The sequence below is a fragment of the Dactylosporangium sp. CA-152071 genome (assembly GCF_050936335.1).
Taxonomy (GTDB): domain Bacteria; phylum Actinomycetota; class Actinomycetes; order Mycobacteriales; family Micromonosporaceae; genus Dactylosporangium; species Dactylosporangium maewongense.
Genome location: NZ_JBNJMZ010000001.1, coordinates 8,240,855 through 8,298,525, shown reverse-complemented (window position 1 = coordinate 8,298,525; position 57,671 = coordinate 8,240,855). Strand labels below are relative to the sequence as shown.

The window sequence follows — 57,671 nt, the reverse complement described above, 5'->3', positions numbered from 1 at the left end:
GGCCGTCGGCGTAGCGCGCTGGCGCGACCCTGCTGTACGGCTGCCCGGCGCTGCCCCACCGGGGGTGTGCACGGTTGTTGCCGGATCCGTCGAGACTCTGCACCTCCAGGTCGACGCCCCCACCACGCCCCGGCGGCCGGTGCCGGCCGGAGAACCCGGGTGCGACGTCGGCGGCGAGCGCGACGGCCGTGCCCCCGGCCGCCACCACCGCCAGCGCCACGACTTGCACGGAGAACGGGACGAGCTTGCCGATGCGATGACCCATGACTCCTCCACAGGTGCGACCGCCTCGCCGATGGCAATGCTTCGCCGCCCGTGCAGGAGCGTCAATGAAGGGGTCTTCAAGTCTGTCTTAAGGCTTGCAGCGACCGACATGTCGGAAATATCCGGGCCACAAGCGCCATCGATGCGTGACCGCAACCACCCTTGAGGGGTTTCGCAAGCCGACCGCAAGTGGCCGCCAAGTGGCGCCCGGCAGAGTGCTCAACATGACGACGAACCGCAGCATCTGGGCCGGCCCGACCTTCACGACCACCGCCACGGTGTCAACCCCGCACTTGGACCATGGCAAAACTGCCGCTGGTGCGCCATGACGCGGGTAGCTTCGCCGCGACGCCCGCGGCCAACCCGGCGACCACGTCCGACTTCACCGTTCGCAGGGCCGCGACCGGCCCGGGAAAGTATGCGGTAAGACCCGAGAACGACGTCTCCGGCGCCCAGTCGCGATCGCCCACCAGGCGCCGGTAGTTCAGATCCCCCTTGAGGATGGTCAGCGTCGCCGCCCCGAAGCGGGCGGCGAGGCCGGCGGGCATCTCCGGAAACTCCAGCGGCGCACAGTAGAACGGGTCGGTGACGAGCTTCAGGCTCCCGGCCCGCAGCGCCTCCCACAGCCGCCCCCCGATCTCGCTGCCGTCGCCGAAGCGCCGCAGCTCCGCCAGGACGTCCGCGGTGAGCGCGTCGGAGACGAAGTACGGCGCGGGCTTGACGTGCAGCTCGACGCGGGCGGCCCGGCCGGTGCGCAGCAGGAAGTCGATGAGCACCAGGTCCGGCAGCAGCTCCCGGCCCGCGTTGTCGGCGACCACACAGACGGTGCCGCCGCCACTTGCAAGCCACTTCCAGAGCCGCTCGGTGTCGTCCGCCACGAGCTCGGCCTGCATGTCGGCGAGTCCGTGCGCGAGCTGGAACCCCAGATCGGCCCGGTTGCCCCACAGCGCCGCCGCCACCAGCGCCGCGGCCTGATCGTCCTCCGGCAGGGCCTGCAGCGCGTCGAGCGCCGCGAGCTCCGCCGGACCCGGCAGGTCGGCGGCCTTCTGCGGCCCGAACGGGTCGATCCCCTGCCACGGCCCGGGCTCGTGGTAGCCGGTCGCGTGCAGCAGCCGCCGGTAGAAGTAGTTCTCCGCCCACAGGAACGGCACCTCGAACATCGACCGCCCGAAGTACGGCTCGCCCCACCGGTCCCAGTCCTTGCAGTCGTGGGCGTCGCGCGGCAGCGGGGTCACCGTGGGGTCCTGCAAGAGCCTTGCAAGCGCGTCCCGGACCGGCGCGGCGAAGGGGAAGTCCGCGAGGACCCTGGCCACGATGGCCGGGTGGCGGTCCCGCAGGACGGCGGCGGCGAACGACGCGGGGTCGGCCCCGGTGATCTGAGGCGGCGTGACGGGCGGCGTGTCGGGCATGGTGCGAGTATCACCCGTAGACTCACGCCCATGGACGACATCGTGTTCTACGGCCTCATCGTGATCGGCGGGCTGCTGCTGGTCGCCATGCTGGTCACCGCGATCGTCCTCGCCACCCGCGTCTGGAAGACCGGGAAATACCTGCAGGCGATGGGCGCGGGCGGCAAGTTCGCGTTCTGGGGCGCGATCATCTACACCATCTCCCCGGTCGACCTGCTGCCCGACCCGATCTACCTCGACGACGTCGGCGTGCTGGGCGCGGCCCTGATCTACCTGACCCGCCTGGCGGCGAAGCACCGGGAGCGCCCGCAGCAGAAGGTCCGCTGACACCGGCAATCACCCCATACGACTCTTTGTGCGGCGCCGCGCCGCGAGTCCTCGATCCGACCGTTACCAATCCACACTGGTCGATACGCTGCCCTCCCCCTTCCCAGGATGGAGGCAACGTATGAGGTTCAGACGACTGACGGGTGCCGTCGCCGTCATGCTCGCCGCCGCGCTCACCGGCGCCCTCGGCGCCGCCAGGCCGGCCGCCGCGCTGCTGCCCGACGCGTTCGGGTTCGCGCTGTGGTCGGGCGGCGTGGTGTCGCAGCAGTGGCCGGCCGCGACCACCGTCAGCCCCAGCGGGGTCGGCCGGTGGCTGGTCAAGTTCCCCGGCATCGCCACCGCCGGCGGCGTCGTGCACGTGACCGCCGTGCACGACGGGTTCGCCACTCCCCCTGGTCGCTGGTGCCAGGCCGAGGCGTGGGGCCCCTCCGGCCCGGACGAGCTCGTCATGGTCAGCTGCTACCGCCCCGGCGGGATCCTCGACTCGCAGCCCGGCTTCTCCGTGCAGTTCGCCCGCAGCTCCGGCGTCTTCGCCGCCTCCCGCTTCGGCTACGTGGACGCGAACAGCGCCGGCGGGATCATCACCCAGTACAACTCGACCGGTGCCGCCAACACCGTCACCAACGCCGGCCCCGGCCTCTACTCGGTCGCGCTGACCGGCCTCGGCACCGCCGGCCCGCAGGCCGGCAACGTCCAGGCCACCGCCGTCAACCCGGCCGCCGGCGCCAGGTGCAAGGTCGCCAGCTGGCAGTCCTCCGCCAACGGCCAGTTCTTCCGCGTCTACTGCTTCAGCTCCGCCGGCGTGCCGACCAACACCCGCTTCACGCTCACATGGACCTACCAGCGCGCCCTGTACGGCGGCGCCTCCCCGCCCTACCGGTTCGGCTACCTCTGGAACACCCCGCCGCTTGGCCCGCCCCTGACGAACTTCAACTCCGCCGGCGGCGGTGGCACCCTGGCCGGCGGTCCCCCGATCTGGACCGTCACGTTCGCCTCGATCGCCGCCCCGCCCGGCAACGTCCAGGTCACCGCGTTCGGCACCACGCCGGACTTCTGCGGCCTGCACTCGCCGTGGACCCCCGGCGCCGGCGCGCTCGGCATCCGCGTCAGCTGCTTCAACAACGCCGGCGCCGCCGTCAACAGCGGCTTCACCGTCGAGTACTCGTCCCGCTTCTGAGGAGCGACCTGAGGAGCGATCTGAGGAGCGATCCGAGGAACGGCCGCTGAGGTACACTCTCCGCATGCGTATCAGGCGTTTCGTTGCCGCGGCCGCGCGAGCTCACCGCTCGCCGGACGCTGCTGCCTGATCTTTCCTCCAGTTCAGCCGGCGACCGGAAACGGTTCGCCGGCTGTTTCTGTATGCGCTGCCGGGTCCCGTCCTCCGGTCCATTCCCCGAAGGGCCCACCCATGGACACCCGCCAGATCGTCAGCACGTTCCTCGACTTCTACCGCGAGCGCGGCCACGAGCTCCTCGGCGACGCGACGCTCATCCCGCCGCAGGACGACCCGGTCCTGTTCACGAGCGCGGGCATGCACCCGCTCACGCCGTACATCGAGGGGAAACCGCATCCGCTCGGCCGCCGCCTCACCGGTGTGCAGCGATGCCTGCGCACCACGGACCTCGACGAGGTCGGCGACGACACGCATCTCACGGTGTTCCAGATGCTGGGGTCCTGGTCGCTGGGCGACTACGGCGGCGACCAGAGCCTGCGCTGGGGTTTCGAGCTGCTCCGCGACGGGTTCCAGCTGCCGGTCGAGCGGCTGCACGTCACGGTGTACGAAGAAGACCCGCGCTCGCTGGACACGTGGCGCCAGCTGGGCGTACCGGCGGAACAACTCGGCGACGAGAACTGGTGGTCCAACGGTCCGACCGGCCCGTGCGGCCCCGACTCCGAGATCTTCGTGTGGACCGGCGACGGCCCGCCCACCGGTACACCATCCACCGACGACAACTGGGTCGAGGTGTGGAACCACGTCATGATGCGCCACCGCCGCCACCCCGACGGCAGCCTGAGCCCGCTCGAGCAACCCGGCGTCGACACCGGCATGGGCCTGGAGCGCATGTCCATGGTCCTGCAGGGCCGCTCGTCGGTCTTCGACACCGACGTCTTCGAGCCGTGGACCCGCACGGTGTCGTCCCTGTGGACCCCGTCCCGGCTCGTCTGCGACCACCTGCGCTCGTCCGCGGTCGTGATCGGCGACGGCGTCCACCCCTCCAACACCGGCCGCGGCTACGTCCTGCGCCGCCTCATCCGTCGCACCCTCACCGAGCTCTGGCGCGACGACCCCTCCCGCACCCTCGGCGACCTGCCCGTCGAGCCCCTCGGCGAGACCGTGTCCCAGTTCTCCCTGCGGGTCGATCCTCTCTATGTTCATGACGTCCTGGTGTACGAGGAACGGCGCTTCCAGGCGCTCCTGCGTCGCGGCCGCCCCCTCGTCCAGCGGCTCCTGCTCCGCGGCCCCCTCACCGACGACGACTTCCACTACCTGCACGACACCCACGGCATCCCCCGCGACCTCGTCGAGGAGGTCCTCACGGCGGCGTAGTTCAGGCGAGCGTCAGGGTCAGCGTCGCGGCGTAGGTCCCCGGCAGCGTGCTGTCGGGGACGGCGAGGATCAGGGTGGCGAAGCAGTGGAACGTGCCCGCGCTGCCGCCCGCCGGCGCCGCGCACAGGGTGGCCCCGCCGGCCAGCCCGCCGGAGCCGGGCACCACCCGTACGCCTGCCGCGGCGTGACCGGAGCCGCCTCCGTCTTCCGCGGCGGGGTCCCACCCCAGCTGCGCGCCGGGGATGGTCGCGTCCGGCCGTGCGCTGTGCACGAAGTCCTCGACCTGCGCGGTCACGTTCCAGCCCGGGTTGGTGCCGCGCAGGTCCGTGACCGTGACGGCCGGCAGCCCGCCGATCGCCTCGCCGCCGACGCTGCCGCCGGTGAGCACCGCGACATCGTCCTCGACCGCGAGGGAGAACACGCCGGTCGCGACGTCGGCGTCGACCGTCTGCGCGTGCGGCGCGGCCGGGCTCGCGGTCACGCACTGTGTGCCGCTGGCCTGGTTGTCGCACTCCGGCGGCTGCGGGGCCGTCGCCAGCAACGTGTCGGTGCCGTCGGCGGCGAACGTCGGGTTCGCGCAGCCCGCGAGCGGGTCGGCGCGGGTGATCGCCCCGGGGATCCGCTGCAGCTGCTCAAGCCCCGGCCGCACCAGGTTCACCGGCAGCGGCGCGAAGCCGAGGAACTCGACGTCGCGCTGCCCGCGGCACAGCGCGTACCGACCGAACTCGCTCAACGTGAGGCCGCGCTCCACGGTGAAGCCGGCCTCGGTCGTCGTCGGCACGATCAGCGACGCGTAGGACGACACCGGGTACGCCCGCCGGTCCTGCCCGGCCCCGGACAGCGCCACCCCGACAGCACTCGCGGTCGGCGCGATGTAGTACCCGGCCTGGTTGCGCACCTTCGCGACGGGCAGCCTGTTCGCCCGCGCGTACGAGTGCTCCACATAGCCGATCATGCCGTCGCCGCCCGGCTGCACCACCGTCCCGGCGACGCCGGTCGACCCGACCCGGGCCACCTGCCCGCCGACCGGGAACGTCAACGTGGCCCCGCAGGGCGACGGCCGCCCGTGCGCCTGGCAGTAGGCGTCCCACCGGTCCGGGTGCCGCTCGCTCATCCACCCCGTGAACGCGGCCGTGGTGCCCGCCCTGTCCTCGCGCACCACGGGCCTGATCGCCCGCGCCGGCAGCCTGATCGCGGGGTTCTCGGCCGTGACCCGCGGGTCGTCCCACCGCGTGATGTCACCGGTGAAGATCCCGGTGATCGTCCCGCTGGACAGCCGCAGGTCCGTGACCCGCCGGCCGTCGACGGTCAGGTTGTACACGAACGCGAGCCCGCCGCCCGCCACCGGCACGTACGCGAACGGCCGCGCCGGCGGCTGGTCCACCCCGTCGAACCCGTACGGCGTCTCCGACACCGCGAAGTCGACGGCCCCGGCGGCGAACTGCTGCCGCCCGGTGGTGCTGCCCACGTCGGCGTAACCGGCGCGCGGCGCCGCCTGCAGGATCCACGTCCTGACCGCCGGCTGGGCCCAGTTCGACCCGGCCCCGAAGACCGGCGCACCCACCTCGGCCCGCGCTCCCCCCGGCCAGGCAACCGCACCGGCCACGACGGCGAGCATGACCAGACCCCGGATCTTCATGCCCGGACGCTGCACCCGCCCGTCGAGGAACCGGTCACCCCCACACGTCCGCCGGACATGCAGCACCCGAACTCCCGGTGACCCACCGCCCGCTTGGCGGAAGGTGGGCACGGTGGACGGCGAATTATCGTGTCGGCATGGGGATGGCTCAGCAGTTCGCATGGAAATCGGCCGTGATGCGAATGACATGGGTTGTCGTTGCCGCCGCCTCCGTGTCGCTGCTCCTCGATGCGGTGTGGCCTCCGGCCGCGAACGCAGCCGCCGCGGGGGCGTGGGTCGGTGCGTTCTGGACCGTCAGTGAGACCCCCGGCCCGGTGATGCGGTTCCGGGTCAGGCTGGTCCGGTTGGCTGGGCTGGTCGCCGCCGCCGGCGTTGTCTGGGGCGTCGTTGATCTGGCCTGGCCCCTGGAGCCGCAGCCGACCTGGCTCCTCCACCTCGGCTCTGTTTGCGTTGCGTGGATCAGTTGTCTGGCCGTGATCGGGGTCATCGAACTGCGCGTCAGACGACAGCGGGCGAACACGATCGCGAGCAGCGGTCTGCTGTAGCTGTTCAGCGCTTCGCCCCGGCTCCCCGTTGAGCAGGGGCCGTCTGTCGCGTGGCCGATGGGGGATGATGGCGCGATGGCCAGACATGCGCGACGACCTCCGAGCCTTGGCTCGGCGTTGTGGACGGCGCTCGTCTGGTTCGTGCTCGGCACCCTGGGGGTCATGCTGATCGCGTGGCTGTCCGGGCTCACGTAATCCGCCTGGACCGGCGAGCGGTGCGGTCGTGCTCGGCCGGCGAATTGCTGGCTGCACGGCCTTCGCCCCGACCGGCCCGTTGACCGAGGTCACGCTGGTGGCAGGCCGGCCGATGCGGGTGGTGTTCACGACGACCGTCAGCAGCGGCGACGGCGTCATGCAGGAGCACCAGCTGGCGGACCTCCTGGTGCCGTCAGGGCGCGAGGAGGAGGCCAGGGCACTCGTCCAGCGCTTGAACGCCGAGGTCGTCGCACACTGAGGCGCCGCGCCCGGCGGCCACGCCAGGGTGTCCGCTCCCCGATGTGGACGTCACGGTCCAGCCGGCAGGCCGGCTCAGGTGGTGGCAGGGCCGCCGGGGAAGGCGGCCCTGCACCGGGTGGGTCAGGAGGGGTCGTAGGCGAGGTTGGGGCGGAGCCAGCGCTCGACTTCCTCGACGGGGAGGCCGCGGCGGGTGGCGTAGTCCTCGATCTGGTCGCGGTTGACCCGGCCCACGGTGAAGTAGCGGGAGTCGGGGTGGGCGAAGATCAGGCCGCTGACCGCGGCGGCCGGGGTCATGGCGAAGGACTCGGTGAGGGCCAGGCCCAGCTTGCCGGCCTCGAGGAGGTCGAACAGGGCCTGCTTGAGGGAGTGGTCGGGGCTGGCGGGGTAGCCGAGGGCGGGGCGGATGCCGCGGAAGCGCTCGGCGTGCAGGTCCTCCAGGGCGGGCTGGGCGTCGGGCTCGAACCAGGCGCGGCGGGCCTCCAGGTGGATCCACTCGGCGAAGGCCTCGGCGAGGCGGTCGGCCAGGGCCTTCACCAGGATGGCGCGGTAGTCGTCGTTGTCGGCCTCGTACCGGGCGGCGAGCTCCTCGGCGCCGTGGATGGCGACGGCGAAGCCGCCCAGGTGGTCGGGGAACGCGTCGCCGGAGGAGCCGGAGGAAGCAGGGGCGATGTAGTCGGCGAGGCAGCGGTTCTCGCGGCCGTCGGGCTTCTCCGTCTGCTGGCGCAGCATCGGGAACTTCACGCCGTTGTCCAGGACGATGTCGTCGCCCACGGAAGCGGCGGGCCAGAAGCCGTAGGCGCCACGGGCGGAGAGGGTGCCGTTGGCGATGATCTCGTCGAGCAGGGTGTTGCCCTCGGCGAAGAGCTCGGCGGCGACGGGCTGGTCGAGGATCGCGGGGTACTTGCCCTTCAGCTCCCACGCGAGGAAGAAGAACTGCCAGTCGATCATCTCGCGGAGGACCTGCAGGGGCGGCTCGACGACCCGTACACCCGTGAAGTCCGGCGTGGGGATGGCGTCGAACGACACGTCCGAGGCGTTGGCCCGGGCCTGCGCGAGGGTGAGCAGCGCGGTGTGGCGGCGCTCGGCGTGCTGGCGGCGCAGGCGCTCCTGCTCCTCGCGGTTGTCGGCGGTGAGCTGCTCGACCCGGTCCGCGTCCAGCAGGCCGGCGACGACCCCGACCACCCGCGAGGCGTCCTGCACGTGGACGGTGTTGCCGTCGTACGCCGGAGCGACCCGCACCGCCGTGTGCTGGCGCGACGTGGTGGCGCCGCCGATGAGCAGGGGCAGCTTCAGGCCGCGGCGCTGCATCTCGGCGGCGACGGCGACCATCTCGTCCAGCGACGGCGTGATGAGGCCGGACAGGCCGATCGCGTCGGCGCCCTCGGCGACCGCGGTGTCCAGGATCTTCGCCGCCGGGACCATGACGCCGAGGTCGATGACCTCGTAGTTGTTGCAGCCGAGGACGACGCCGACGATGTTCTTGCCGATGTCGTGGACGTCGCCCTTGACGGTCGCCATGACGACCTTGCCCTGGCCGCTGCGGCTCTGAGGACGGGCAGCGGCACCCTCGGCGGCACTCTCGGTGGCGCCCGCGGCGAGCGCCGCGGCGCGGGCGGCCTCCTTCTCGGCCTCCATGAACGGCTCGAGGTAGGCGACGGAGCGCTTCATCACGCGGGCGCTCTTCACCACCTGCGGCAGGAACATCTTGCCGCTGCCGAAGAGGTCGCCGACGACCTTCATGCCGTCCATCAGCGGGCCCTCGATGACCTCCAGGGGACGGTTGGCGGCGAGGCGCGCCTCCTCGGTGTCCTCCTCGATGAAGTCGACGATGCCGTGCACGAGCGCGTGCGACAGCCGCTCGTTGACCGGGGCCTCGCGCCACGACAGGTCGACGACCCGGGAGGTGCCGGGGCCGCTGACCGTGCCGGCGAACGTGACGAGCCGGTCGGTGGCGTCCTCGCGCCGGTCGAACAGGACGTCCTCGACGAGCTCGAGCAGGTCGGCGGGGATGTCGGCGTAGACGGCGAGCTGGCCGGCGTTGACGATGCCCATGTCGAGGCCGGCCCGGACGGCGTGCAGCAGAAACGCGGAGTGCATCGCCTCGCGCACGACGTCGTTGCCGCGGAAGGAGAACGACAGGTTCGAGATGCCGCCGCTGGTACGGACGCCGGGGCAGCGCTGCTTGATCAGCGGCAGGGCGTCGATGAAGGCCTTCGCGTAGCCGTTGTGCTCGGCGATGCCGGTGGCGACGGCGAGCACGTTCGGGTCGAAGATGATGTCCTCGGGCGCGAAGCCGGCCTTGTTCACCAGCAGGTCGTACGCCCGGCCGCAGATCTCGACCTTGCGCTCGGTGGTGTCGGCCTGGCCGAGCTCGTCGAACGCCATGACGACCACGCCGGCGCCGTAGGAGCGGATGATCCGCGCCTGCTCCAGGAACGGCTCCTCGCCCTCCTTGAGGCTGATCGAGTTGACGACGCCCTTGCCCTGCACGCACTTCAGGCCGGCCTCGAGCACGCTCCAGCGCGAGCTGTCGATCATGATCGGGATGCGGGCGACCTCGGGCTCGGTGGCGATGAGGTTCAGGAACGTGGTCATCGCCTGCTCGCTGTCGAGCAGGTCGGCGTCCATGTTGACGTCGAGGAGGTTGGCGCCGCCGCGGACCTGCTCAAGGGCGACGTCGACCGCGCCCTGGTGGTCGTCGGACTCGATGAGCCGGCGGAAGCGCTTCGAACCGGTGACGTTGGTCCGCTCGCCGATCATGACGAAGCCGGTGTCGGGACCGATCTCGAACGGCTCCAGGCCGCTGAACCGGGTCGCCGGGGCGAGCTTCGGGACGTGCCGCGGCGCCATCCCCCGGACCGCCTCGGCGATCTTTCCGATGTGGGCGGGTGACGTACCGCAGCAGCCGCCGACGACGTTGACCAGCTTGTCGGACACGAAGCCGGCGAGCAGGCTCCCGGTCTCGGCGGGGGTCTGATCATAACCGCCGAACGCGTTGGGCAGGCCCGCGTTGGGGTGCGCCGCGACATACGTGCCGGCGAAGCGGGCCAGGTCGGCGACGTGCGGGCGCATCTCCGTCGCGCCGAGCGAGCAGTTGACGCCGACGATGAGCGGGTCGGCGTGCTCGACGGAGCGCCAGAACGCCTCGACGGTCTGCCCGGACAGCGTCCGGCCGCTCAGGTCGACGATCGTGACCGAGATCCACAGCGGCAGGTGCGGCGCGACGTCGCGGGCCGCGGCGACGGCCGCCTTCACGTTGAGCGTGTCGAAGATGGTCTCGATGAGCAGCAGGTCCACGCCGCCCTCGGCGAGCGCGCTGATCTGCTCCGCGTACGTGGCGCGGACCGTGTCGAACGTCACTGCCCGGTAGGACGGGTCCTCGACCTTCGGCGACAGCGACAGCGTGACGTTCAGCGGGCCGACCGACCCGGCGACGAACCGCGGCCGGTCCGGCGTGGAGAACTCGTCCGCCGCCTGGCGCGCCAGCCGGGCGCCCTGCACGTTCATCTCGCGGACCAGCGACTCCAGGCCGTAGTCGGCCTGGGCGATGCTGGTGGCGGTGAAGGTGTTGGTGGTGGTGATGTCGGCGCCGGCGGCCAGGTATTGCCGGTGGACGTCGAGGATCACGTCGGGGCGGGTCAGGATCAGCAGGTCCGGGTCGCCCGTGACGTCCTTCGGGTGGTCCGGGGCGATCAGGTCCGCACGGTAGTCGGCGGGAGTGAGGCCGGCGGCCTGCAGCATGGTGCCCCATGCGCCGTCGAGCACGACCACCCGCTCGTCGAGGAGCTTGCGCAGATCTGCGATCGCCATGGGATCCACCTTCCGTGGGTCAGACGGAAGGCGCCCTTGCAGACAGTGATTCCAGGTCGAGCGTGGCGGATCGTCGATGATCCGTTGCAGCGCCTCTCGCCCCGATCCCAGATTCTAGCCTGTTACCGTGGTTCGCCGTCACGCAGTCGAGCTTGGATTGAGCTTGGACCTGGCCGCATCGACCGTCCCGATGTGGCTGACGATCCCGACCTGATCAGGAGTCCCGTCATGAGCGCGCAAAGTTCGGAATCGATCGCGGTCAACGCCGCCCTTGACGTGGTGCGGGCCGTCGAGCCGCGGATCGCGGACGCCATCGCCGGCGAGCTGACCGCCCAGCGCGAGTCGCTCAAGCTCATCGCCAGTGAGAACTACGCCTCACCCGCGACGCTCCTCGCGATGGGCAACTGGCTCAGCGACAAGTACGCCGAAGGCACTGTCGGCCGCCGCTTCTACGCCGGATGCCAGCAGGTCGACACCGTCGAGTCGATCGCCGCGGAGCACGCCCGGGAACTGTTCGGCGCGTCACACGCCTATGTCCAACCACATTCTGGGATCGACGCGAATCTCGTCGCCTTCTGGGCGGTCCTGGCGCAGAAGGTCGAGGCGCCGTTCCTGCGCGAGAAGTCCGTCCGCCAGGTCAACGACCTCACCGAGAGTGACTGGGCGCAGCTGCGGCACGACTTCGGCGACCAGCGGATGCTCGGCATGTCCCTGGACGCCGGCGGGCACCTGACCCACGGCTTCCGGCCCAACATCTCCGGCAAGATGTTCCACCAGCGCAGCTACGGCACCAACCCGGAGACGGGCCTGCTGGACTACGACGCGCTGCGGGAGACCGCCCGCGAGTTCCGGCCGATGATCATCGTCGGTGGCTATTCGGCGTACCCCCGGAAGGTGAACTTCGCGAAGCTCCGCGAGATCGCGGACGAGGTCGGCGCCACCCTCATGGTCGACATGGCGCACTTCGCCGGGCTCGTCGCCGGCAAGGTGTTCACCGGCGACTTCGACCCGGTGCCGCACGCCCACATCGTCACCACCACGACCCACAAGACGCTGCGCGGCCCGCGCGGCGGCATGGTCCTCTGCCAGGCGGAGCTCGCCGACCAGGTCGACCGCGGCTGCCCGATGGTGCTCGGCGGCCCGCTGCCGCACGTCATGGCCGCCAAGGCCGTCGCGCTCGCCGAGGCCCGCACCCAGTCGTTCCGCGACTACGCGCAGCGCGTCGTCGACAACGCCGCCGCGCTCGCCGAGGGCCTGCAGCGCCGCGGCGTCCGCCTCGTCACCGGCGGCACCGAGAACCACCTGGTGCTCATCGACGTCGCACAGCGCGATGATGCTGAGGGGAGTGGCGCGCCGACCGGCCTCACCGGCCGCCAGGCGGAGGCGGCACTGCTGGACGCCGGCATCGTCACCAACCGCAACGCGATCCCGCAGGACCCCAACGGCGCCTGGTACACCTCCGGCGTGCGCATCGGCACCCCGGCGCTCACCACGCGCGGCCTCGGCGTCGCCGAGATGGACACGATCGCCGAGCTCATCGCCACCGTGCTGAGCAGCACCCGGCCGGCGGCGGACTCGAAGGCGAAGTACACCCTCGACGAGTCGGTCGCGGCCAAGGTGTCCGGCCAGGCGTCCGAGCTGCTCGCCGGGTTCCCGCTGTACCCCGAGATCACCCTGCGCTGAACCACCGCGGCGGCAGCCGTGCCCCCACCGGACATCGACCGACGGGTATGGTTGCCGCCACGGGGGTGGGGTGGGTGCTGGGTGTCATCGGTGGCGTCGGTCCGGTCGCCACGATCGAGTTCTACCGATTGCTCGTCGCCGAGGTCCAGGCCCGCACCGGGGCCTGGCCGGACCTGCTCATCCACAGCCAGCCGCTGCCGGCGCGGCTGGTCGGGGCGGTCCTTGACGGCACGCTCACCGCGGCGGAGACCACGGAGATCGACGCGCTGCTCACCACGGCCCTCGACACGCTCGAGCGGGCCGGCTGCGACCTCGTCGCGATGCCCTGCAACACGTTCCACCGCCAGCTGCGCCCGCTGCTCGCCGGGCGGCACCTGAAGCTCGTCGACATGGTCAGCGAGACCATCGACGCGGCCGCCGCCCGCGGGCTGCGCCGGCTCGTGCTGCTCGCCACCGGCACCAGCGTCGACCACGAGGCCTACGCGGCGGCCCGGCTGCGCGGCATCGAGATCCTGCGCCCCGCCGACCAGTCGCACGTCGTGTCGCTCGTCACGCGGTGCGTCGGCGGGGCGTTCGACGCCGCGGCCGTGCACGAGGCGCTCGCCGCCGGCAACGTCGCCGGCGCCGACGGGGTGCTGCTCGGCTGCACCGACCTGACCGTCCTGCGCGACGACCTGTCCCGCGTCGCGCCGGTCGTGGACAGCCTCAGCTGCCTCGTCTCCGCCTGCGCCGACGCGCTGACCGCCTGATGCGGGCGCTCGCGGTCTGCCTCGGGTTCTTCCTGGTCATGCTCGACAGCACGATCGTGACCGTCGCGCTGCCCTCCATCGGCGGCGGCACCGCGACCCTGCAGTGGGTCGTCGACGCCTACACGGTCGTCTTCGCCGCGCTCGTCCTCGCCGGCGGGTCGTTCGCCGACCGGTTCGGGGCGCGCCGCTCCTACCACGGCGGCATGACGATCTTCGCGCTCGGCTCCGTCATGTGTGCCTGCACCACCGGCGGCGCCTGGCTGATCGCCGGCCGGGTGGTCCAGGGTGTCGGCGCGGCCGTGCTCATGCCCAGCTCGCTCGCGCTCATCCGGTCCACGTACCCCGAGCCGGCCCGGCAGGCCCGCGTCATCGGCCTGTGGGGCGGCCTCGCCGGCGTCGCGGCCGCGGCCGGTCCCCTGCTCGGCGGCGCGCTGCTCGCCGTCGCCGGCTGGCCCGCGCTGTTCCTGCTCAACGTGCCCTTCGCCGTGCTCGTGCTCTGCATCGGCCGTGGCCTGGTCGACCCGCCGCGCCACGCCGGTGCGCGGGTCGACGTCCGCGGCGTGGTCACGTCGACCTGCGGCCTCGCGCTGCTGGTCGCCGGCTGCATCGCCGCCCACCCGCCGCTGATCGTCGCCGGCGCGCTGGTCCTCGGCCTGTTCGTGCTGCTCCAGTACCGCGCGAGCAAGGCCCTCGCCGAGGCTCCCGCAACCGGGGGCCGCCGGCGCCCCGCCCCGATGCTGCGGCCCGACCTGCTGCGCCACCGCGCCCTGCGCGCCACCGTGGTCACGGGGTTCGCCCTGAACTTCGCCTTCTACGGCCAGTTCTTCCTGGTGACGCTGTACCTGCAGGAGCACCGCCACCTGTCGCCCCTGCTCACGGGCGTCGCCCTCGCGGTGCAGGCCGCCGGCGCCGTGGTCGGCTCCCCGTTCGGCGGCTGGGCCGGCCACCGCTACGGCCCCCGCGCGACGATGCTGGTCGGCCTCCTCACCGGCGCCGCCGGGTTCGCCGCCCTGGGCGCGTGCGCCGCCGGCCCGCTGCCGGCGGTGCTCGCCGCGCTCTTCGTCGTCGGCTTCGGCATCGACACCGCCATGACCGCCGCCACGTCCCTGACCCTGCAGGCCGCCCCCGACGGTCACGCGGGCGTCGCCAGCGGCCTGCTCAACACGATGCGGCAGGTGGGCAGCGCCCTGGGCGTCGCGGTCCTGGGCGCCGTCGGCGCCTTCCCCAACGCGATGCTCATCGCCACGGGCACCTACCTTGCCGCCGCGCTCCTGGTCGCCCTCCGCGCCGGCCCCACCCGCCCGGCCGCCGATCCGGCAGGCACACCCGTCACCGCCGGCGGCCGCGCCGGGCGATGACCGCCGGTGCCTAGTCGCGACGCCTGGAGGACCTGGTGCGGCCGGTCGCGACGATCATCCCGTCGGCGTGGGACATGTCCGACTCGACGGGGATGACGCGCAGGGAGGTGGTCAGCGGGGAGAGGCAGCCGTGGACGTCGGACTCGTCGACGGGGACGGCGGGGAAGCGGCGGCCGGCGACCTCGTAGCCGGAGGAGCGCCTCATGAACGCGGCGACGAACGGGGCGTCGGGGCGCAGCGCGCCGACGAAGCGCTGGATCGCGAGCTCGAACTCGGCCGGGTCGGAGGAGATCGAGCAGGCGACGAAGAACATCGTGCCGAGGTCGAAGCGGTGGCGCGGCAGGGTGAAGACGCTGCCGGGCTGAATCTTCGCGGCGGCGAACTTCGCGCGCGGGTCGGTCCGCCGGTACGCCGGGGACTCCAGGAACACGTCCCAGAAGGCGTCCCAGCCGCGGTCGAGGCCGGCGCGCTGGTGCTCGGCGAGCCACGCGAGGTTGGCCGGGGAGTACTCCCGCAGGGTGAGCGACCGGCTGAACGGCATCATCGAGAGCGCCGGATACAGGTTGGTGCCGGTGCCGAGATCCAGCGCCCGGCCGCCGCTGACTCCGGCACGCGAGAAGAAATCACGGGTGATGCCCATGATCTGCCGGTCGTCGTCGCGGACGAACTTGTAGTGCTGGTTGCGGTACTCCTCCGCGTCGAAGGACCGCCAGTCAGCCTGACTGTTGCGGGCACACTCGAGGACAGCAGCGCCGTTCATTGTTCGAAGACCTCCGGATGGCGAACGGCGAGCCGCGGGGACACCTAGCAGGTATAGCGTGTCACACGCGCTCAAGCAATCATCGCCAACGCTACTGCCGCTCATCCGTACGGCGGAGCGGAATGGGCGGCAGGTCGTGGGGTGAGATCTCCGGCAGCCCGGTCAGGACCTGCCCGATGACCTCGCGAAACGCGCCGTCGGGGTGATGCCGGGCGTGCCGGTCGAGCAGTGCCCGGGTCTCCTGCTGCGCGCCGAAGCGGTGACCGAGCGCACGGACCGACTTCTCCTTGACGGTCCAGTCGGGGTCGTCCAGGTGCTCGACGAACCAGGCGTGGATCTGCGGGCTCGTCTCGGGCAGCTCGGCCAGGACGGTGCCGACCACGCGGCACAGCTCGGTGTCGGCGGGATGGGCCGCGGACAGCGCGATGAGCCGCGCGGGCAGGTCCGGCTCGGCGCCGAGGAGGCGTCCGAGGACCCGCGCGGCGCCGCCGTTGACCGGGGCGGCGTCGTCGAGCCGGACCAGCAGCCGGTCCCGGACCTGCGCCTCCAGCGCGGGACCGCCGCCGGCGCGGCGCAGCAGGATCTCGGCGGCGGTCTCGATCACGTCGGCGTCGGAGTCGGTGGAGATCCGCTCCAGCAGCGCGTCCCGCGTGTCGTCGCGGTCGCCGAACCGGTCGCCGAGCAGCTCCACCGCCGTGCGGCGCAGCTTCGCGTTGGCGTTGCGGTCGCCGGTGCGCTTCACGAGGATCCGGGCGACCCGCGGGCCGGCGCCCTGATACGCGCCCATCGCCTCGGCCGCGATCCGCACCACGTCGCCGTCGAGGTCGGCGCGGATCCGGTCGCCGAGCGCGTCGCGGGCGTCCGGGTCGTCCAGGTGCGCGGCGAGGATCTCCGCCGCCGCCCGGCGGACCAGCTCGCTGTGGTCGTCGGCGACCCGCTCGACGATCAGCCTGCGCGCCTGCGGCCCGAGCGACCAGCGCCGCCCGAGGGCGGTGACGATCGCCAGCCGCACACCGGCGTCCGTGTCGAAACGGGCCCGCTCGGTCAGCTTCGTGCGCAGGTCCGCGTCGAGCGCGATGCGGTGCAGCAGGACGCCGACCGCGATCCGGCGGACCTCCGCCTCCGGATCGTTGAGCTTGCGCTGCATGGCGATGGCGACCTTGCCGTCGGTCGAGGCGATCCCGGCGAGGGCGTGCGCGGCGGCGATCCGGACGGCGGGGACCGCGTCGCTCATCTCGTCGCGCAGCGCCCCGGCGACGACCTCCTCGCCGATGAACCGGGCGCCGAGGATCTCCGCGGCGGCGAGGCGCACCGCGGGGTCGGGGTTGCCGCGGGCGGGCAGCCGAGCCAGGGCCGCGTCGCGCACCTGAGCGGCCGCCTCCGGATCGCCGGCGCCGCGGTCCGTGGCGAGGAGGTCGTCGGCGAGCGCTTCGGCGGCGGCGCGGAAGACCCCGGCGTCGGGGTCGGTGCGGACGTAGCCGAGCAGGATGTCGCGCGTGTTCGCGCACTCGGCGAGGACCTCGATCGCGGCCCGCCGGACCGCGGGCCCGGCGCCGGCCGCCAGCCGCTGCACGACGTCGTCGCGCACCAGGTCGCCCGCGTGGTGGTGCTCGACGAGCGCCTGCGCGGCCAGCTTGACGACCTGCGGGTCGGTGTCGACCCGCAGCCGCCGCCGCAGCGCCGCGACCAGGTCGTCGCTGGTGCCGCAGCGCCAGCCGACCAGCTCCACGGCCGCCTGCCGGGCCGGGACGTGGTCGTCGCCGGTGCACACCATGACGGTCCGCAGGGTCGCCGGGTCGGTGGCGCAGGCTGGGCGCAGCGCACGGATCGCGGTCGTGCGGATCCCGCCGGAGCGGTCGTCGCGGGCCAGCCGGTTGAGCGCGGCGACCGCGGCGGGGTCGTCGCCGAAGTGCTCCCCGAGCGCCTGGACCGCGGCGACGCGCACCTGGCCGTACGGTCCGGAGCCGGCCCGCTCGATCAGCATCCCGCGGACCCGTCCGGCCTCGGGGTAGGACGCGTTGACCCGCTCCGGCAGCCGGCAGCGGCGGGCGAGCTCGGCGAGGCCGGCGACGGCCGCGTGCGACGCGCGGCTGTCGCGGACCGGGTCGAGCTCCTCGGTGAAGAGCCGCTCGACATCGTCCTCGGGCTCGGCGAGGATCGCCGCGATCCGGGCCGCGTATTCGGTGACGGGGCTGCACAGCAGGTGGGAGCCGCGGCGGCGGTACCAGGCGAAGAAGCTCCGGCGGCCGGGCCAGTCGGGTCCGATGGTGCGCACGGCCGGCAGGATCGCGTCCTCGATCAGCTGGGCGGTGTCGCGGTCGTTGATCGACACGCAGTGCTCCAGCAGCAGGACGACCCGGTCGAGCAGCACCGCGGCCGCCTGCTCGACCGCGGCGCGGCTGCGCAGCTCGGCGAGGCACTGCACGGCCAGCGCGATGTTCCACGGCGGGTTGAGGAACTCCTGCGGCGGCCACTGCGGGTCGGCGTCGGTGACGAGCATGTCGACGATCTGCTCGACGCCGGCCTCGGGCAGCACGCTCGCGACCAGCCGCAGCACCTCGTGCCAGGACGTGTCCGGCCAGTGCCGGCGGAACAGGTCCGCGACATCGTCGAACGTGAGCAGCCCGGTCTTGAACCGGTGGCGGATCTCCGCCGCGCAGAAGAAGTCGAGGAACGTGCGGTGCGCGAAGCCGTACAGGTCGGGGCCGTAACGGCTGAGGATGAAGTTGCGCATGTGGAGGCGGTCGATGATGCGGTCGGCGGCGGCGCTGGCGTCGGCCCGGTCGAGGCCGAACCGCTCGACGAGGTGCCGCACGAAGACGGCCCGCAGCTCGTCGCCGTGGATGTAGTTGACGGCGGTGGAGCTGTCGAACTGCATCTCCCACGCCAGGCGGCGCAGCATCGCCTTCTTCTCGTCGGCGTTGACGTCCACCCGGTTGCCGGGCGCGGTGCCCGGCGCCGCCGCGGTGTCGCCCTGGCCGAGCTGCCGGTTGACGTCCCACCGGTCGACGAGCACGCCGGCGGCGTGGTTGTAGAGGTTCCACCGCTCGCGGGGCAGCGCCTTGTGCCGGCTGATGATCGCCAGGATGGTCAGCAGCAGCGGGTTGCCGGCCAGCTCCCGGATCGCCGAGGTGAGCCGGAGCGTCTCCAGCAGCCGCAGGCGCCGGATGCCGGCGCTCTCGTCGTCGGACATCGTGTGGCGGTACCAGCGGGCGAGGAAATCCTGGATCTGCTCGTCGCCGAGGTCCTGCAGGGTGAAGTGGGCGAAGCCCGCGTCGGTCAGCGCCTTGCGGACATAGCCGATGACGCGCGACGTGACGAGGACCCGCACCGACGGGAACTCCTCGACGAAGGCGGCGATCCGGGCGGTCACGGCGGTGCGCTGGTTGCGGTCGAAGATCTCGTCGAGCCCGTCGAAGATGAACAGCGCCCGGCCGTTGTCGGCGAGGTACTGCCGCAGCACCGCCTCGGGCAGCCCGAGCCCGTCGCGGGCGGCCTGGTGCGCGAGATACTCCACGAAACTCTCGCACTCGCCGCTGACCAGCATCGCGCTGTACGAGCGCAGCTCGACGACGAACGGCAGCACGTCGGTGAGCGCGGACAGCCGCTCGTCGCGCCGGGCGCGGCTGAGCACGAGCATCAGGTAGTTGGTCACGGTCGACTTGCCGGACCCGGGGTCGCCGAGGAGCACGACCTTGCGGTGCTCGGTGTCGGACAGGACGTCGAACAGCCGCTGCCACGGCTTGGCGAGGTAGAGCTCGCGGAGGTGGTCGGCCTCGCTGGCGTCGATGTGCTCGGGCAGCTCGCCGGGCTTGATCTGCCCTTCGGTCTGCATCCGGCGCAGCCAGTCGCGCGGCAGCTCCACCGGTGGCGGCGGCTCCTCCCGCACGAGCTGCTCCACGAACACGTCGGCGACGGTGACCTCGATGTCGTCGGGGTGGTCGGGCAGCGCGAGCGCGCTCAGGTCGAGCCGGCGCCGCTGGTCGCGGACCCTGGCCCGGTACTGCGCGACGTGGTCCGGCGGGTCGCCCCCGGCCGTGCCGGCCCGCAGCCGTGCCAGCTCGTTGGTGACCGCGGTGCCGACCTTCGCGGCGAGGTCGTCGGGGGTCGTGAACATGCTGCACAGCCGGCCGTCCGGGCCGGCCAGCTCGGCGCGCAGCGCCATGATCCGCTCGCGGGGGCGGCCCTCGTCCATGACGTTCGGCGGCCAGGGGTGCGCCGGCTCCAGCAGGAAGATCAGTCGCGGGATGCCGAGCGTGACGGCGTGGCGGTACTCCAGCTCGGTGATCGACGCGTTGTGCGAGGGCACCTCCGCGCCATACCGCCAGGCGTAGATGCCGACGAAGATCTGGCACTTCTCGACGTCGCGGAGGCAGTAGTCGAGGGAGGTCTCGTCGGCGGCGACGTAGTCCTCCATCGCGTGCGGCACGACGTGCAGGCCGCGCAGGACCGTGAGCACCGCCTGGCGGTGCGCCTTCAGGTCGACGAAGCTGGAAGACACATAGACGTCGGTCACCGTGTTGACGACTCCAGCGCCGTCACCAACTCCACCGTTTCCAGGGCGCAACCCCACGAAAGACTCACGCCTCCGCCACCGTGCCCGTAATTGTGCACGACGTGGCAGCGCCCAAGATTGACATGCTCCAATCGTACCTGCCTGCGGAAAGGCCGGACGCCGACCCGCACCTCGCGGATCACGGCGCCGGCGAGCCGCGGCTCCACCGTCGCGCACCGGCGCAGAATCTCCCGCGCCGCCCGCGGATCCGGCTCGGTGTCGGCCCGTCCGGGATATGCGGTGCCGCCCAGCACGACATGGTCGCCCTGCGGCACGAAATAGGTCAGATCGGGGTCCTCGCTGTCGACCTCGATGAAGAACTCGTCCAGTCCGGGATTGTCCACGATCACCACCTCCCCGCGCGCGCCGCTGAGCTCGTCGTCCCGGGTGAGGCGGCCGGCGGCGTGCCCGGTGCAGTTCACCACGATGCCGGCCTCGTCGCCGAGGTCCTCGAGGGCCGGCACGTCACGCAGCCAGAAGACCCCGCCCGCCTTGTGTAGCCGGTCGTAGAGGTAGGTCAGGTAGACCGGCATGTCGACCACGGGGATGCGGTACCGCCAGCCCATGGTGAACCCGGGGCGCAGCTCGTCGGGCCCGCACGCCCGGACGCCGGGCAGCCAGGCGAGGTAGGGGCTCGGGTCCTGCGGCGTCCTGCACGCCTCGACGCCGTCCATCAGCTCCACGCCCGTGGTCGGGTCGGCGGCGAGCGAGGTGAGCGTCTTCAATGTGCTTTTTCCCCACCGCTCCACGCATTCGTGCTCCACCAGATGCGGCCCCCACAGCGCGCCCGCCGCGCATGAGGTCGTTTGTGAGGGATGGTCCCGGCTCACGATGACGACGGACATTCCGCGCTCCGCCAGCAGAACGGCGGTGGTCAGTCCCGTGACGCCCGCCCCGACCACCACGACGTCCGCCCCTGAACTGGTCACCCGTTGAGAATAAGGCCCAAGAGATAGACGACCATGATCAGAGCTGGGAAAAACGAGATATCCGCACGATGTCCTGTCCGGATGCGCGGGACTCATGGCTCTGCGAGCTGCGGCCAACCGCTAGAGTAGCTGCACAGCGGGGCGTCGCGAACCCCCGCAGGCGTGAACCATCGGAGGAATGATGCTCACCTTTGGTGAGGTGCATACCGGACTCCTCCAGAACTCCACGCCGCTCGCGCGCGACAGCACCGTCCGGCTGCTGGACACCGCCCCCGGTTCGCGGGTCATCCAGTCGGAGCGGCCGATCGCCTATGCCGTCTCGCCGGACCGCCTGATCGGCGTGGACTGCGCGCTGCCGTCCAGCAGCGGGGCGAGGGTCCGCGCGGTCGGCACCGTCGTCTCGCACGCCGCCGTCACCGGTGGGCACGTGCTGCAGGGGTCGGCGCACACGTCGGTGACCCCCAGCGCGGAGAACCGGCGGATGCAGTGGCCGCACTACCTGGCCCGGCCGGCGCGGCTGGAGACGATCGGCAAGGTGAAGGCCGGCGACGTCCGCGACGGCTACCTGCGGCACGAGCGCAGCGCCGACCGGCTCGACATGGCGGGCATCGCCGGGCACACGATGGACGCCGTCCAGGGCTCGGCGCAGCTGGACCACCGCTCGCCCTTCCGGGCCCGCCGCACCCACCTGCGGTGGGTCTTCGAGCCGACCGCGGGGCACGAGGGGCTCAAGGTGGAGTTCACCGTGCAGTCCGAGACGCTGCGCACGCTGACCCTCGCCGGCAGCGGCGACTGCTCCCCGTCGGTGGTCGAGCTGTGCGAGGACCTCGCCCTGCACGACTGGCTGCTCACCACGCTGCTGTCGATCGCCGAGTCGGCGCTGACCCGCTCGACGGCCAGCACCCAGCGCGTCCGGCGCCTCCAGCCGGCGGTGGAATACCTGGTGCCGCTGTGGATGCCGGCGGCCCGCCTGGACGGCGAGGTGCTGCCGGTGTGGGAGTCGCTCGACCGCCGGCCCGGCTTCACGCGCCAGTGGGACCTGTCGGTCGGCCGGGTCCGCGACCAGATCACCCTCGCGATGATCGAGCTGCTGCGGATGACGTCGGCGGTCACCGGGACGCACACCTGACCCGCTACCTGCGGGGTGCTGCAGACGAGTTGGCGGCTCAGCGAGCTGACCTTCCCGCGTAGAGAGGCGGCGGAGCGGGACGAGGTGGCCGCCGCAGTGGCGCTCGGGCAGGTGTGCCGGGTCATCGCGTGGTTGCAGCAGTGCGCGCAGGAGCGGCTACAGACCGACCTTGCGGACCCGGCGAGTCGCCAGATCGGCATCGCGCTGAGTCAGGGCAGGCAGCAGATCGTGCAGTTCGTCGACCCGGACCCGCCGAAGTTCTTCCGGGTGGAGGGTGACCCGTGGGCCGTACGGGTTCAGCGACCCCCGCGCCGTGCTGCTGTGGCTGTCGGCGCTCTGCGAGTTCGGCGGCGGTCACGCGGGCGTCGGCATGTACATCCTGTGCGAGGTGCTGACCGGCGAGAAGTTCTTCGGCAATTACTGGGACGACGCCTGCATCTTCACCGAGATCGAGCGGCGGATCGGGCCGCCCGGGAACGGTCCACCACCGTCGAAGGCTGGTGTTCGCGTGTGGCGGTCTCGGGACGATCAGCCTCGACCTGGCGACCACCGTCATCGCCGGGCTGCGCAACCGCAACTTCCTGCCGCCTGCCGGGCGGGAATCGGACGCGAACTCCTCCACCGAGAAGGAGCGGATCGCCGCCGCGATCGCGGAGTTGGGCTACACCCGGGCGTTGGAACCAGCGACGACGGCGGCGCACCACCGGCGCAGCGGGTTCGCCACATGGGTCTTCCAGCCCGCGGCGACCGGCCGGTTCCCGGCGAAGGCGCCCCGTCCCTCGCGGTCGGTACTCAGCTCAGGCACCTCGACGGGTCGATCGGAGGGCGCTACTCGCACGTCACAGCGGAGATGATCGCCCGCCTGCTGGAGGTCCGACCGCCCGGTGGGAGGAAGCCCTCGACGCCCGCCGGCGGATGCACCCGCGTTCACCGGTCCGCGTCCTGGACCGGTTGCTCCAGGAGAACGGCCAAGATCATCTCCTAAGATTCTCCCAGGAGGGTCAATGACAAGCAAAAGGACCGGCTCCCGATGGGAAATACCGGCCCTCTACCTGCGCGTTCACGGTGGGCGATACTGGGATCGAACCAGTGACCTCTTCGGTGTGAACGAAGCGCGCTCCCGCTGCGCCAATCGCCCGTGACGTTTGTGCACTCTACCTGATCCACCCCGTCCGTCGCATCTTTGGGGGGGCGGGTGGGGTGTGTCAGCGGATGCGGGCGGGGTTGATTTCGCGGGAAGGGTGGCGGCGGAGGTACTCGCCTTCGAGTTCGGTGGTGCGGCGGGTGTGGTTGGCCAGGGCGCTGTCGGGGCCGTGGCGGAGGGCGTCGTGGCGGGTGCCGTGCAGGCTGGCCAGCTCGCGGAGCAGCGCCTCCTCGGTCAGGGCGCCTGGGGAGACGCCCTGCACGATGTCGTCGGTGCGCATGTAGCGACGTGTACCCAGCGGGCGGCGGGCTACACGAGGGTGAGGCTGAAGTCGTCCGCGTAGTAGGAGGGCTGGCCGTACCAGCCGTGCACGAAGACCGTCACGGAGGTGGTGGTGGCGCCGGTGGTGAAGGTGACGGACAGCGGGGCGTAGGTGTTGCCGGTGCCGGGGGTCCAGGTGCTGACGTTCACGCCGGTGCCGGTCGCGCCGATGTACACGTAGCTGCCCTGGACGTAGCCGGTGAGCCGGTAGGTGCGGTTCGGCTGGACCGTGACGGTCTGCTGGCACTGTGCCGTGTCGCCCGCGGTGACGGCGCCGGCGAGGGCGCGGGTGCCGGAGCGGACGGGGCTGGTGACCACGGAGCAGCGGCTGCCGGTCCACGGCGCGAGGGATCCGGTCTCGAAGCCGCCGTTGGCCAGTACACCGGCGGGCGGCGACGACACGGAGGCCGACGGCGACGGCGAGCGCGACGCGGACGGGGACGCCGACGGAGAGGCTGACGGAGAGGCTGACGGCGAGCGCGACGCGGACGGGGAGACGGTGGGCGAGGCGGACGGCAGCGTGGACCACGGCACCTGCGGCGACCGGTAGTAGTTGATCCCCTGCACGGTCCAGCGCGGGCCCTGCGCGCCGAGGCGCACCTTGAACGTGTCCCAGTTGCGCGCGGACTGCGGCGACCACGCGAGCTCCGCCAGGGCGGGCATGCGCGGGAACGCCATGAACTCGATGTCGGCGAGGGTGCGCAGCGTCTCGCTCCACAGTGGAGCCTCGACGCCGAGGATCGAGGCGGCCGGGACGCCGGGGAGGTAGGTGCCGGGGTCCCAGTTGTAGGCGGTCTGCACCTCGATCAGGCCGGCCCAGGTCAGGCCGAGCGGCGTCGCGTTGGTGTACTTCATGTCGAGGTAGGTCTTGTTCGCCGGGGAGAGCAGGATCTTGTCGCCCTTGCTGACGGCGGAGCTGAGGTCGGCGTCGGAGGTGCCGGTGCCCCAGAACTGCGCGACGCGGCCGGCGGTGTGGTCCGCCTGGCCGATCTGGTGCCAGCCGACGACGGTCTTGTTGAGTGCGCCGGCGAAGGGCTGGACGCGGTTCATGAACGTGCGGTAGTCAGCCTCGCTGGTGCTGTGCGCCTCGTCGCCGCCGAGGTGCAGGTACGGGCCGGGGGTCAGGGCGGCGAGCTCGTTCAGGACCTGCTGCACGAAGGTGTAGGTGACCTCCTTCGAGACGCAGAAGGAGCTGAAGCCGACCTCGGTGCCGGTGTAGAGCGCGGGTGCGACGCCGTTGCAGTTGAGCTCAGCGTAGGAGGCGAGCGCCGCGTTGGTGTGCCCCGGCATGTCGATCTCGGGCACGATCGTGATGTGCCGGGCGGCGGCGTAGGCGACGAGGTCGGTGTACTGGGCCTTGGTGTAGTAGCCGCCGGCGCCGCCGCCGACCTGGGTGCTGCCGCCGACGGTCGCCAGGCGCGGCCACGCGTCCACGACGATGCGCCAGCCCTGGTCGTCGCTGAGGTGCAGGTGCAGCACGTTCAGCTTGTACTGGGCGATCTCGTCGATGTACCGCTTGACGGTGTCGACGCCGAAGAAGTGCCGGGACACGTCGAGCATCGCGCCGCGGTAGGCGTAGCGCGGCCGGTCGATGATCCGTCCGCCGGCGACGGTCCACGGCCCGCTCTGCACGGTCCGGGCCTCGACGGTGGGCGGCAGCAGCTGACGGAGGGTCTGGACGCCGTGGTACAGGCCGGCCGGCGTCTGCGCGCGGATGGTGAGCAGCGACGCGGTCACGTCGAGCTGGTAGCCCTCGGTGCCGACGCTGGCGTCCGCGCCGGACAGCAGCAGCGCGATGCCGCTCGACGGCGTGCCGCTGCCCGTGGTGACCGGCAGCGCGTAGCCGGTCGAGGGGCGCAGCAGGGCGGCGAGGGCGTTGCCGGCGTCGAGCGACTCGGTCTGGATGCCGGTCCCCGAGCCGAGCGTGAACGTGACGCCGCCGGCGGGCTGGACGGACGCGGGCGCGGGCACCACGTCCTGGAGGCTCACCACGGCGGCGTCCGCGGGTGGCGCCGCGATGGTCCAGACGGCCCCCACGGTGACGGTCGCGAGGGCGAGTGCGGCGGCGAGCAGGGCGGGACGTTGCACGGCGTCCTCCAACAGGGAAACTCATTGTAAAGTTTCCTGTTAATTGATGGCCTCCTCTGCCCGGCTGTCAAGGGCTCCCAGGACCGGCTCATCGCAGCAGCGCCGCGAGCAGGTCGGCCCCGAGCGCCGCGGTGGCGGTGAGGTCGAGGGTGTGCCGCACGTACCGGCCGCGGCGCGTGGTCTGCAGCAGCCCCGCCTTCTTCAGCACGGCCAGGTGCCGGGACACCTCGGGCGGTGTCAGGTGCCAGGCCTCGGCCAGCTCGCCGGTGGTGTGCGGCCCGCGCGCCAGGGTCCGGCACAGCCGCTGCCGCACCGGGTGCGCGAGCGCGTCCAGCCGGCGCCGCACGAGGTCCATCGACAGCGGCCGCCCCTGGGAAGCCGCCGGATACTGCACCACCGGCCGCCATCCCGGCGCGTGCACGGTGAGCAGGTGCGGCCGGCCGTACACCGACGGGATGAACGTGACGCCGTCGCCGGCGGCGCTCGTCGAGCTGTCCTGCAGCTTGTCGATCCGGATCCTGGTGCCGCCGGGCCCGGTGTCGAGGGTGACCGCCGGCGACACCGCTGTGAGGGCCGCCTCGATGCCGTGCCGCGCGAACAGGTCGGCCTTGTGCCGCGCGTCGGCGGCGAGCTGGTGCTCGACCTGCCGCCACGCGTCGAGGAAGAACGCCTCCGCGCACGCTTCCAGCAGCTCCCGTACTGCGGCCCGCACCGCCGACGGGTCGGCCAGCAGCCGCTCCGCGAACGCCGCCTGCCGCGGACCCCGCGCCAGGGCCAGCTCCAGGGCCAGCTCCAGTGCCCGGTCGAGGTCGCGGGGCAGCCGGGGCGAGCCGCAGCTCATGACGAGGGCCGCCGCCACGTACGTCTCGTCGGGGATCGCGTCGACCGCGTCGAGCTCCGCCGGCAGGGTCGGGCGGGGCCGGCCGGGCACGAGGAAGTCCGCGCGCGAGGACCGCCACAGGAACTCGGCCTCCAGCAGTCGGTCGGCGAGCGCCGGCTTCAGCCCGGCGAGGGTCGCGCCCGCCCACGCCTGCAGCGCCGGGTGGTGGGCCGGCTCGGCGAGGACGTGCAGCATCGAGGTGAGCTCCGCGAGCGGCGACGGCGCGAACACGCACCGCTCCGCGGGCATCCCGGTGATGTCGATCGTCAACGCCACACCCCAATCGTGCCAGCGCCCGGCGAGCGCGTGGTGACGCTTGACGGGTCCCGTCAACCCGCGTGATCGCGCCGGGTCGCGCGCCGCACCGTTGCCGCCATGCGATTCGGTTCCCGGTATGCGGCCGCGCTCGCCGTCGACGCGCTCGGCGCGGGTCTCCTGCGGCCCTTTCTCGTGGTGTACGGCCTGAGCGTGCTGCACCTTTCCGCCACCGCCACCGGTCTGGCCCTGTCCGCGGGGCTCCTCGCGGGCCTGATCGCCGTGCCGCTCACCGGCCGGTGGATCGACGCCGGGGGCGGCCCGTTCCGCAGCCGGGTCCTGCCGGTCGTCGCCACCCTGGCCGTCCGGGTCGCCGGCGTCGGCGTGCTGCTCGCCGCGCACGGCGTGGCCGCGTTCTCGGTCGCGTCACTGCTGCTCGGGATCGGCAACCAGGTCTGGCCGCAGGCGCACGCCGCGCTCGTCGCCACCCTGGCCGCGCCCGGGCCGGCCGACGCGCCCCTGGCGGCGGCCCGGTCGCTGCGCAACGCGGGCCTCGGCGCGGGCGCGCTGCTGGCGGCGCTCGCCGTCGCCGGCGGGCCGGACGTGCTGCGCCTGCTGGCCGCCGGCACCGCGGCCGGCTACGGGGTCGCGGCCGTGCTGGTGTGCACCGTCGTGGTGCCGCCCGCCCCGCTCGCGCGCACCGGGCGGACCAGGGAGGGCCGGGTGCCGGGCATGGCGGTGCTGGTGTGGGCGAACCTGCCGTTCGCGCTGTGCTTCGCGGTCCTGGAGGTGGCGCTCCCGGTCGTGCTCACCGAGCAGCTCGGCGCGTCCCCGGCGTGGTCGGCGATCCTGTTCGCCGGCAACACCGTCCTGGTCGTGGCGCTGCAGGTGCACCTGGTGGTCCGCCTCCGTCACCTGTCGAGGCGGGCCGTGCTGGCCGCGTCCGGTGTCGTGCTCGCCGCGTCGTACCTGGGCTTCTGGGCGTGCGGCGCGGCCGGTGCGCCGCTCGCCGCCCTGTGTGCGGTCGCCGTCGCGTACACCTTGGGCGAGATCCTCTACGCGGGCAGCGGCACCGCGCTCGTCACCGCGGCCGCGCCCCCGCACCGCCTCGGTCACGCCCTCGGGCAGTGGCAGCTGTCCACCGGACTCGCCAACGCCGCGGCGCCGGCGCTGCTGCTGGCCCTGCTCGACGCCGGCCCCGGAGTGCTCTGGCCGGTGCTGGCCGGCACGACCCTCCTGGGCGCCGCGGCGATCCACCGGCGGGCCCCTGAGGCGGGCTCTGAGGTGGCCCCTGAAGTGGCGTCGGAGCCTGTCCCGGCGGTTCGCTGAAACCGGAACGGCATTCACGTCCGACGTTCCGCCACAATTGGGGGGAACGGTAGGCCAGGACTTGCGGGCGCCAATAGACTGCGACTCTCACGAGTGCGGTGCCGACGGCGCGCCGCCGAACAGATGGTGGTGCGGTCGATGAGGGTCCATCCGCGTCAGGAGCTGTTGTCGATCTGGAAGGCCGTGGTCCGCAATTCCCTGAGAAACAAGACCTGGGAATGGGGCGGGCGCGACGGGCGCAACTCGATCAGCGACGCGGAGCAACTGCTGTGCCTCCTGCTGCCGGCGACCCAGGTCGACACATTCCGGCTGGAGCGGCCCGACGAGACCAGCGAGGCGATGATCACCGCCCTGCGGCCGATGGGCGGCGCGACGGATATCGCGCCCTACCTGATCGGGCTGCTCCGGGAGTACTTCACCACCTATTCCGACAAGGAGACCGGCACGCCGGTCTTCGCCGGTGGCAGCTACTTCAAGACCCGGCCCGGCGTCGAGGTCACCAAGGACCAGGTGGAGCTGTCGATCGTCGACTCGTATTCGACGTCGATGACGCTGTCACTGGCCACATTGGGATTTGTGACGGTCTATGAGCCGGAGACCCAGCGCGAGCAGGTGAGGGCCGACCTCCAGGATCTCAAGGCGCGCGCCCAGGTCCGCCTCAGCGCGGCGATGATCGGGCTGCTGCGCAGCTTCACCGTCAACGTCTTCACCGCCGACGACGAGGAAGGCCGGATCCTCTACGGCACGATCAACCAGAGCGGGTTACCGGCCCGGGCCGTCGTCTCCCAGCTGCGGCGGGAGCTGCGCGAGACGATCGCGAGTTTCAGCAACGTGACGATCGGCTCCGGCAACGCGCCGGAGGACCTCGCCCAGTCCGACCGGCTCTTCGAGTGTGGCTGGTCGTGGGGCGTCGTGGCCAACGCGCCGGTCATCGAGACCGTCGAGGACGTGGGCCGCCAGCCCGACGGGATCGCGATCGACAAGCCCTACCTGTACTTCACCGTCACCGCCCTCGACGCGATCGAGGACCTGCAGTCCGAACGCACGCGCATCCTGAACCTGCTCAACGAGGAGCAGCTGCGGCTCGCGCAGGCGTTGCAGCTGCGGTACGACCTGACCCGGTCCTACTGGGCGGCCGTGGCGACGTTCGGCACCGGCCGGTGGCCGGTCGAGGACATCCCGTGGCGCACGGTGGACGACGTGGAGTCCGTCTACTTCACCCTGCTGGTCACCTCCCTCGCCGTGAAGGGTCTCGCCCGCGAACGCGGCTCCGACACGGAGCTGAGCCGGATCGGCGACGTGCTGATCAACCTGGCCGAGCGGGCCCGGCTGATCACCCGTCCGCTCAAGGACGACCCGATGCTGCTGCTGCACGTGCCGGGCGTGCTGCTCAACCTGGAGGGCACCGAGACGGTCGGCCCGCCGCTGCACTGGCCGATCACCGAGTTCGCCGCGCTGCTCATGCAGCGCACGCACGCGATCGCCGGCCTGCTCGGCGAGGCGCAGAAGCGGTCGGAGCTGATCGACCTCGCCGACCGGGTGTGGGACCACCTCGGGCGGCGCAGGATCAACGACGCGCCGGGCCAGGGCCTGTGGGACCAGCCGAGTTCGGCCTTCGCCGGGATCGACACGCACTACGATCTGCCCTCGTGGTACTACACCGTCCGCGTGGTGCAGGCGCTCGTCGCCGCCGCGAAGACGGTGGTCCGGCCGACGCTGCGCAGCGACGCGCTGCACAGCCTGGCGCTCGACCTTCTGAATGAGGCGGACCACTTGTTCGACAAGGAACTGCTGGCCGGGTCGATCGACGGCCGTGGACCGCTGAGCCGGGAGCTCCAGCGGGTCCGCGCCGACCTGCTGCGCGCCCGGGAGCTGGTGTCGTCGCGGCCGGGCACCTCCACGGCGCTGACGATCGAGGCGCTGCAGAAGCTCGACCAGCTCGAGAACGCCCGCAAGAACGTCTCCGAGGACTGACGCATGCTGGTCTTCGCGGCGTCGGACAAGGGTGGCACGGGCCGGTCGGTCACCAGCAGCAATCTCGTCTACCGCAGCGCCCTGGCGGGCAACGACGTGTGCTACCTCGACTTCGACTTCGGCTCGCCGACCACGGGCGCCATCTTCCAGATCAACTCGATCCTGCGCGGCACCAGCCGCGGCGGGCTGCACTCCTACCTGGACGGCTCGCGGCCCAGCCCGGAGCGGCTGGACGTGTGGGCCGAGTCCGACCGCAAGAGCCTGCGGCAGCGGCCGGCGCAGGCGGGCCGGATGGTGCTGTTCCCCGGTGACCGCGGCAAGGGCGAGTTCCCGATCGACAAGGACATCGTCGACCGCTGCGTCAAGCTCTTCCTCCAGGTGGAGGAGGAGTTCGACCTGGCGCTGATCGACCTGAGCTCGGGCCGCTCCTACGCCACGGAGATGGTCCTCGCCGCGACCGCCCGGCCGGAGCTGCAGAACGTCGGGCAGCGGTGGCTGATCTTCCACCGGTGGACCCGGCAGCACGTGCTCGCGGCGGCCAACCTCGTGTACGGCGAGGGTGGCATCCTCGCGGTCGGCAAGCACTACGAGCACAAGCCGGAGCACCTCACCAATTCGCTGCGATTCGTCCGGACGGCGGTGGTCAATCCCGACGGGCCCGAGGAATCGGCGAACCTGGAGGGGCTGCGGCCGGCGCAGGCGTCCTGGCTGAAAGAGGTACATCAGGATCTGCTGGAATTGGCCAACCAGCAGAAGGTCGGTCGGACATTGACGCTTGGCGAAGTCCCGCTCGATCCCGTGCTACAGTGGCGGGAACAGCTTATTTCGGACAACGACGTTTCAGACCGCATGATCGCGAATGCGGCGACCGTGGACGCATTCGAGCTGCTCGCGGAAAAGATCATGATCGACTCCGCTTGGGGGACGCCATGAGCGTATCTGAGGTGGTGTTCCGGGAGTCGGTCGCGCAGCGTGAGGTCGCGTCGATCCCGCTGTCCCACGTCTCGATCGAGCTGGGCCACCTCTACGCCGAGCAGTTCAACGGCGGCGACATCGACGCGATGCGCCGGCACTTCGCCGAGATCGCGCCCTGGGTCGAGGCGGCGCGGCAGTCCGCCGCCCGCCGGGCCGGCCGCACCCGCCCCCGGATCAGCACCTGCTTCCTCGTCGACGACTACTTCACCCGCTTCAGCACGCCGGCCGAGCTGATCCCGCTGCTGGTCAAGGCCGCGGCCGAGGCGGGCCTGACGATCGACTACCTGGCCCGCGAGTCCGGCTGCGCGACCACCGACCGCGGCATCCCGCTGGCGGACATGCTGGTCTCCCGGATCGTCGACGACCCGCCGCCGCTCACCAACGGCTGGCGGCCGCCGTCGTCGGAGTCCGGCTGGCTGTGCAACGGGGTGCGCTCGCCGCAGTCGGTGCCCACGGCGATGAACGGCGCCGCGAAGTGGCAGAAGCCGCAGGAGAACGCGGCCAACCGGCACTCGATCTTCCTCGACGTGGAGCTGTGGAGCGACGAGCCCGGCGGCCGGCTCTGGTCGTGCCCGCTGCTCGCCGCGGTCTGGCAGCTGCTGCGCCTCGGCATGCTGCGGTACCAGAGCGAGGACCCGGCCAGGCCGGCACGGTGGCACGGCGACCTGCCCGCCGAGTGGGAGCAGCTGCCGGCGATCGTCAGGCTCAACGAGCAGGCCGACCCGTTCAGCGCGTACCAGACCTATTCGATCCTGAGCGGCCGCTTCGTGCCGGTAGAGACGGCGGTGCGCACGATCCTCGGCCAGACCTCCGTCGAGGCGGCGGTCCTGGAGCAGCTGTCCACCCGGGCCCGCGCCGAGGGCATCGAGCTGCCGGCCACGCTCATCGAGCGGATCAGGTACGCGTTCCCGTAAACCGCATACCAGCGGCGGGATCGCCGCCCGGGCCGCGTCGCCGGCGAGGGACTCGAACAGCACCGACCGGCCGAGCCGCTCCAACAGATGCGTCAGCAACGCCAGCTGCCCAAGCAACACACGGCGCGAATGCGTCGTCGGTAGCCTACGGCCATGGCGACGATCGAAGAACTGGCTCGTCGGTTGGAGCGAGTGGAGGCTGAGCTCGCCTTGCGCCGGTTAGCGCACGACTACTGCATCGGCGCGGATCACCGAGACATGCCACGGTGGGCGTCGGTCTGGACCGCCGATGCCGTATGGGAGACCGGCCCTGACCGGACCTTCATCGGACTCGACGCCATCTGCGCGGCGGTGCAGTCTCAATGGAACACCTTCCCGATCATGCAGCACGCCACCGCGTCGGGCTGTCCGCGCTTCACCGCGCTTCACCGCGCTTCACAACCGCGCTTCACACATGTCGGGCTCCAGTTGATCCGTTACGGATCAGCGTCACATGATGCGTGACAGCTCCGGCTAGACCCGTCTTTCGCACATGGTTGTGAGCGGTGGCTTGTGGTTCACCAGCGGGGTTGGGTTGGGTCGGTGTTGAGTAGGGCGAGGAGTTGGGCTTGCAGCCATCCGGGTTGGGGGATCCTGGGTGGCTGCCGGTCGTGTGCGGGGATGAGTCGTAGGTCGTGGAGGGCTTGCAGGATGAGCCGGCCGGTGGGTCTTATCGCGCGGTTGTCGTAGGCGTAGAACCCGATCATTTCGGTGTCGGGGGCGAGGTTGGTGCGGACCTCGCGTTCGATGAGGCTGAAGATGAGCAGGGCGAGGCAGATGACGGTGATGAGTGCGGCGATGCGCCGGTTGTGCCGCAGGAACATGGGAGCGACCGCGAGAGGGCCTTTGATCGCGGCGTAGCGCTGTTCCACGGCGGGTTGGTTCTTGTAGCGGCGCAGGATCTCCGCGGCGTCGGATTCGTCGGGTGGCAGGTTGGACAGCAGGGCGTACCAGCCGTCGGTAGCGGCTTCGGCGTCGATCGCGGCCTGGTCGTAGTGCCAGGCGAAGATTGGTTTGCCGGCCCTGGCGGTCCGCTGCCCCAACCTGGACAGCCGAAGCCTCGGCTCCTCCGTGCTGGAGTGAGCCAGGGCCTGGCGCGATCGGCTACACGTGCATTCCTCGACGGCCTGCGTTCTGCGCGGTCAGAGCGTCGGCCGCGTGGGCGGCTCGATACCAAGTCGGCTCAGTGCTGTCGCGCGAACGTGCCACTCCCACAGGCAGCCGGCCCTCTGTCCGTCTGCCGTCGCAACCTGAACGTGGAATTTGCGAACCTCGTCAGGGCGGAAGGGGTCCCAGTCAATACCCCAGCTGTGCAGTCAGGCCTCCCAGGCCCAGTGCCACACGCGCGACGGCACGTTGCCGCGCATTGAGAACACCACCACCCAGTCCGTCTGACTCATGCGGACAAGGTAACTGACGGCAGCGTCGATGGGATGCCCGCTTGCCTCCGGCGGCCAGGGCTGCGCGCCCTGGACAGCGGCAGGCCGGGAAGCCCGGGGCGGGCTCCGAGTCCTCCCGTTGCGCACCGGAGGCAGCCATGCCGCACCGGCAGGGCGCCAGCGTCCGAGGTGACCAGGCCAAGCGCGTCGGCAGCCATCGACTCGTCCGTCGTGCCCTGGTGCCACCGCTGAATCACCTGCGCATGGGCCTGCAAAGCCATGACGGCGCGAAGGTTGAGTTCCTGCTCGGCGATCCCGGCAGCGCCCACCTGCGGTTACCGTCGGCGGGTGGAGTCGGAGCCTCGGGACGGGCAGTCGCCTGCGTCTCGCTCAAGTGACGTTCATCGCCGATGCCCGGAATGCCGTGGTGCTGCGCGGCTCCCGGGCATGGCGAAGGTCACCGGCATGGGCAGGGGAATGGGAAGCAAATTCGGGCCCTGTCCCACGTGCGACGGTGTTGGTTACCTGGATGAGGAGGACGTAGCGGACTGACGGCGTGGGGTGGGGGTCAGGTGGGGACCTTCTCCGACTGCTGGAGGTCGGCGTGGGCGTCGTACGCGTGGATCCAGCTGACCATCTCGGGGAGGTTGGTGAGGCGTTCGTTGCGGGCCTGGGCTTCGGGGCCGTCGGGGACCTGGAAGCACTTGGCGTTGCCGCGGGAGCCGAGCTGGAGCTGGCGGGCGCGGGGTTTGCGGAGGGTCTCGTACGCGGCGAGGGCCTCGTTGACCGGAAGGTCGCGGCGCAGGAAGTGGGCGAGGACGGCGACGTCCTCGACGGCCTGGTTGCTGCCCTGGCCGGCGTGGGGAAGCATCGGGTGGGCGGCGTCGCCGACGAGGGTGACGCGGCCGGTGCTCCACTGGCGCAGCGGCTCACGGTCGAAGAGGGCCCAGCGGCCGGTGTCCTCGACGGCGCCGAGCATCGTGAGGACGGTGTCGTTGAAGCCTTCGAAGGCGGCGACCGCCTGGCTCGCGTCGCCCTTCGCGGACCAGGACTCGTCGGTCCAGGCCGCGTCGCGGGTGTAGGCCACGAAGTTGATCAGCTCGCCGCGGCGGACGGGGTAGACGACGAGGTGGCTGGTGGGGCCGAGGAAGAACGTGAGGCCCATGGAGGAGCCGCCGGGGACCTTGTCGATCGGGACGAGGCCGCGGAAGCAGCTCATGCCGGCGAAGACGGCCTCGTCGGGGCCGGCGACGTGCTGGCGGACGGTCGAGCGGACGCCGTCGGCGCCGATGACGACGTCGGCGGTGGTGGTCGTGCCGTCGGCGAAGGTGATGGTGACGTCGTCGGGCGTCTCGGCGATCGTGGCGCAGCGCTTGCCGAGGTGGACCTCGCCGCCGGTGGCGCGGAACGCGTCGAGCAGGACCTGCTGGAGGTCGGCGCGGTGCAGGCCGAGGAACGGGGCGCCGAAGCGGGCGGTGTACCAGTCGCCCATGGGGTGCTCGTAGAAGATCTCGCCGGTACGCCACTCGTGGAACTGGATGCGCTGGAGGTCGGAGCCGACCTCGCGCAGCGCCGGGCCGAGCCCGAGGGCGTCCATCAGCCGGGTGCCGTTGGCGCCGAGCGACACGCCCGCGCCGATCGCGCTGAAGGTGGCGGCCTGGTCGTACACCTCGACCTCATGACCATCAGCGTGCAGGGCGATCGCGGTGGTGAGGCCACCGATTCCAGATCCGATGACTACGACCCGTGACGTCATGGTGCCCTCTCGACTCGCGTCCTGCTTGTCGGTATTGCGAAACAGCGACGGGAGCCTATCACCGCGGTGGATGAACGAAAGGCGGCCCTGGACGGCCGGGTAGCCTTGCCCGGTGCGTACGGCGGACGAACAGATCAAGGCGGTGCTCGACGGCAGCGTCGGGTACGAGCGCGGGCTCGACGCGCTGACCGTCGCGCCCGCCGCCGACGTCGACCCGGCGCTCTTCGCCGCCGTGCGGTCCGCCTGCTCGCGGCTGTTCGAGCGCGGCTGGCAGCCCGGTGAGCTGCACCGGGTCGCGGGGCGGCGCGGCACCGTGGCGCACACCCAGCTCGTGACCGACGCCGCCGCGGCGCACCTGCGGCAGTTCAAGCCCGCGCTGGTCGACCCGCGCTGGCGGGCCCAGGCCGACGCGCTCGGCGCGACCGTCTGGTGGGGCGCCGACGAGCGTTACCTCGACGGGCTCGCCGCGCGGTGGCGGGTCGACCGGGTCGAGGTGCTCGACACGGTGCTGGTGCTGCTGGGCATCCTGCGCACCCTGCCGCCGATCGAGGTGCTGGTCCCGCCGCCCGGCACGGTACAGGCGGCGGCCGCGAGACCGAGCAACGTCGACGTGCGGCTGCTGGACAGGGTGCGGGCGCTGCTCGCGAAGGCGGAGTCCACGACGTATCCGGCGGAGGCGGAGACCTACACGGCGAAGGCGCAGGAGCTCGTCGCCCGCCACAGCATCGACGAGGCGCTGCTCGTCGCCCGCGGCGCCGCGACGGACGTGGTGCCGTTCGCCCGGCGGATCGGCGTCGACCACCCGTACGAGAGCGAGAAGGCCGCCCTGCTCGACGCCGTCGCGGGGGCGAACCGCTGCCATGCGGTGTGGTCGCCGGAGCTCGGGTTCGCGACCGTGTTCGGGTTCGACACCGACATCGACGCGGTCGACCTGTTGCACACGTCGCTGCTGGTACAGGCGAACCGGGCCATGTCCGCGGCGGAGCCACCCGGGGGCAAGGCGGGGCGCGCGCGGCTGAAGACGTTCCGCCAGTCGTTCCTCGTCGGGTTCGCCGTCCGGATCGGCGAGCGCCTCAGCCAGGCCGTCGCGTCCGCCGCGCTCCCCCCGGACACCGCCTCCGACCTGCTGCCGGTCCTCGCCGCCCGGGACGCGCAGGTGCGCGAGACGATGGAGCGGGTGTTCCCGCGTACCGTCCGCGGCCGCGGCACCAGAGTGGACAGCGACGAGGGCTGGGACTCCGGCCGCGCCGCCGCCGACCGGGCGGCGCTGCACCGGAGCTGAGAGGATTCTCAGGGTCCCGCCGGGGTCGCGCCCTGATGCCGCTCGGGATCGATCGTTGCGAACCTGCCTGTATGACCCCATTGCTGGTACGCCTCGGCGCCCCCGTCCTGCTGTTCGTCTACGGCACCCTCCGGCTCATCGACGGGCGCGACGGCCACCACGACAAGGACGGCGCCCTGTGGAACGTCGGGCACGTCTGCTTCTTCATCGCGTTCGTGCTGCTGGCGGCGCTGACCGTGCACGCGTACCGGACGCTGCACCGGCACCGGGCGGTCGCCCTGCCGGCGGTCGCCGCCGCGCTCTTCGGCGCCGGCTGTTTCCTGTGGGTGATCGTCGGGGACATCTTCGCGTCGTTCCCCGAGCTGCCGGACGCGCTGCAGGTCGTCGGCCCGGCACTGTTTCAGCTCGGGATGCTGGCGTTGCTGGTGCTGCTGGTGCTGGCGCGGCGCGCGCCGTGGTGGAGCCCGGCGCTGGTGGTGGCGGCGTTCGCGGCGATCGGGGTGAGCCTGGACCTGATCCCGCTCGCGGCGGTCCTGCTGTTCGCGGGTCTGCTGCCGCTCGGCCGCCCCGCCGCCGCTATGCCTGCCAGCGCTGCCTGAGGGTCGCCGCCGCGATCCAGTTCCAGGCGATGGCGACGCCGAGGAACAGGGTCAGTGCTCCGCCGGTGCCGCCGGTCATCGCCCACGCGAGGCCGAGCGCGAACAGTACACCCGCGAAACGCCCTGAAACGGCCCAGCCGACCTGGCCGGTCCGGCGGAACCCGGCCGCGAGCACGAAACAGAGCGCGATCATCGAGAAGAACGACACGCTGGCGCCGGCGTTGTGCACGATCATGTGGCCGCTCATCGTGGTCAGGCGACCTTCGGGGGTGCCGAGCGGGAAGCCGTCGCTCGCGTCCATCCGGAACACGGCCGCGATGAGCAGCCCCACCCCGATGGCCGCGTGCAGTGCTCTTGTGGCTTTCGCGGCTCCTGTACCGGCGGCCGCCGCCACGCTGAGCAGCCCCACCACCACGAAACTGGTGGTCTGCACCCAGCCGAGGTCGCCCAGGGCGGGAATGCTGACGGGGTGGCGGGTGATGTCGTACCCGTCGCGGGTGGCCGCCTGCACGACCGCCGCGATGGTGAACAGGGGCGCCGCGAGGATCCCGGCGTTCGCCAGGGCGCTGGGGGTGCTGACTCGGTCGGTGCTGACGGTGTCGAGCATGATCGGATCCTTCCGGTTGCGTCTTCGCTCACTGACGCGTCGAACGGCTCCCCGGTTTTTCGACACGGCCGTTGAACTGGTCCAGGCGGCGGTGCGTGGACGCGGGGTATGCGGATCCTCTTCACCGCGTGCCCGATGTTCGGCCACGTCAACCCGGTCCTGCCGCTGGTCCTCGCCGCCCGCGCCGCCGGCCACGACGTCGTGGTCGCGACCGGCCCCGACATGGCCGCCCGCCTCACCGTCCCCACCTGGGCCGTCGGCCCCTCACACCACGAGGCCGGCGGCGGCCCCGGGACGGACTGGCTCGCGTACTTCGCCTCGACCGCCCGCGCCCGCGCCGCCGACCTCATCCCGCGCGCCCTGGACTGGAAGCCCGACCTCGTGATCTCCGAGGACACCGAGCTGTCCGGCCCGGTCGCCGCCGCCGCGACCGGCGCCCGCCACGTCGTCCACGGCATCGGCATCATGCCGCCGATCCGGCTCTGGGCCGCGTTCGGCCCCGTCCTCGACGGCCTGTTCGACCAGTTCGGCGTGCCCGGCACGAGCGCCGGTCACCGCGCCGCCACGTACCTCGAACTGTGCCCGCCGTCCCTGCGCCCCGCGGACCCCGCTGCCGAACGGATCTGGCCCACCACGCTCCCGCTGCGCCCCGTCGCCGGCACACCCTCCGGCTCCGAACAGCTGCCCGCTTCCCTCGATTCGCTGCCGTACGAGCAGACCGTCCACCTCACCCTCGGCACCGTCTTCCACGCCAACCGCAACGTCCTGCACACCGCGATCGCCGCCCTGTCGGCGCTGCCCGTGAACGTGGTCGCCACCGTCGGCCCCGACGTCGACCCCGCCGGCTTCGGCCGCCAGCCTGCGCACGTGGTGCTCGCCCCGTACCTGCCGCACACCCTGCTCCTGCCCCGCTGCACCGCCGTCGTCTCCCAGGCCGGCGCCGGCATCATGCTCGGCTCCCTCGCCCACGGCCTGCCCCACCTGGCCCTGCCACAGGGCGGCGACCAGTTCACCAACGCCGAGGCCATCGAACTCTCAGGCACCGGCCTGGCCCTCCACCCCGCCGAGGTCACCGGCGCCGCGATCACCGACCGCCTCACCGAACTCCTGACCAACCCCACGTTCACCGCAGCCGCCGCAGCCGCCCGCACCGACCTCACCACCATGCCCGACGCCCCCACCGTCCTCACCACCCTGACCACCTCCCCCCACGATTGATCGAACAGCAGATCCGGCCACCCCCACAACCAGACCCACCTGTCGATCAAGCCCACCCACCCAACGCCATGACCGCGCCGACCCACCTTGATCCATGGACAGATCTGGCCGCCCCCCGACGGCCACCACTTCGTCGAACGCAGCAGTGGCAACGCGAACCAGCACAACCGCGTGGAGCGGCGCTGCAGCGGGGGTAACCACGCCAGCGCTCGCGGGCTGTGCGTTGAACGGGCTGAACTGCGACGGCACGCCTGGGCAACGGCAACACGCTGGGAAATGGAACGGGTCGGCGACTGGAGAGGTCACTGCGCCGGGGCCGGCAAGCGGCGGCAGACAAGGGGCAGGGGGCCGGCGCGCGAGCCAGCTCGACGCGGGGCCAGCTCGACCCGGGCGGCGGTAGCAGGCTGGGCGGCAACGGGCTGAACTGCGACGGCACGCCCGGGCAACGGCGACAGGCTGGGAGATGGAACGCGGTCGACAGCGAGAGGGGTCACTGCGCTGGGGTCGGTAAGCGACGGCAGACGAGGAACAGAGGCACGCGCGGCGCGGGGGCGGGGGCTGCGTGGGACCAGGGCGGCACAGGGCGGGACGGCGCGGTGCGGTGCGGTGCGGTGCGGTGCGGTGCGGTGCGGAGAGACTGTGCTGCGGCGGGGAAACCGAACACAACGGCAGCGGGCTGTGCGCGGAACGGGCTGGACTGCGACAGCACGCTGGGCAGTGACGGCGGGCTGGACTGCGGCTGCATGCCAAACAGCGGCAGCACGCTGGGCAGCAGCACGCTGGGCAGCGGCAGCACGCTGGGCAGCGGCAGCGCGCAGGGCAGCGGCAGCGCGCAGGGCAGCGGTGGTAGGCGGTGGGTAGGGGTTACTGCGCGGGGGTTGGGGAGCGGCGGCGGAGCAGGAGCAGGGTAGTGCCGGTTGCGGTGAGGAGGGCGCCGGTGGTGGTGGCGGCGGCTGGCAGGGTGGGTGGGATGCCGAGGTAGACGGTGATGCCGAGGATGCGGGACAGGCCCCACGGGAGGAGGGCGAGCTGGTCGTTCCACAAGGTGAGTGCGCGCTCCAGGCCGATGGTCGTCACGAGGGCGCCGAGCAGGGTGAGGGGGGTGCCGGCGACGAGCAGCAGGGCGGCGGTGACGTGGCGGCGGCGGAGGTGGTAGCGGTCGCGGAGGACGAGGGTGGTGGCCACGAAGAGCCAGCCGAAGGCGGCGAACGCCACGCAGATGTAGACCGCCCGGACCGTGGGGGCGGTCCAGAACTCCAGCCAGTAGTGGCCGGGGCCGCGGACGGCGAGAGCGGCCAGCAGGAGCAGCGAGCGCAGGAGGGCGACGCCGCCGATGGTGGCCCACAGGTGGAAGGGGTCACGGCGGCCGAGCAGGAGGCGGGCGGTGAGGGCGAACAGCAGCCACGCGCCGAGCGTCAGGACGAGGTGGGCGGGGGCGGCGAACCAGGTGTAGACCAAGCGGCTCAGGATCAGGGCCGCGGCGGGCACGGCCAGGACGAGGAAGCGGTCGGTGCGGGAGACCGCGGCGTCGAGGTGGGCGACGCGCCACGGGCGGGTGGCGCCGGTCCAGAGGGCGTGCAGGGCGGCCGGGCGGCGGCGGATCGCGCCGGCGACCAGGGCGGCCAGCAGGAGGACGAAGAGGGCCCTGGCCAGCCAGGCCATGAGCGGGTCGCGGTCGGCTCGGGTGGCGCCCAGGTCGGCGGCGGTGAAGTTGTAGGCGGGCAGGTCGACGTCGCCGCCGTAGCGGGTGACGTGGGCGTCGCGGGCCGACTCGTAGCGGCGCTCCGCCGCGCGCCATGCGTCGTAGGCGGCGGAGGAGCCGGTGTCGAGCCACTGGACGTGGCGCAGGACCATGGTGCGGTACGCGCCGAGCGTGCCGAACAGATCCGCCTCATAGGTCAGGGTGTCGAGCAGCTTCGCCCGCAGCACCGGATCGCGCCACGTGGCCGGGTCGGTCGCGGTGATCAGGGCGCGCATCCGCGCGGCGACCTCCACCGCCCGCTCCCCCTCGGCCACCGCCGCGTCCACGGCACCCGAGGCGGCCGTCACGGCGTAGATGCTGGTGAGGGCGGCCGAGTCGCCGGTGGCGATGTCCCACTCGAAGATCCACATCATGGGTGGCGGCTCGAGGCCCAGGGCGCGGACGGAGTGGTCGGCGTAGGCGCCGATGTAGAGGCCCTTCGTGACCGCCTCGCGGGAGAGGGCGAGCATCTCGCAGACGGCGGCGACGGTCGCGGGGTCGGACGAGAACGTCTGGCGGACCCAGTCGGCGGTCAGCTGCTCGGCCGGGGCGTCGGGGTCGTGGGCGAGGCGGCCCAGCGTGTAGGCGTTGAGGTCATACAGCTGCCAGAAGCCGGTCCGCAGGTAGAGCGTCATCGGGCCGGCGCGCAACGGGCCGCCGTCCTGCGTCCAGGTCCAGATGCCCTCGACGTGCGGGTTGGCGGCGAGGAAGCGGCGCAGCGCCTGCTGGTGCAGGCCGGTCAGGTCGTTGGGCAGGGCGCCGAAGCCCTCGAACTCGCGCCGCGCCTGGAACTCCACGATCCGCCGGTGCGTGCCGGTCTCCAGCGTGCCGTTGAAGGGCAGGTGGCTGTAGAAGTCGCCGAGCGTGTACTTGGTGGAGACGATGAGGTGCGGGTCGTCGATGCCGCCGAGGACCTCCTCGTAGGAGGCCGGGTTGGTGTGCAGGTCGCCGACGGCGCCGACGCCGACGGTCCAGGTGCGGAAGATCAGGTCCTTGCCGGCGGTGCCGGCGGTGCCGAGCAGGGCGCGCAGCATGGCGCGAACGGCGTCGACGCCGGTGACGGCGAGCTTCGACGAGTAGTCCCAGCCGGGCTGCCGGTAGACGTCGCCGCCCTCGCCGATGCGGACCATGAGGCCGGAGACGAAGGGCATCGCCTGGAACAGCTCGGTGAGGCCCAGCTGGTACACCTGCCAGAAGCGCGGGTCGGCGACCTTGAGCCCGCCGAACTCCCGCTCCAGGTAGCGCTCCAGCGGCGGTGACACGGCCAGCATGTCGGTGAGCAGGTAGACCCGCATGCCGAGGTCGGCGGCGTGGCGGAAGACGGGGCCGAACGCCGCGACGAGCGCCTGCGCGCGGGCGATGTGGTCGTCGCCCGCCGGATAGACCGCGTGGCCGTCGCCGACCAGGGCGAACGTCACATACTCCAGGAAGCCGGGGACGACGACGCCGTTGTAGCCCTGGGCGAGGGAGTGCTCGACGGACTGCCGGAACTGCGCGTCGATGCGGGCGACGGCGGCCTGGTCGACCCACGGCGCGGCGGGCAGCAGGGCGCCGCCGACGACGTCGGTGTTGAGCGAATAGTCGGTGCCGGCGGCGAACGCGGCCGGGTCGGGCTCCCGGCCGACGGACCCGGCGTCGGTGAGCCGCAGCCCGAGCCGCGGAGCGAAGACGGCGGGGGCGCCGGTGAGATCCGGGGCGGGCAGCACCGCCGAGCCGGACCGGATCCGGTCGGCGACCGCATACAGGCCGGTGGCCGCGCCCGCGACGCCGGCGGCCTCGATCGTGATCGCCGTGCCGTCGCCGCCGAGCCGGTAGGCCTCCAGCGAGCTGCCGAACGGCGCGACGCCGACGACGACCTGCAACGGCATGCCGGGACCCTCGGCGGGCTCCTGGCCGATCGCGGGCGCGGGCAGGCCGCGCCGGACGAGCGCGTCGGCGACGGCCTTCGCGGCGAGGGTGAGCCGCGGCTCGGCCGGCACGCTGATCACGCTGATCGCCGGCGCCGCGACGAGCGGGGTGGCGGGCGCGGCGGCGGCCCGCTCGACCGGCACGGACACCGGGGCGAACGACAGCCCGAGCGCGCCGCCGACACCCCACGCCACCAGCGCGCCGAGCAGCAGCAGCAGGAGAGCCGAAGTCACCACCCGTCGCATGCGGCACATCGTAGAGCCCGGGTCTGACACTTCCGCCAGTCAAATGAGAGAAAGATTCACCCCGCCCCGAAGCAGACGAAGCTGCCGGTGCTCGCCCGCACCGAGGGGTCGGCCGCCGCCTGCGCCAGGGCCAGGGCGGTCGCCGGCGGGTGGCCCACGCCGAGATGGCCGTACAGGTCGCGCATCAGCAGCCGCGTCGCGCCGTCGTCGACGGGCCCGGTGCTCGCGACGACGGTGGCCGTGCCCATGTTGAGCAGCGCCGCGACCAGCCCCATCAGCTCGTCACCGGGGTGCACCTCGGCGAGGCCCGTGTCGCAGCCCGACAGCACCAGCAGCGCGGGCGGCCGGCGCAGCGCCGACAGGTCGTACACGGTGAGCGGGCCGTCGGCGAGGAGGAGGAACGAGAACAGCGGGTTGTCCACCCGGAACTCGCCGTGCGAGGCGATGTGCCCGATCGCCGCGCCGTCGAGGGCGGCGAGCGCCGGCGCCACCCGGGCCCGCTCCCCCGCCAGCACGGTCGGCGGCACGCGTTGGTCACGGGCGATCTGCGCGACCTCGGCGGCCGCCTGCGCCGCGGACGGCGCGCCGACGAGCACCGTGGGCCCGTCGGCGGGCGGCTGGGTCGCGACCCGCCACCAGATCGCCGCGGACGGCGCGACGGTGATCGACCGCCCTCGCAGCCTGGGCAGCATCGTCCACGGCATCGCGTGCAGCGCACCGGTCGGCACGAGCACGAGCGGGCCGTCGCCGATCAGGTCGGCGACAGGGTCGAGCAGCAGCCGGTCGAGCGCACCGGCGCCCCGGTCGACGCGTTCTGCGCTGGTACCGCCGTGCCCGAGGATCTCCGCGCTGAGCGCGATCCGCAGGTGCTCGAGCTCCGCGGCCACCGGCGCGATCGGCCCGACGACGCGCCGCGCGACCCGGTGCCCGCCGGCCGAGGGGAACACCACCAGCGCGTGCAGGACGCCGTCGATGGCGAGCAACTCGAACAGCACCCGCCCGTCCAGCGCGGCGGCCAGCGACGCGAACGGCACGTCCGTGCGCGCCGCGGGCCGCGAGCCGGGCACCCGCCAGGAGCGGCGCCGGATCTCCGCCTCCAGGGACCGCTGCCGCCGCAGCAGCCGCCCCGCGCGCTGCGGGCCGGCGGGCGCCGCGGCCAGCTCGCCGGTGATGCGGCGCAGCTCGGTGAGGGCCCGCGCGACGACCGGGTCGCTGGACGGGTGCGTCGGCGGCAGGGACAGCGCCGCCGACCGGCACCGCTGCGCCCAGGTGAGCGCCTCCCGCGGCCCGCCGTGGTCGAGGGCGAGCCGCAGCCTGAGCCCGGCGAGCGCGGCGGCCTCGACGCTGCCGCGCACGCGCAGCTCGGTGGCGCCGAGGCTGGCCCGGTACTCGTCGGCGATCCGCAGCCCGGCGGTCGCCGCCCGGGCCGCCTCGGCGGTCGCGCCGCGAGCGAGGTCCAGGCGGGCCCGGACGTGCGCCCACCGCACCCGCAGCGGCGCCGGGCCGAGCTTCGCCGCGGCCGCCGCCTCCTGCAGCAGGTCGGCGGCGGTGCCGTGCTCACCGAGGCCGACCGCGAGCTGCGCGGCGTCCAGCAGCGCCTCCCAGCCGGGATGGGGCCAGCCGGCGTCGACGAGGGCCCGCCCGGCGGTCCGCAGGTCCCGCAGCGTCCCGCGGTGCGCCCGGCCCGACGCGACGACCGCCGCCAGCTCCGCGACCCTGGCCCGGGCGATCCACACCGCGCGCTTCTGCCGCGCGAACACCTTCCGCGCCGCCGCGGCCGCCGCCCGCGACTCGTCCGTGCCGAAAGTGCCGGAAGCGCCGGAAGCGCCGGGCGTGCCGGAAGCGCCGGAAACAGGACCGGAGCCGCCGCTCGTGAGCAGCGCCAGCCGCGCCATCATCAGGTGCGCCTGGCCGAGCACCGAGTCGAGGTGTCCGTCGGTACAGGCGGCGATCGCCGCACGGATCGCCGTGCCGGCCTCGGGCAGCAGCCGCACCGACAGCAGCAGCTCCGCGCGGTCCAGGAGGCTGACGGCGTCGACGCCGGTCTTCCACAGCCGGTCGTGCGCCCGGTCGTAGCGGGCCAGGGCCGTCGGCACGTCGCCGGCCTGCGCCGCGACGAAGCCGAGGTTGTGCTCCACCTGCGCCGCGGCGGTCGACATCCCGAGCCGGTTGTACAGCGCCTGCGCCGCCCGCAGGTCGGCCTCGGCGAGGCGGAGGTTGCCGCGGAAGCCGTGCAGCACCCCGCGGTTGGTCAGCGTGCGGGCCTCCCACACCGCGTCACCGGAGCGCCGGAACGCCCGCAGCGCATCCCGGTACAGCTCCATCGCCTCCCGCTCGAAGCCGAGCCGGCGCAGGATCAGGGCGCGCTGCATCGAGGCCCGGGCGCGGCGCTGCCCCTGCAGGTCGGCCATCGCCCGGTCGATCTCGCGCAGCGCCGCGGTGGGCCGGCCGAGATCGTCGAGGATGAGCGCGTGACTCATCCGGGACTCCGCCTCGTACTGCGTCAGCCGGTGACGCCGCGCGACCGCGATCGACGCGCGCAGATGCCGGTCCGCGCCCGCCGCGTCGTGCCGGGCCCGGGCGGCGAGGCCGAGCGTCCGCAGCGCCACCGCCTGCGCCGCGCGGTCACCGGCGCGCTGGGCGTCGCGCAACGCCGCGTCCGCGAGCATTTTGGCCTTGACGGGATCGGCCATCACAATCGGCAACAGCCGCTGCGCCAGCTCATCGGCGGTGGTGGACACCTCCGATGTGTATCACGGCGCCGCGCCGCCGTCTCTTGTCACCGGTCCGTCTCTAGCTGAGCACTGAGGAGCAAGCATGTCCGTTGCACGAGATCGTCTCGAACGGTGGCTGGCGACCCGCGACGCGCGCCTGTCCGGACTGCCGTGGCTGCGCACCGAGTCGCACGCCGGCCGGACCGTCCGGTTCGTCGCCGACGAGATCCTGGTCCAGGACGCGAGCACCGCGATCGCCCACCGCACCCTGGTCGGGCTCGGCCACCGCACCAGCGAGATCGCCGAGGACGAGCCGGCGTCCGGCCTGCGCCGCCTGCGCACGTCCGGCCTCGACGTCTCCGACGCCGTCCGCCGCCTGCGCGGCCAGCTGCCGCAGGGCTCCGTCGTCGGGGCCAACCACGTCTTCATGTCGACGCCGCACGAGCACGGCGGCCCGTTCGGCCCGCCGGTCGCGGTGGACGCCCCTTCGGCGAAGCTGATCTCGTCGGATCACGCGTCGCCGGTACGGGTCACCGTCATGGACACCGGCATCTGGCTGAACAGCCCGCTCCCGGAGGGCTGCTACACCGCGACGCCGGAGAACCACGAGACGGTCACCGACGGCGACGGAGACGGCATGCTCGACTCCGACGTCGGCCACGCCAACTTCATCGCCGGCGTCGTCGCGCAGGGCACAACCGGCGCGCAGGTCCGCATCGTGAAGGTCCTCGACAGCTTCGGCGTGTGCACCGAGGCCGACCTCGCCGCCGCGATCACCGCCCTCACCGACACCGACGTGCTCAACCTGTCCCTCGGCGGCTACTCGATCGGCGACCTGCCGCCCGCGGCGCTGTCCGCGGCCCTGCGGACGTTCCTCGCCGGCGGCGACCGGGTCGTGGTCGCGGCCGCCGGCAACAACGGCGTCGCCGACCGGCCGTTCTGGCCGGCCGCGTTCACCGCGAGCGGCGAGGCGTGGGCGGACCGGCTGCTCGCCGTCGCCGCGCACGACGGCACCGCGATCTGCGAGTGGAGCAACACCGGCCCGTGGGTGAGCGTCGCCGCACCCGGCGCCGACGTCGTCAGCACGTACATCAACCATGACCTGTTCAGCAGCGGCTGGGCGGCGTGGAGCGGCACGTCGTTCGCCACGCCGAAGGTCGTCGCCGCGGTCGTCGACCGGGTCGCGACCGCCGGCTCGGTCACCGCCGCGGCCGCCGCCGTCCGCGCCGAGGCGCAGGGCAGCGTGGTGGGCGGCTACCCGGCGCTGCACTGAACCACCGGCGCGACGCGGCACCGCACTTGAACCACCGGCGCGACGCGGCGCTGTACTGAACCACCGGCGCGACGCGCCACCACGCCTGAACCACCGGCGCGACGGCGGCGCCGCGCTTGAACCAACGACGCGGCGCCGGCGCCGCGCTTGGACCACGGGCGCGGCGCTGAAACACCGGCACGGTGCTGCGACACCGGGGCGGAGCTGCGCCGACGCACCGGCGGGAATGGGGCCGCGACACCGGCCGGCGCGGCGTTGACACGCCGTGGTGCACTGTTGCCCGTGATCGAAGCGGAGGAGCCCGACCGTCCCGCGTGGCTGACCCCGGAGCGGGACGAGGAGCCGGCCGGCCCGGGCTCCCGGCTGACGCTGCTGCTCATCGCCGGCGGCGCGGCGATCCTCGTCCTCGTCGCCGGCCTGGCCGCGTTCGCCCTGCTCGGCTCGTCCTCCGAGCCGAACCGGCCGCGCCCCAGGTCGGCGGCGGCCGAGCCCGTGGTGGCGGTCGCCGCCTCGACGGCACCGGCCGGGGCCACGAGCCCGCCGGCCGCGGAGCAGAGCGCCACGCCCAAGACGTCGCCGGCCAAGCCGCACGTCACCGCGGCGCGGATCAGCCTCGAGCCGGCGAACGTCACCGGCCCCTGCCCCCGCTCGACGAAGTACGTCAGGGTCAAGGTCACCGTCACGATCACGGTCTCCAGCCCCGACGTCCGGCTGCGGTACACCGTCGACGGCGGCAACGAGCACGGCGCCACGCTGCGGTCGAAGACCTTCACCGACAGCTGGGAGGCGGAGGTCCGGCGGGCGGCCGGCACCTCCACCACCACGCTGCAGGTGATCGCGCCCAGCACCGCCTCCGACACGGCGACCTTCACGTACACCTGCAACTGAGAGTTCAGATAGAACACCAGTTCGAACATGAATGTTCGTGAATACCGCACGATTGGTTACGCTCGATGGACCAAGAGTGACGGGACTGACGAATGCCATGATCACCGAAGGCACGCTGCTGGTGCACTGCTCGGCCAACCAGGCGCTGCGCTGCGCGCCGATCGCCGAGCGCCCCGGCGCGGGTCTCGTCATCTCACCGTTTCAGCGGGACGAGGCGGGCCTGCTCGCCACCGCCGCGTACCTGCTGCGCCAACGCCACTTCGAGGCGCCGCTGCTGCTCGACGCGGCCCGCTACGCCGGACCGGCCCGGCTGCCGGCGAGCGCGCCGTTCAACCCGCGCTGGCTGCGCCGCCAGCGGGAGCTGGGCGTGCCCGTGCTCACCGACTCCGGGTACGTCGACAGCGGCGACGAGCCGGGCCTCGCCGGCATCCTGCACCGCGCCGCGGTCCTGCCCGACACGATCGCCGTCCTGCCGCTGCACCCGATCTGGCTCCAGGACCGCCTGCACCGCACCGTCCTGACCGGTCACATCCGCGCCGCGGGCGGCCCCGTCGCGCTGGTGCTGGAGGCGAGCCGCGACCCCTTCGCCCTGCCCGGCGTGGTGGAAGGGCTCCTCGCGGTCCTCGGCTGCGGGGTGCCGACGCTGCTGCTGCGCTGCGATGTCTCTGCGCTCGGCGCGCTGTGCCACGGCGCCGCGGCCGCCGCGGTCGGCACCGTGGCGGGCCTGCGTCACCTGACGCCCCGGCCCGCGCCCCAGTCCGGTCCGGTGGCGCGTGGCTTCCGGCCGCCGGCACCGTCCGCGGTGTTCGCCCCGGCGCTGTCGTACCGCCGCATCAACGCCATCGCGAGGGCGCACCGCCGCCATCCCGACCCCGGCCTCTTCGGGTGCGCGTGCACCGTCTGCGACGGCCGCGACGTCGACTGGATGGCCGGGCTGGACGACCGCGAGCGGGAGGTGCCCGCGTTCGAGCACTCGATCCGCGTCCTGCAGGACCTCCGCGACGAGCTGCTGCGCTCGGCCGACACCGCCCCGGCGAGCTGGACGGCGCACTGCACGGACGCCGTCTACCGCTCCCGCGAGCTCGGCTGGGACCCCGCCCCGATGCTCCGCCACTGGCAGCGCCACCAGTCCCCCGGCGCCACCGTCACCCGCCTGACCGCATGACCCGCCGGACCGCTTCCAAGCCCGCGCCGTCGCCCTTCACGCCGCCGGACGCGATCCGCCCGGCCGTGCGCCGTCAGACACCCACTGCCGACCGACCCGCGCGACGCCGCACGCCGCCCGTTCCACGCAGCGACGCCGCACGCCGCCCGTTCCACGCAGCGACGCCACACGCCGCCCACGCCACCAAAGCAACGCCACGCGGCGCCGCACGCCAAAGCGCCGAGCGACGCCGCACGCCGGAAGCGGCGTCACAGCCAGCCGTTGGACTGGGCGACGCCGACGGCCTCGATGCGGTTGCGGGTGCCGGTCTTCGTGATCGCCGCCGACAGGTAGTTGCGGACCGTGCTCTCCGACAGGCGCAGCCGCCCGGCGATGTCGGCGACCGTCGCGCCGCCCGCGGACTCGCGCAGCACGTCGCGCTCCCGGTCGGTGAGCGGGTCGGGCCCGGCCGCCAGGGCCGCCGCGGCGAGCGCCGGGTCCACGACCCTGCCGCCCGCGTGGACCCGCCGGACGGCGGCGGCGAGCTCCTCGACCGGACCGTCCTTCACCAGGAAGCCGCTCGCGCCGGCCTCCATCGCCCTGCGCAGATACCCGGGCCGCCCGAACGTCGTCAGGATCAGCACCCGGCACCCCGGCACCCGGTCGCGCAGCCGCGCGGCCGCGGTGATCCCGTCGCCGCCGGGCATCTCGATGTCCAGCAGCGCCACGTCGGGCCGGACCCGCTCCGCGACCGGGACGATCTCGTCGCCGGTCGCGACCTGCGCCACCACTTCGATGTCGGGCTCCAGGTCCAGCAGCAGCGCCAGCGCGCCCCGCATCATGCCCTGGTCCTCGGCGAGCAGCACCCTGATCACAGCGGCAGTCTCGCAACGAGCGTGAACCCGCCACCGTCCCGGGTCCCCGCCTCCAGGGTGCCGCCGGCCGCGGCGAGCCGCTCGGTGAGCCCCCGCAGCCCGTTCCCCGATGCCGCTGCCCCTGGCGCCACCGCGGTGGCCGCCCCGCCGTCGTCCGCGACCCGCAGCGCCGCCGTACCGTCCACGGTGGAGATCTCGATGTCGCAGCGCTGCGCGCCGCTGTGCCGGACCACGTTCGTCGTCGCCTCCCGCAGCGCCCACGCGAGGAGCCGGTCGGCGTCGTCCGGCAGCGGGTCCGCCGTCCGCTGCACCGTCGCGGCGATCCCGGCGCTGGACAGCACCCCCTTCGCGCGGGTCAGCTCGGCGGTCAGGCCGCTCTCCCGATACCCGGTGACCGCCTCCCGGATCTCGACGAGCGCGCGACGGCCGATGTCCTCGATGTCCGCGGCCTGCGCCGCCGCCGCGGCCGGGTCCCGCTCGGCGATACGCCGCACCACCTCGGCCTTGACGACGATCACCGACAGCGTGTGGCCGAGCAGGTCGTGCAGGTCGCGGGAGAACCGCAGCCGCTCCTCCGCGACCGCGGCGACCGTCAGCGCCTCCTGGGCCCCTTGCAGCTCGCGGATCAGCCGGCCCATCTGGCGGACCGCGCCCACCAGCCCCGACGCGAGGACGGTGCCGACGATGACGCTGAGCAGCGCCGCGGTCTCCGCGTGCTGCAGCCAGCCCAGGACCGCCTCGACCGCCACCGCGGCCAGCATCACGGCCAGCCCGACCGTCATCCGGGGGCGGCCGCCATACACCGCCATGCCGCACGCCGACACGAACAGCAGCACGATCAGCCACCGCTCGCCATACGCGGCGGCCAGCGCCACGCCGAGCGCCGCGACGGTCCCGAACCCGATGTCGGCCACCCGGCGCAGGTCGTCGCGGTGGTCGAAGCCCAACGTGGTGACGGTGACGTACAGGGCCGTGAACAGCGCCAGGCCGACCCCGGCGACCACGCCACCGTGCTGCGAGGTAATCGTGTCGATCGGGCCCAGCAGCGGAAACGTCCACACGCCGACCCAGAGCAGGCCGCCGACCGACGGCCTCCACCGCTTCCTGGGCATGCGCTCCACCCTAGCCTCCAGGCCATCAGGCTGGGCCTACAGGCCCGCGGTGCTGCGGACCGAACGGCGGAAGCCGGCGACAGCCAGGGCCGTGAACGCGACCAGCCACGCGGCCAGGGTCAGCACGTCGGCGCCGGTCGGCGCGCCGCCGAAGGCGACCTGCCAGGACATGTCGGCATACGCGTGGGTCGGCAGCCACCGCCCGACCGCCGCCACCCAGCCCGGCATCGCGTCCAGCGGCAGCCACAGCCCGCCGACGATCGACATCCCCAGGTACACCAGCAGGTTCAGCGGCTGCACGGTCTGCGCCGTCGCGAGATACCCCATACCGAGCCCCAGCAGGGCGAACGGCAGCGACCCGAACCACAGCAGCGGCACGATCGCCAGCCACTGGCCCACATCGAGCCGGACGCCGTTGACGGCCACGGCGGCGGCGCACAGCGCGACGACCGGGACGATCGCCGTCGCCATCGCCGTGAGTCCCTTGCCGACGACGACGCGCACCGGCGACAGCGGCGTGAGCCGCAGCTGCCGCATCCAGCCGATCGACCGGTCGACCACGACGCCCGAGGCGTAGTTGAGCAGGGCGCCGATCGCCCCGTAGCCGGCCATGCTCACCATCGTGTAGGTCGCGGCGACGTCCTTGTCCTGCCCGGTCAGCCCGTGCAGGTTGGTGAACAGCAGATAGCTCAGCAGGGGCATCAGCACCGCGAAGATCAGCAGTCCCGGCATCCTGCCGAGCCGCCGCAGCTCCAGTCGTACATAGGCGAACATCGCGATCACACTCCGCTGAGATTGCCGGTGAGGGTCAGGAACGCGTCCTCCAGGCCGGCGCCGACGACCTCGAGGTCCCGCAGCAGGCCCGCGGCGGCGAGGGCGAGGACGGTCGCGTCGGAGTCGGTCGTGGTGAGCACGACCCGCCCGTCCCGCCGAGCGACGGCGACGACGCCCGGCAGCCGCTCGAACCCGCCGTCGTGCCCGCTCTCCTGGTCGGCCACGCTGACGGTGCGGACCGTGACCATCCGCTTCACGCTCGTGGCGGTGCCGTCGGCGATCACGCGGCCACGGTCCAGCACCACGATCCGGTCGGCGTTGTCGTCGGCCTCCTCCAGGTAGTGCGTGGAGAACAGGACGGTGCGGCCCTGGGCGGCGTAGCCGCGGATCGCGGCCCAGAACGCGCGCCGCGACTGCACGTCGAGCGCCGCCGTCGGCTCGTCGAGGATCAGCAGGTCCGGCCGGCCGATGACCGCCATCGCGAAGCGCAGCCGCTGCTGCTGACCGCCGGAGAGCCGCTCCACGGTCCGCCCGGCGAGCCCGTCCAGGTCGGCGAGGGCGATCGCCTCGGCGACGGGCATCGGCCGCGGGTACACCGCGTGCAGGAACTCCAGGAGGTCCCGCACGCTCGACCGGGGCGGGACGCCGCCGGCCTGCGGCATCGCCCCGACCCTGCCGTCGGCGACCGCGCGGGCGACCGGCCCGCCGAACAGCTTGGCGGTGCCGGTCCGCGGCGGCAGCATGCCGAGCAGCAGGAGCAGCGTCGTGGACTTGCCGGCGCCGTTGGGCCCCAGCATCGCGACGACCTCACCGGCCTCGATCCGCAGCGACACGTCCCGCACCGCGAGGCCGCCGCCGCGGTACGCGTACGACACCCGATCCAGCTCGACTGTGCTCATGCCATGACGCTATGACCGGCCCGTTCCGGGCGGCAGAGACGGCGGTACCCGATCGGCGGTGACAAAAGTACTGGTGTGGATCTTGCGCCGGTACGATCGGTGCCATGCCCCCGACCCCGCAGCCCGGCATCTTCGCCGCCGCCATGGCCGAGCACGCATACCTGGAGTTCGACCTGCGCCCCGGCACCGACCCGCGGGCGCTGCTGGCGGCGCTGACCGCGGTCGGCGAGCCGATGCCCGCGACCGGCGCCGTCAACGTCGTCATCGGCATCCGCCCCAGCCTGTGGGGCGCCGCGCCCGACGCCAGGGACTTCGACGCGCCGGTGGCCGGTCCGGACGGCTTCACGATGCCGGCGACGCAGCACGACGCGTGGCTGTGGCTGGCGGGCGCCGACCGCACCGCCCTGTTCGACTACACGCGGGCCGCCCTGGCCGTGCTCGCCCCCGTCGCCGACCGCGCCTCGGACGTCGCCGGGTGGGTTTACCACCACGACCGCGACCTCACCGGCTTCATCGACGGCACCGAGAACCCGCCGCGCAGCCTCGCCCCATCCGTGGCCACCGCCGACGGGTGCGCCGTCGCCCTGGTCCAGCAGTGGCACCACGACACCGCGGCGTTCGACGCGCTGCCCGTCGCCGATCAGGAGCTCGTCATCGGCCGCACCAAGCCCGACAGCGTCGAGCTCGACGAGGACCGCCAGCCCCCGACCTCCCACGTCTCGCGCACCGTGATCACCTCGGCGGACGGCGAGGAGCTGAAGATCTACCGCCGCAACACCGCCTGGGGCACCGTCAGCGAGCACGGCACGATGTTCGTCGGCTTCTGCGCCACCCAGCACCCGCTCGCCGAGATGCTGCGCCGCATGGCCGGCACCGACGACGGCGTCCGCGACGCCCTCACCCGCTACACGACCCCGCTGACCGGCGCGTACTACGTCATCCCCCCGGTCGAGGCGCTCGGCTGACCGTCCCGGGGCCGATCATGGAAGGTGGCGTCATCCTTCGTCACCGGTCAGCCTGTCCCGGAAGAACTTCCCCAGAGTTCTGGTGTCCCCCCGGCCGCCGATGCTAGCCGCGAACACGCACAGAGCCGTCTTTCCGAGAATCGAACGACGGCGCACTGCGTCCGCGATGGCCTTGTTGCCGGGCTGGACCAGCAGCCGGAGGCCCGTGCCCTCCGCGGCGGCCGTCAGCATGTAGGTCATGTCCTCGACGGTGACGTCCGGCCGGAGCTCGGCCTTGTAGTGATCGAGGATGCCCTGGTAGACCAGGATCCACGTGCGGTCGATGTTCGCGTACATGCGGTCGAGGGCCTCCCGGATCACCGTTTCGCTGGGGGCCATCGCCTGCATGACCAGCTGCACGCGAAACAGTGCGTCCTCGAAGAGCTTGAGGTCTTCGCACGCGATCCGCTCCAGCACCGCGTCGATTGCATCCGTGTCGGCGGTCATCTGTTCCAGCGCGTGCTTCGCGACCTCGTCGCCCGCGAACCAGGTCGGCATCGTCAGTGCGTACATGGCCAGGTCAGCACGGTACTGCTCAAGTTGCGGCCACGTCTTCCTGAACGCGTTCACGGCCGATCGCCGCTGCGGCGAGTCGGCCGGCGAGATGCGCCCGAACAGCCGATCCGCCTCGTCGGCAGGTGCGGGCACCGGTGCGGGGTTGAAGGCCGGGCGCCTTGCCGCTTCGGTACACACAGCATCAGCCGAAGGGAATCTGAACGGTGCCTCCATGTTGGACTCGACGCCGCCGAGCAGCAGGTCGAGTCCGGCGTCGAGCAACTCCTTGACCTTCGGATTGGCCAGCCGCTTGCCAATCGCGCGCCGTGTTTGTTCGGTCACGAACGGGCTGATGTCCATCGGTTCGGGCGAGAGTCCTTCTGCCCGGCCGCTGTCGTGCCTGTCGTGCATGATGCCGTCTCTCCTCGGGAGTGGGATCAGGGCGATGCATCGCCGGGGCGATCGAACTCGGTTGAACGTGCCGCCGCGAAGGCGTCCATGCCTTCGAGGTGACGGACTACGGCGTTCAGGGCGACGACCGTTTCCCGGTCGAGGTGGGGGTCTTCCTCCACCGGCCAGGCGCTGCACTTGGCAATGACGATGTCCGCATCCGGGTCGACGTACAGGTACTGCCCATAGATGCCGAGGGCGGCGAACGTGTGGCGACCGCCGCCTGTGACCGTCCACCAGTGATTCGCGTAGCCGTAGTGGTCCGGCTGCTGCCGGCCCAGCGCGCCCGCCATGAGGTGTGGTTTGACATCTCGCCAGCTGCGCTCGACCCAAGCCCGCGACACGATCCGCTGCCCTCCGATCGCACCTCCATGAGACATCAGCTGGCCGATGCGCGCGAGGTCCCGGACAGTGGCGTTGAAGGATCCGCCGCCGATCGCGCTTCGGCCGCTCTCCCTGCTGAGCCAGTAGTAGGCATCGTGGTCAGCACCTATCCTGCTCCACAGCCACCGGGATGCGAACTCTGCCAGGCTGGTGCCGCTGGCGGCCTCCAGGACCCATCCCAGCACCTGGGTGTCTATCGTCGAGTAGTTGAACGCCGCACCGGGCCGGGCGAACCTGGCGACCGACCGGACCACCGCCTCCAGGGAACCGCCCGTGAAGATCGCGTCGGTGAACCGGGCGATGTCGCTCTCGGGATCGGTCCACGACTCCACCGTCCCCGCCCCGCTCGTCATGTCGAGCAGGTGCTCGACCGACACACCGTCGTAGGCGGTCCCGGCGAGATTCGGAAGGTATTGGGTGACCATGTCGGAGACGTCGATGATCATGCGGTTGTCGAGAGCGATCCCGACCAGGATGGATGTGATCGACTTGGTGAGAGAGAACAGCTGGAAGCGCACGCCGGGTCCGGCGAACAGTCCTGGATACGACTCGTGCACCAGGTTCCCCTTGTGGAGCACGACGAATCCGGTGGAGTAGGTCCGGCGGTGCAGATGACCCAGGTCATACGTGCGGCCGTCGAGCTGGTACTCCACCTCGAGCGGCATCGTGAGTCGCCCGGACCGGGTGTAGGAAACCCCCCGCCCCACGGTCGTCGACGGGAACAACCGATTCATGTGGGTAAACGTCCACTCGCTGGTCGGCCGCTGCATCATGACGCTGGCCTGACGGCGCCACAGGCGCATCAATCCGGCGAAGAATGCCGCGGATGCTCCAGCTAGTGCGGGCACGCGCGACATGGCGGGTCGGATCAGGCTCATCTGGGCCCCCTTGCAGGACGACTGGGACTTCCTCCTGCATGGTGGGCGGCGCAGGGAGGCGCCGGGGGCCCCGAAAAGGGTCCCCTGGGCGACCGCCCCGGACGGCGGGCACCCATCGGGGGGACTCGTTCCGGCAGCTGGAAAGGCGTCTGGGAACGGCAATGATTCGCACGTCCTGCCGTACGACGCCGCCTTCTCGGATCGAACAGGCGTCACGCCTTACAGATGCGGAACCGCCATGCCTTCCTGGATCGTGCCTCTTGTCGTCGCTTCTTACCTCGCGCTCGTGTCGGTCACCAGTCTGGCCGCGGGGTTCAGTGCCAGCCCCGGTCAGTGTGGGGCGACGCTGAGGGTGCTGCGAGTGCTGCTCCCAGCCGGCCTGCTCGACTCGCTCGCGCAGGTCGCTCTGTCCGGCAAGGCCAACACCGCTGCGCCCACCTGGGTCCTGCCCCTCGCAGTCCTGACCTACCTGGGGCTTGTCCTGCTGAGCGGAGCGAGCGCGGGCTTCAGCTCCGACGCCGACCGGCGCGAGGCGAACTTCAGGGTGCTACGGACGCTCGTCCCATGGACCGTCTTCAACATCACGGGCCAGCTGCTGGCGCCGCTCCTGGTGCACAGCCTCCTCTGAGCACGGTCCGGGCGCACCGGCTCGCTGGTCTGCCCGGGCCACGTCAGTGGGCTCTGGGGACGAGGTGCTCCAGGCCGATGGGAAGGTCGCGGACCCGGATGCCGGTGGCGTGGTGGACGGCGTTGGCCACGGCGGCGGCGGTGCCGACGATGCCCAGCTCACCGATGCCCTTCACGCCCATGGGGTTGAGGTGGGGGTCCTCCTCGTCGAGGAAGACGACCTCGATCCGCGGGACGTCGGCGTTGACGGCCACGTGGTAGGCGGCCAGGTCGCCGGTGACGAAGTCGCCGGTGCGGGGGTCCACGACGGAGCGCTCCAGCAGGGCGCCGGACAGGCCCATGGTCATGCCGCCGATGAGCTGGGAGCGGGCGGTGGTGGGGTTGACGATGCGGCCGGCGGCGAAGACGCCCAGCAGGCGGTCGACGCGGACCTCGCCGGTGACGGTGGAGACGCGGACCTGGCAGAACTGGGCGCCGTACGCGTCGCGGGCGAAGTCCGGCCGGTCGCGGACGTCGGGGGTGGTGTCGGCGCGGACGGCGACGCCGCCGTCGGGGACCGTGCCGCCGTGGTCGCGGTCGATGCGCTCGCGCAGCAGGCCGCACGCCTTGGTGACGGCCCAGCCCCAGGAGGCGGTGCCCATCGAGCCGCCCGCGACGGTGGCGGGGCCGATCGCCGAGTCGCCGACGGTGATCGCGACGTGTTCGAGGGGCACGGCGAGGGCGTCGGCGGCGATCTGGCGCAGGACGGTGCGGGCGCCGGTGCCGATGTCGGCGGCGTTGACCTCCACGTCGAAGCGGTGGTCGGCGGTCGCCCGGGCGAGGGCCGTCGAGGGCCACGTGATCGCCGGGAAGGTGGAGGCGGCGACGCCGGTGCCGATCAGCCACTCGCCGTCGCGGCGGACGGCGGGGCGCGGGTCGCGGGCGGCCCAGCCGAAGCGCTCCGCCCCCGCCTCCAGGCACTCGACGAGATGCCGGCTGGAGAACGGGATCCGCTCCTCGGGGTGCTCCGGCGGCTCGTTGTCGATCCGGAACCGCACCGGGTCCCAGTTCCCGGCGAACGCCAGCTCGTCGATCGCGGACTCCAGGGCGAACGACCCCGGGCACTCGCCGGGTGCCCGCATCCATCCCGGGGTCGGCACGTCGAGGGCCACCACCCGGTGCGTCGTGAGCCGGTTCGGCGCGGCGTACATGTGCCGCGACAGCACCGCGCTCTGCTCGACGAACTCGGCCAGCTGCGACGTCTGGCTGACCGCGTCGTGTCCGATGGCGAGCAGCTCGCCCTGCGCCGACGCGCCGAGGCGGATCCGCTGGATCGTCGGCGTGCGGTAGCCGCCGAGCG

General features: G+C 72.5%; 45 protein-coding genes, 1 tRNA gene and 1 riboswitch (2 of these 47 running past the window's edge). Of the genes, 23 read left to right on the top strand and 23 right to left on the bottom strand.

The window, feature by feature from the left end; genetic code table 11:
• Together ACQEVZ_RS37460 and ACQEVZ_RS37455 are read right to left on the bottom strand one after the other, a co-directional pair.
• On the bottom strand, positions 1–265 hold the beginning of the coding sequence (locus ACQEVZ_RS37460; RefSeq protein WP_433375407.1) for a peroxidase family protein. It extends 1,712 nt beyond the left edge of the window; 265 of the gene's 1,977 nt are visible here — the first part of the coding sequence; its start codon is at positions 263–265; its stop codon lies beyond the left edge, outside the window.
• Between the two features lie 280 nt (positions 266–545).
• Complete coding sequence (locus ACQEVZ_RS37455) at positions 546–1,673, bottom strand: damage-control phosphatase ARMT1 family protein (protein WP_433375404.1); 1,128 nt, start codon at positions 1,671–1,673, stop codon at positions 546–548.
• A gap of 30 nt (positions 1,674–1,703) precedes the next feature.
• Between ACQEVZ_RS37455 and ACQEVZ_RS37450 the strand changes: the two genes are divergently transcribed.
• The 3 genes from ACQEVZ_RS37450 to ACQEVZ_RS37440 all read left to right on the top strand — a co-directional run bounded on the left by ACQEVZ_RS37450 (position 1,704) and on the right by ACQEVZ_RS37440 (position 4,548).
• Entirely contained in the window at positions 1,704–2,000 is a 297-nt protein-coding gene (locus ACQEVZ_RS37450; protein ID WP_344503430.1) for a YkvA family protein, read from the top strand.
• Between the two features lie 121 nt (positions 2,001–2,121).
• On the top strand, positions 2,122–3,177 hold the full coding sequence (locus ACQEVZ_RS37445; protein ID WP_433375402.1) for a hypothetical protein: 1,056 nt from the start codon (positions 2,122–2,124) through the stop codon (positions 3,175–3,177).
• A 231-nt stretch (positions 3,178–3,408) separates the two neighbouring features.
• Complete coding sequence (locus ACQEVZ_RS37440) at positions 3,409–4,548, top strand: alanine--tRNA ligase-related protein (protein ID WP_433375400.1); 1,140 nt, start codon at positions 3,409–3,411, stop codon at positions 4,546–4,548.
• Position 4,549: 1 nt separating this feature from the next.
• Here ACQEVZ_RS37440 and ACQEVZ_RS37435 read toward each other — a convergent pair whose 3' ends face one another.
• Positions 4,550–6,187: a substrate-binding domain-containing protein gene (locus ACQEVZ_RS37435; RefSeq protein WP_433375397.1), complete on the bottom strand. Its 1,638-nt coding sequence runs from the start codon at positions 6,185–6,187 to the stop codon at positions 4,550–4,552.
• 137 nt (positions 6,188–6,324) lie between these two features.
• Here ACQEVZ_RS37435 and ACQEVZ_RS37430 point away from each other — a divergent pair, with 137 nt between their 5' ends.
• Complete coding sequence (locus tag ACQEVZ_RS37430; protein ID WP_433375394.1) at positions 6,325–6,732, top strand: hypothetical protein; 408 nt, start codon at positions 6,325–6,327, stop codon at positions 6,730–6,732.
• Positions 6,733–6,955: 223 nt separating this feature from the next.
• Entirely contained in the window at positions 6,956–7,186 is a 231-nt protein-coding gene (locus tag ACQEVZ_RS37425) for a hypothetical protein (RefSeq protein ID WP_433375391.1), read from the top strand.
• A 122-nt stretch (positions 7,187–7,308) separates the two neighbouring features.
• Here ACQEVZ_RS37425 and metH read toward each other — a convergent pair whose 3' ends face one another.
• Positions 7,309–10,998 (bottom strand): methionine synthase, encoded by a 3,690-nt coding sequence (gene metH / locus ACQEVZ_RS37420; protein ID WP_433375388.1) that lies wholly within the window; start codon positions 10,996–10,998, stop codon positions 7,309–7,311.
• A gap of 21 nt (positions 10,999–11,019) precedes the next feature.
• Positions 11,020–11,102, bottom strand: a riboswitch (S-adenosyl-L-homocysteine riboswitch).
• Between the two features lie 124 nt (positions 11,103–11,226).
• Between metH and ACQEVZ_RS37415 the strand changes: the two genes are divergently transcribed.
• From ACQEVZ_RS37415 to ACQEVZ_RS37405, 3 genes are all read left to right on the top strand, one after another.
• Positions 11,227–12,681: a glycine hydroxymethyltransferase gene (locus tag ACQEVZ_RS37415; RefSeq protein ID WP_433375385.1), complete on the top strand. Its 1,455-nt coding sequence runs from the start codon at positions 11,227–11,229 to the stop codon at positions 12,679–12,681.
• A gap of 74 nt (positions 12,682–12,755) precedes the next feature.
• A complete protein-coding gene (locus tag ACQEVZ_RS37410) occupies positions 12,756–13,430 on the top strand; it encodes an aspartate/glutamate racemase family protein (RefSeq protein WP_433375382.1) in 675 nt (224 codons plus the stop codon).
• Complete coding sequence (locus ACQEVZ_RS37405; protein WP_433375379.1) at positions 13,430–14,788, top strand: MFS transporter; 1,359 nt, start codon at positions 13,430–13,432, stop codon at positions 14,786–14,788. The genes ACQEVZ_RS37410 and ACQEVZ_RS37405 overlap by 1 nt, the downstream gene beginning before the upstream one ends.
• Positions 14,789–14,798: 10 nt before the next feature.
• Here ACQEVZ_RS37405 and ACQEVZ_RS37400 read toward each other — a convergent pair whose 3' ends face one another.
• The 3 genes from ACQEVZ_RS37400 to ACQEVZ_RS37390 all read right to left on the bottom strand — a co-directional run bounded on the left by ACQEVZ_RS37400 (position 14,799) and on the right by ACQEVZ_RS37390 (position 21,005).
• The gene (locus ACQEVZ_RS37400) at positions 14,799–15,548 is read right to left on the bottom strand and encodes an SCO2525 family SAM-dependent methyltransferase (protein ID WP_433375376.1); all 750 of its coding nucleotides are present in this window, start codon (positions 15,546–15,548) and stop codon (positions 14,799–14,801) included.
• Positions 15,549–15,639: 91 nt separating this feature from the next.
• Positions 15,640–20,064: a HEAT repeat domain-containing protein gene (locus tag ACQEVZ_RS37395; RefSeq protein WP_433375373.1), complete on the bottom strand. Its 4,425-nt coding sequence runs from the start codon at positions 20,062–20,064 to the stop codon at positions 15,640–15,642.
• Positions 20,061–21,005, bottom strand: coding sequence for an FAD-dependent oxidoreductase (locus ACQEVZ_RS37390; RefSeq protein ID WP_354904750.1), 945 nt, complete (start codon positions 21,003–21,005; stop codon positions 20,061–20,063). Before ACQEVZ_RS37390 ends, ACQEVZ_RS37395 begins: the two co-directional genes overlap by 4 nt.
• 226 nt (positions 21,006–21,231) lie before the next feature.
• On the opposite strand from ACQEVZ_RS37390, the gene ACQEVZ_RS37385 reads away from it, so the two are divergent.
• Together ACQEVZ_RS37385 and ACQEVZ_RS37380 are read left to right on the top strand one after the other, a co-directional pair.
• The gene (locus ACQEVZ_RS37385; protein ID WP_344503417.1) at positions 21,232–22,161 is read left to right on the top strand and encodes an SCO2521 family protein; all 930 of its coding nucleotides are present in this window, start codon (positions 21,232–21,234) and stop codon (positions 22,159–22,161) included.
• A 500-nt stretch (positions 22,162–22,661) separates the two neighbouring features.
• Complete coding sequence (locus tag ACQEVZ_RS37380) at positions 22,662–23,015, top strand: hypothetical protein (RefSeq protein ID WP_433375370.1); 354 nt, start codon at positions 22,662–22,664, stop codon at positions 23,013–23,015.
• Between the two features lie 212 nt (positions 23,016–23,227).
• Here ACQEVZ_RS37380 and ACQEVZ_RS37375 read toward each other — a convergent pair.
• From ACQEVZ_RS37375 to ACQEVZ_RS37360, 4 genes are all read right to left on the bottom strand, one after another.
• Positions 23,228–23,299: transfer RNA gene (locus ACQEVZ_RS37375), tRNA-Val, on the bottom strand.
• Between the two features lie 67 nt (positions 23,300–23,366).
• Positions 23,367–23,585, bottom strand: coding sequence for a DUF6158 family protein (locus tag ACQEVZ_RS37370; RefSeq protein ID WP_433375367.1), 219 nt, complete (start codon positions 23,583–23,585; stop codon positions 23,367–23,369).
• A gap of 29 nt (positions 23,586–23,614) precedes the next feature.
• Complete coding sequence (locus ACQEVZ_RS37365; protein WP_433375364.1) at positions 23,615–25,714, bottom strand: family 20 glycosylhydrolase; 2,100 nt, start codon at positions 25,712–25,714, stop codon at positions 23,615–23,617.
• A gap of 88 nt (positions 25,715–25,802) precedes the next feature.
• Positions 25,803–26,870: a DUF5937 family protein gene (locus tag ACQEVZ_RS37360; protein WP_433375361.1), complete on the bottom strand. Its 1,068-nt coding sequence runs from the start codon at positions 26,868–26,870 to the stop codon at positions 25,803–25,805.
• 99 nt (positions 26,871–26,969) lie between these two features.
• On the opposite strand from ACQEVZ_RS37360, the gene ACQEVZ_RS37355 reads away from it, so the two are divergent.
• From ACQEVZ_RS37355 to ACQEVZ_RS37335, 5 genes are all read left to right on the top strand, one after another.
• Positions 26,970–28,178 carry an MFS transporter gene (locus ACQEVZ_RS37355; protein WP_433375358.1) on the top strand — a complete coding sequence of 403 codons (1,209 nt, stop codon included), beginning with the start codon at positions 26,970–26,972 and terminating at the stop codon, positions 28,176–28,178.
• A gap of 138 nt (positions 28,179–28,316) precedes the next feature.
• A complete protein-coding gene (locus ACQEVZ_RS37350) occupies positions 28,317–30,152 on the top strand; it encodes an SCO2524 family protein (RefSeq protein WP_433375355.1) in 1,836 nt (611 codons plus the stop codon).
• A gap of 3 nt (positions 30,153–30,155) precedes the next feature.
• Positions 30,156–31,085: an SCO2523 family variant P-loop protein gene (locus tag ACQEVZ_RS37345; protein ID WP_344503411.1), complete on the top strand. Its 930-nt coding sequence runs from the start codon at positions 30,156–30,158 to the stop codon at positions 31,083–31,085.
• Positions 31,082–32,041, top strand: coding sequence for an SCO2522 family protein (locus ACQEVZ_RS37340; RefSeq protein WP_354904711.1), 960 nt, complete (start codon positions 31,082–31,084; stop codon positions 32,039–32,041). Before ACQEVZ_RS37345 ends, ACQEVZ_RS37340 begins: the two co-directional genes overlap by 4 nt.
• A gap of 153 nt (positions 32,042–32,194) precedes the next feature.
• Complete coding sequence (locus ACQEVZ_RS37335) at positions 32,195–32,545, top strand: nuclear transport factor 2 family protein (RefSeq protein WP_433375351.1); 351 nt, start codon at positions 32,195–32,197, stop codon at positions 32,543–32,545.
• A gap of 53 nt (positions 32,546–32,598) precedes the next feature.
• On the opposite strand, the gene ACQEVZ_RS37330 is transcribed toward ACQEVZ_RS37335, so the two are convergent.
• A complete protein-coding gene (locus ACQEVZ_RS37330) occupies positions 32,599–33,123 on the bottom strand; it encodes a hypothetical protein (protein ID WP_433375348.1) in 525 nt (174 codons plus the stop codon).
• Between the two features lie 904 nt (positions 33,124–34,027).
• Complete coding sequence (locus ACQEVZ_RS37325) at positions 34,028–35,215, bottom strand: FAD-dependent monooxygenase (protein ID WP_433375345.1); 1,188 nt, start codon at positions 35,213–35,215, stop codon at positions 34,028–34,030.
• Positions 35,216–35,327: 112 nt separating this feature from the next.
• Between ACQEVZ_RS37325 and ACQEVZ_RS37320 the strand changes: the two genes are divergently transcribed.
• Positions 35,328–36,497 (top strand): DUF2786 domain-containing protein, encoded by a 1,170-nt coding sequence (locus ACQEVZ_RS37320; RefSeq protein ID WP_433375342.1) that lies wholly within the window; start codon positions 35,328–35,330, stop codon positions 36,495–36,497.
• Positions 36,498–36,568: 71 nt separating this feature from the next.
• Positions 36,569–37,096: a hypothetical protein gene (locus tag ACQEVZ_RS37315; protein ID WP_433375339.1), complete on the top strand. Its 528-nt coding sequence runs from the start codon at positions 36,569–36,571 to the stop codon at positions 37,094–37,096.
• Here the strand turns inward: ACQEVZ_RS37315 and ACQEVZ_RS37310 are convergent.
• On the bottom strand, positions 37,074–37,703 hold the full coding sequence (locus ACQEVZ_RS37310; RefSeq protein WP_433375336.1) for a DUF998 domain-containing protein: 630 nt from the start codon (positions 37,701–37,703) through the stop codon (positions 37,074–37,076). The genes ACQEVZ_RS37315 and ACQEVZ_RS37310 overlap by 23 nt on opposite strands.
• Positions 37,704–37,811: 108 nt before the next feature.
• Between ACQEVZ_RS37310 and ACQEVZ_RS37305 the strand changes: the two genes are divergently transcribed.
• The gene (locus ACQEVZ_RS37305; RefSeq protein ID WP_433375333.1) at positions 37,812–38,921 is read left to right on the top strand and encodes a glycosyltransferase; all 1,110 of its coding nucleotides are present in this window, start codon (positions 37,812–37,814) and stop codon (positions 38,919–38,921) included.
• An 864-nt stretch (positions 38,922–39,785) separates the two neighbouring features.
• Here ACQEVZ_RS37305 and ACQEVZ_RS37300 read toward each other — a convergent pair.
• Both ACQEVZ_RS37300 and ACQEVZ_RS37295 read right to left on the bottom strand, forming a co-directional pair.
• Positions 39,786–42,815: a hypothetical protein gene (locus ACQEVZ_RS37300; protein WP_433375330.1), complete on the bottom strand. Its 3,030-nt coding sequence runs from the start codon at positions 42,813–42,815 to the stop codon at positions 39,786–39,788.
• Positions 42,816–42,871: 56 nt separating this feature from the next.
• Complete coding sequence (locus ACQEVZ_RS37295) at positions 42,872–45,556, bottom strand: CHAT domain-containing protein (RefSeq protein WP_433375327.1); 2,685 nt, start codon at positions 45,554–45,556, stop codon at positions 42,872–42,874.
• 76 nt (positions 45,557–45,632) lie between these two features.
• Between ACQEVZ_RS37295 and ACQEVZ_RS37290 the strand changes: the two genes are divergently transcribed.
• The 3 genes from ACQEVZ_RS37290 (at position 45,633) to ACQEVZ_RS37280 (ending at position 48,855) form a co-directional block, all read left to right on the top strand.
• Entirely contained in the window at positions 45,633–46,802 is a 1,170-nt protein-coding gene (locus tag ACQEVZ_RS37290; protein WP_433375324.1) for a S8 family peptidase, read from the top strand.
• Between the two features lie 282 nt (positions 46,803–47,084).
• Complete coding sequence (locus ACQEVZ_RS37285; protein WP_433375321.1) at positions 47,085–47,690, top strand: hypothetical protein; 606 nt, start codon at positions 47,085–47,087, stop codon at positions 47,688–47,690.
• A gap of 76 nt (positions 47,691–47,766) precedes the next feature.
• Positions 47,767–48,855 carry a hypothetical protein gene (locus ACQEVZ_RS37280; protein WP_433375318.1) on the top strand — a complete coding sequence of 363 codons (1,089 nt, stop codon included), beginning with the start codon at positions 47,767–47,769 and terminating at the stop codon, positions 48,853–48,855.
• A 248-nt stretch (positions 48,856–49,103) separates the two neighbouring features.
• On the opposite strand, the gene ACQEVZ_RS37275 is transcribed toward ACQEVZ_RS37280, so the two are convergent.
• From ACQEVZ_RS37275 to ACQEVZ_RS37260, 4 genes are read right to left on the bottom strand one after another with little or no spacing between them, the layout of a single operon-like run.
• Positions 49,104–49,709, bottom strand: coding sequence for a response regulator transcription factor (locus tag ACQEVZ_RS37275; protein WP_344503393.1), 606 nt, complete (start codon positions 49,707–49,709; stop codon positions 49,104–49,106).
• Positions 49,706–50,821, bottom strand: coding sequence for a sensor histidine kinase (locus ACQEVZ_RS37270; protein WP_433375314.1), 1,116 nt, complete (start codon positions 50,819–50,821; stop codon positions 49,706–49,708). The genes ACQEVZ_RS37275 and ACQEVZ_RS37270 overlap by 4 nt, the downstream gene beginning before the upstream one ends.
• Positions 50,822–50,857: 36 nt before the next feature.
• Positions 50,858–51,595 carry an ABC transporter permease gene (locus ACQEVZ_RS37265; protein WP_433375311.1) on the bottom strand — a complete coding sequence of 246 codons (738 nt, stop codon included), beginning with the start codon at positions 51,593–51,595 and terminating at the stop codon, positions 50,858–50,860.
• A gap of 5 nt (positions 51,596–51,600) precedes the next feature.
• Positions 51,601–52,494 carry an ABC transporter ATP-binding protein gene (locus tag ACQEVZ_RS37260; protein ID WP_433375309.1) on the bottom strand — a complete coding sequence of 298 codons (894 nt, stop codon included), beginning with the start codon at positions 52,492–52,494 and terminating at the stop codon, positions 51,601–51,603.
• Between the two features lie 104 nt (positions 52,495–52,598).
• Here ACQEVZ_RS37260 and ACQEVZ_RS37255 point away from each other — a divergent pair, with 104 nt between their 5' ends.
• Positions 52,599–53,459 carry a Dyp-type peroxidase gene (locus tag ACQEVZ_RS37255; RefSeq protein ID WP_433375306.1) on the top strand — a complete coding sequence of 287 codons (861 nt, stop codon included), beginning with the start codon at positions 52,599–52,601 and terminating at the stop codon, positions 53,457–53,459.
• Positions 53,460–53,489: 30 nt separating this feature from the next.
• Here the strand turns inward: ACQEVZ_RS37255 and ACQEVZ_RS37250 are convergent, their stop codons facing one another.
• Both ACQEVZ_RS37250 and ACQEVZ_RS37245 read right to left on the bottom strand, forming a co-directional pair.
• On the bottom strand, positions 53,490–54,404 hold the full coding sequence (locus ACQEVZ_RS37250; RefSeq protein ID WP_433375303.1) for a hypothetical protein: 915 nt from the start codon (positions 54,402–54,404) through the stop codon (positions 53,490–53,492).
• 26 nt (positions 54,405–54,430) lie between these two features.
• Positions 54,431–55,705, bottom strand: a complete 1,275-nt coding sequence (locus ACQEVZ_RS37245; RefSeq protein WP_433375301.1) for a serine hydrolase domain-containing protein — start codon at positions 55,703–55,705, stop codon at positions 54,431–54,433.
• Positions 55,706–56,066: 361 nt separating this feature from the next.
• On the opposite strand from ACQEVZ_RS37245, the gene ACQEVZ_RS37240 reads away from it, so the two are divergent.
• Positions 56,067–56,333 (top strand): hypothetical protein, encoded by a 267-nt coding sequence (locus tag ACQEVZ_RS37240; RefSeq protein WP_433375298.1) that lies wholly within the window; start codon positions 56,067–56,069, stop codon positions 56,331–56,333.
• Between the two features lie 43 nt (positions 56,334–56,376).
• Here the strand turns inward: ACQEVZ_RS37240 and ACQEVZ_RS37235 are convergent, their stop codons facing one another.
• Positions 56,377–57,671 carry the 3' portion of a xanthine dehydrogenase family protein molybdopterin-binding subunit gene (locus ACQEVZ_RS37235; protein ID WP_433375295.1) on the bottom strand. The gene runs 820 nt beyond the window's last position, so 1,295 of the gene's 2,115 nt are visible here — the last part of the coding sequence; its start codon lies off the right edge, out of view; the stop codon is at positions 56,377–56,379.

Bases quoted from the DNA above. Each gene is read 5' to 3' on its own strand.
- ACQEVZ_RS37415 (WP_433375385.1), top strand. From the start codon at position 11,227: ATGAGCGCGCAAAGTTCGGAATCGATCGCGGTCAACGCCGCCCTTGAC.
- ACQEVZ_RS37290 (WP_433375324.1), top strand. From the start codon at position 45,633: ATGTCCGTTGCACGAGATCGTCTCGAACGGTGGCTGGCGACCCGCGAC.
- ACQEVZ_RS37445 (WP_433375402.1), top strand. From the start codon at position 2,122: ATGAGGTTCAGACGACTGACGGGTGCCGTCGCCGTCATGCTCGCCGCC.
- ACQEVZ_RS37250 (WP_433375303.1), bottom strand. From the start codon at position 54,404: ATGCACGACAGGCACGACAGCGGCCGGGCAGAAGGACTCTCGCCCGAA.
- ACQEVZ_RS37325 (WP_433375345.1), bottom strand. From the start codon at position 35,215: ATGACGTCACGGGTCGTAGTCATCGGATCTGGAATCGGTGGCCTCACC.
- ACQEVZ_RS37450 (WP_344503430.1), top strand. From the start codon at position 1,704: ATGGACGACATCGTGTTCTACGGCCTCATCGTGATCGGCGGGCTGCTG.
- ACQEVZ_RS37245 (WP_433375301.1), bottom strand. From the start codon at position 55,705: ATGAGCCTGATCCGACCCGCCATGTCGCGCGTGCCCGCACTAGCTGGA.
- ACQEVZ_RS37270 (WP_433375314.1), bottom strand. From the start codon at position 50,821: ATGCCCAGGAAGCGGTGGAGGCCGTCGGTCGGCGGCCTGCTCTGGGTC.
- ACQEVZ_RS37430 (WP_433375394.1), top strand. From the start codon at position 6,325: ATGGGGATGGCTCAGCAGTTCGCATGGAAATCGGCCGTGATGCGAATG.
- ACQEVZ_RS37435 (WP_433375397.1), bottom strand. From the start codon at position 6,187: ATGAAGATCCGGGGTCTGGTCATGCTCGCCGTCGTGGCCGGTGCGGTT.
- metH (WP_433375388.1), bottom strand. From the start codon at position 10,998: ATGGCGATCGCAGATCTGCGCAAGCTCCTCGACGAGCGGGTGGTCGTG.
- ACQEVZ_RS37400 (WP_433375376.1), bottom strand. From the start codon at position 15,548: ATGAACGGCGCTGCTGTCCTCGAGTGTGCCCGCAACAGTCAGGCTGAC.
- ACQEVZ_RS37350 (WP_433375355.1), top strand. From the start codon at position 28,317: ATGAGGGTCCATCCGCGTCAGGAGCTGTTGTCGATCTGGAAGGCCGTG.
- ACQEVZ_RS37355 (WP_433375358.1), top strand. From the start codon at position 26,970: ATGCGATTCGGTTCCCGGTATGCGGCCGCGCTCGCCGTCGACGCGCTC.
- ACQEVZ_RS37345 (WP_344503411.1), top strand. From the start codon at position 30,156: ATGCTGGTCTTCGCGGCGTCGGACAAGGGTGGCACGGGCCGGTCGGTC.
- ACQEVZ_RS37265 (WP_433375311.1), bottom strand. From the start codon at position 51,595: ATGTTCGCCTATGTACGACTGGAGCTGCGGCGGCTCGGCAGGATGCCG.
- ACQEVZ_RS37260 (WP_433375309.1), bottom strand. From the start codon at position 52,494: ATGAGCACAGTCGAGCTGGATCGGGTGTCGTACGCGTACCGCGGCGGC.
- ACQEVZ_RS37255 (WP_433375306.1), top strand. From the start codon at position 52,599: ATGCCCCCGACCCCGCAGCCCGGCATCTTCGCCGCCGCCATGGCCGAG.
- ACQEVZ_RS37300 (WP_433375330.1), bottom strand. From the start codon at position 42,815: ATGCGACGGGTGGTGACTTCGGCTCTCCTGCTGCTGCTGCTCGGCGCG.
- ACQEVZ_RS37455 (WP_433375404.1), bottom strand. From the start codon at position 1,673: ATGCCCGACACGCCGCCCGTCACGCCGCCTCAGATCACCGGGGCCGAC.
- ACQEVZ_RS37315 (WP_433375339.1), top strand. From the start codon at position 36,569: ATGACCCCATTGCTGGTACGCCTCGGCGCCCCCGTCCTGCTGTTCGTC.
- ACQEVZ_RS37370 (WP_433375367.1), bottom strand. From the start codon at position 23,585: ATGCGCACCGACGACATCGTGCAGGGCGTCTCCCCAGGCGCCCTGACC.
- ACQEVZ_RS37440 (WP_433375400.1), top strand. From the start codon at position 3,409: ATGGACACCCGCCAGATCGTCAGCACGTTCCTCGACTTCTACCGCGAG.
- ACQEVZ_RS37305 (WP_433375333.1), top strand. From the start codon at position 37,812: ATGCGGATCCTCTTCACCGCGTGCCCGATGTTCGGCCACGTCAACCCG.
- ACQEVZ_RS37340 (WP_354904711.1), top strand. From the start codon at position 31,082: ATGAGCGTATCTGAGGTGGTGTTCCGGGAGTCGGTCGCGCAGCGTGAG.
- ACQEVZ_RS37310 (WP_433375336.1), bottom strand. From the start codon at position 37,703: ATGCTCGACACCGTCAGCACCGACCGAGTCAGCACCCCCAGCGCCCTG.
- ACQEVZ_RS37405 (WP_433375379.1), top strand. From the start codon at position 13,430: ATGCGGGCGCTCGCGGTCTGCCTCGGGTTCTTCCTGGTCATGCTCGAC.
- ACQEVZ_RS37335 (WP_433375351.1), top strand. From the start codon at position 32,195: ATGGCGACGATCGAAGAACTGGCTCGTCGGTTGGAGCGAGTGGAGGCT.